This is a genomic window from Terrabacter sp. MAHUQ-38 (genome assembly GCF_014518425.1).
Classification (GTDB): Bacteria; Actinomycetota; Actinomycetes; order Actinomycetales; family Dermatophilaceae; genus Terrabacter.
In genome coordinates, this window is record NZ_JACVCU010000009.1 from 57,672 (window position 1) to 114,680 (window position 57,009).

The window sequence follows — 57,009 nt, forward strand, 5'->3', positions numbered from 1 at the left end:
CCGCGAGCAACCGGCGCAGCCTCAAGGAGGGTGCCAGGGCCACCCGGCTGTCCGCCGGCCTCGAGCGGCAGACCGACCTCATCGTCGGCGCCGCCAGTGCCCTGGTCGTCTTCGCGGGAGGTATGCGTGTCGTGCGCGGGGACCTCACGCCCGGTGAGCTCGTGGTGTTCATCACCTACCTCAAGGGAGCCTTCAAGCCGATGCGTGACCTGGCCAAGTACACCGGCCGGATCGCCAAGGCGGCGGCCTCCGGTGAACGGCTCCTGGCCGTGTTCGCCGAGCGACCCGACATCGCGGACGAGCCGGGGGCTCCCGACGCTCCCCGGTTCCGCGGCCACGTTCGGCTCGAGGACGTCACGGTCGACTACGGGGTCGGCCGGCCAGCCCTCCAGGGCCTCAGCCTCGACGTGCCCGCGGGCACTCGTCTGGGCCTCGTGGGCCCCTCCGGGTCGGGCAAGTCGACGCTTGCGGCGCTGCTCCTGCGCCTGCAGGATCCTGACTCCGGGCGGGTCCTCGTCGACGGCCGGGACGTGCGCGAGTACGCCGTGGCGTCGGTACGTGCACAGCAGGCCATCGTGCTGCAGGACTCGATGCTGTTCGCGGCGACGGTACGCGACAACATCCGCCTGGGCTGCCCTGGTGCGACCGACGCCGACGTCGAGCGAGCGGCACGGATGGCCTCGGCTCACGGCTTCATCACCGAGACCCTGGGCGGCTACGACACGGAGCTGGGCGAACGCGGTGCCACGCTCTCAGGGGGTCAACGCCAGCGGCTCGCCGTCGCCCGAGCGATGGTGCGGGACCCGTCGATCATCATCCTCGACGAGGCGACGACCGGGCTGGATGCGGTGAACCAGCGTGAGGTCGCCGACGCGCTCCACCGTCTCTGCACCGGCCGCACCAGCGTGGTCATCTCGCACGACCTCGAGGCCGTGCTCGACTGTGATCTCGTGGCCTGCCTCGACCAGGGCCGCCTGGCCGAGCTGGGGCCACCGCGCCAGCTGCTCGAGCGACGCGACAGCGTGTTCGCCACCCTCCGCAAGGCAGGTCGGGCAGACGCGACTCGGAACGCCGTCGATGCTCACCCCTGACGACGCCGAGCTGCTCGCGCGCGACCCCGGACTCGAGGGCGCGTGGCGGCTGCTCGACCCCGAGGCGGCGACGGCGCTCGTCCGCGAGGCGGCCCACCCGAGCCTCGCACGCGAGCTGCGGGTCACCGTCGACTACCTGCGCTACAAGCCCTCGACGAGCCTCGTTGCCGGCCTGCGACTGGACTGCTTCGACGGCGTGCGGTGGGCCTACGCCGTCGCGGGATCGCGCGGGCACGCGGGCAAGCTGACGAAACACGTGACGAGCGACGTCCGCGGACTCGACGGCTTCGCCCCACGCGTGACCGGGGACCTCGTGCTCGTGGCGCCAGTGCGCGCCGACCCCCGGCTCAAGACAGCCCTTCGCGTGATGTCGCGGCCGTTCCTCGTCGTGGATCACGGCGAGGCGAGCGAGGTGCTCCGCTACCGCCCTCACCGACGGCTCGTGGTTCGCGTGGATGGCGCGGCGGGGCCCCTCGCAGTCGTGCGGGGGTATCCCGGGCCGGCTGCCAGGACGATGCTGGCCGCCTGCCGCTCGCTCAGCGGCGCGGGCCTGCCGGTGCCACGCAGGCTCGCCCTGCGGCGTGGCGGCCGACTCGTGGTGTTCGAGCACCTTCCCGGTGTCGCGGCATCCGATGGCACCGACCCGGCCTTGCTCGCCGCGGCGGGAGCCCTGCTCGCGCGCGTCCAGGCGGTCGCCCCGCACCGGCGTCTGACCGAGCTCGACTGTGCCCGGCTCGCCCAGGGCTCGCTCGGTGCGGTGCAGGCACTGGTTCCCGACGGCCTGGCGCTCGCCGAGGCCGTCGTCCGCTGCTCCCTCGACCGGCTCGCCGCAGCGCAGGACGGGGCACCGGTGACGGCCCATGGCGACTTCTCCGCCGACCAGCTGCTCGTGCACGGGGACAGGGTGTCGCTGCTGGACCTGGACCGTGCAGCAGCCGACGGGCCGGCCGGCGACCCGGCGTCGTGGTTCGCCGCCGAGGCCGTGGCCGGCCGCTGGGATGCAGGCGCCGACCCTCGCGACGTCCTGGCGCCCCTCCTCGACTCCCTCCTCGGGTCCGGGAAGGGCCAGCAGGCGGCGCGCACGAGACGGAACGTGGACGAGACCCTGGGCGCCCGGACGGCTCTGGCCCTGCTGGCTCGCGTCGCCGAGCCGTTTCGGGTGCGGGCACCGGGAACAGCCTGGGCAGGTCGTTGTCACGGCCTCGTCGAGGCGGCCGCTCGACAGGTGGGACTGGCGTGAGCCGTTGGCTGGGCGCGCCGGTCCAGGTCGTCGACGGCGATGCCCGGCTGAACCTTCGGCGGGTCTGGCCGAGGGAGCACGGCGTCCTGCACCTCGAGTACGCCCACGACAGCAACCGCGTGGGTGCCCAGCTGCTGCCCGACGAGCACGCCAGACGACGGCTGCTCCGTCGCACGCCCGGCCTGGACGCCATCGAGGACGACGACCCCGAATCTCGGCTGCTCGTGCACCGCGCGGGTGTGGACCGGCGGCTCACCGGCCTGGCTGCGCTCGTCGCCCAGCCTGGTGCCCACGTCGTCTCCCACGTGCCGGAGCGCCGAGGCGTGGTACGCCTCCACGACGGTTCGTACGCCCGCGCCCTGAGGCACGGACGTTCGGGCCAAGCCGTGGCGTCCGTGGAACGGGCCAGGGCCGCATCCGGTGGGACGTTCGTGGTGCCCCGCCTGCTCGGGCACGACATCGAGACGAGCACCACCGTGTGGGCGCCGCTGGAGGGGCCGACCCTCCTTGCCCTGGCGACTGCGCGGCCCTCCACGTCGGTGCTCGCCGCCGCGTGGAGGGCCGCCGGGCGGGCGGTCCGCGCGCTCCACGACGGCGACCGCGCAGGGCTGCCCCACCACGGGCCCGTCGAGGAGCTCGCCGTCACGCGTCGATGGCTCTCGGCCGCCGGCGCATGGCGACTCCTGCCGCCCCGCGGCGACCACCCGGCATACGAGGAGCTCCTGCACGGCGAGCCGGGAGCGCTGGGCCTCCTGCACCGCGACCTCCATGACAAGCAGGTGCTCGTCGGCCCGCAGCTGGGACTCCTGGACCTCGACACCTTGGCTGCCGGCGAGCGGGCGCTCGACCTCGGCAACGTGCTCGCGCATCTCGACCTTCGCTGTGCTCAGGGACTGCTCGACCCGCGGTCGGCGGCCGTGGCGGCTGAGGCCTTCCTGGCCGGGGCGGCGCCCGACCCGGCCACGACGCACCGGATCGCGGCGTACCGGGCGGTGACCCGACTGCGCCTCACCGGGCTGTACGCCTTCCGGCCCCGGTGGCACGGACTGGCTCGCGCCTGGGACCGGGAGCTGTGGGCCGACACCGAGAAGGCTTCCCCGAGGCATTCCGCCCTGTCGTGAGCCGGTCCTCTGCGTGGGTATACGGGTGGCATCGACAGCGTCCAGGAGGTTCGGCATGCGACGGATGGCCCAGGCCCAAGGCCTCTTCAACGTGCTCGGGGGCGTCTGGCCACTGGTGAGCATCCGCACCTTCGAGGCGGTGTACGGGCCCAAGACCGACCGCTGGCTCGTCTACACGGTCGGCGGGCTGCTGACGGCGGTCGGCTCGGCCCAGCTCCTCAGCCGCGACCCGGCGCAGCTCCGGGTCGCTCGGGCCTTGGGGGTCGGCACAGCGGCCACGCTGCTCACGATCGACCTGGTCTACGTGCCGAAGGGCAGGATCAGCCGGATGTACCTGCAGGACGCGGCGTGCGAGATCGCCTGGTTGGCCGGCTGGGCGTGGACGTCGCCTCGACGGTGACGCTGCAGGGACCCGCGTTCCGCCCCGGTTGCCGTGGGGCCGGCGACGAACTCGTCATCGGGTGCGGTGACGCGCGGTTCGACGGGCAGCTGCGGCCGCGTGGGTATGGACCTTCCATGGAGCCGATTCCCGAGACACATGAGGCCCTGCTCGAGCTGGAACGGTACGGCGACGTGGAGCTGCGGGGGGACCTGAATCGCTTGACGGCGACGGCCAAGGAACGGGTCCCGGGCCTGATGGGCGTCAGCCTCGCGCTGGTGACGGAGGACCTGGTGCTCACCTACGTCGCGAGTGGCGTGGACATCGCTGCGCTCGACGCCGTCCAGTACGTCGATGACGGACCGTGCCTGGAGGCCATCCGGCAGGGGGAGACGGTCCGGAGTGACACCGACTCGCTGCTCGACGAAGGCAAGTGGCAGCTTTTCGCCCAGGCGAATGCCGCGGCCGGCATTCGCAGCACTCTGTCGATGCCCATCCGACCGAACAACGTGGTGACGGGCGGGGTGAACCTCTACGGCGCCGCGAGCGACACTTTCGACGGGCAGGTGGAGCAGCTCGCGAGCATGTTCGGTGCCTGGGCGCCTGGTGCGGTGGCGAACGCCGACCTGTCGTTCGAGACCCGGTTGGAAGCGGTGAAGAGCCCGGAGCGGCTGAGGGGACAGGTGTATCGCGACCAGGCGATCGGGCTGCTGGTGGCGGCGCGCGGGCTCGAGCCCGACGCGGCCGAGGAGAGACTGCGGAACGCCGCTGCCCGGGCTGGTGTCGCCGTCTTCGTGCTCGCCCGCGCGCTGGTGCAGGCATTCGACCCGGAGGCCTGAGCCGGACTGCTTCTTGCGCAGCCGCTGCAGGGTCGGGGGGAGGGACGACGAGGGCCCCGGCACGTCACGGCATGCCGGGACCTCCTCGATCCGGTCAGGTCAGGAGTCAGGTCAGCCGGAAGAGCGCCGAGATGCTCGACCCGTCGGCGGCGGTCGCCGTGACCCGGTAGCAGGTGCCGGCTCCCTTCGGCGTCTTCCAGTTGTAGACGAACCGGCCCTGGACGGTGTCGTATCGCAGCGACGTGTTGCCGGACGTGAGGAGCTCCACCTGGTCGGTCGGACCGGTGGTGCAGTCAGTTCCCTTCGCGGACAGCTGGACGTCGCCCACGTTCGTGACTTCCGTTGTGCCGGCGAAGATCACGAAGGCCATCGGGACGGTGGACCCGCCCCTGACGGTGTTGACGACGCCGTCCATGTCGACGGGGCTCGCGAAACCGTTCACGGTCCAGGAGTCGACCGTGTACGTGCGCTCCTCGCTGGTCGTGTTGCCCGCGACGTCCGTGGCCGTGGCGCGCAGTGCGTGCGTGCCGACCTCGGCCGAGTAGCCGGTCACGACGCACGACTGGGGCCCGGATCCCGAGTCCGCCGCCGAACACGTCGGCGCCGCCGGAGTGGTCCCGAGCACGTAGTGGTCACCCTCGTCGATGGCGCCGCCCAAGGTGAGGTCCGGGGCGGTCTGGTCGACCTTGACGGACAGGGCCGCCGTTCCGACGTTGCCGGTGGCGTCGGCGGCCTTCAGGGCGACCGTGTACTGCCCGTCGCGCAGCTCCACGGGGCTGTCGTACACGGCCGGGGTGGCGTCACCGAGCTGGTACTCGGTGGAGGCGACCCCTTCGTTGTCCGTCGCCTCGACCTCCAGGCGTGCACCGGCCGGCGTCCAGCCGTTCACGCCTTCGGGCGTGACAGTCCCGGTCACCGTCGGCGGCTTGGTGTCCGTGGACACCGTGCTGGGCGTGCCGACGGCGGCCGGCGCGATGGTGAGCTTGTCGACGTCGGGCGCGTACTTCGTCGCGTTGCCGAACACGAGCGAGCCTGCCGCTGTGGTGAGCTCGACCGGGATGGTGCGCTCGAGGAAGCTGTTCCACGCGTACGTGTAGCGGAAGTACGCGTGGCCTGCTCCGGCGGCGCTGCCGCCCGTCTCGGTCGCGTCGAGCCGGCGGTCGACCACCTGGGGGTTGTAGGCGTGCGCTCCTCCGAGCTCGGCGTTCGCGTACGTGACCGTGACGTCGTAGAGGCCGGGCCGGTCGAAGCCGGCGGCGCGGGGGACCTCGAAGGTGTTGGCTGCACCGTTGCCGACGAAGCCGACGCCCTTCAGGCCCGACGCGTTGGTGCCGGAGGCCGACGCGTAGGTGTTGACCACCGTGGCCCCGTGCCGGACCGCATTCTCCGCCTCCACCGTGACGGCGGCGGCGTCAGCGGCCGCCGCTCGGATCGTGGTCACCTGCTGGAGCAGGACGCCGGCGGGGGAGCGCAGCTCGATCTCGTTGATGCCCTGCGCGAGGTGGACCCTCGCCGTGGAGCGCCACACGCCGGCTCCGGGTGCCGACACACTCGTCACGGGCCGGCCGTTGACCGTGACGTCGACCGTGCTGGCCCCGGCGGTGCGGTAGTCGAGCGCGACGTCGTAGTAGCCGGTGTCCCAGGCGGCGGCATACACCTCGGCGCTCTGGCCCGCGCCGGCCAGCTTGGCGAAGCCGCGCGCCTTCGGCGTCGAGTAGTCGACGGAGGCGCCGCCGGTGTAGCGCAGCGTGGACGCGGGGTACACGGTCGGCTCGCCGTCGGTGACGTCCGTCAGCAGGAGCTTGTCCAGGGTGATGTCGGAGTTCGGGAGCACGGTCGTGCCGTCCTCACTGGACCGCAGCGACAGGGCGTGCTCGCCGGCCGACAGGGCGACCGTCACCTCCGAGCTGCCCCGGTACTGCCAGCGCTGGTAGCTGGTCAGGGCCAGGTCGGCGGTGTACTGCACGAGCGTTCGCCTGGCCCCGTCGACGAAGAGGACGTGGCGGCCAGGGGTGCCGGGGGTGGCCCCGATGACCTGGAACCGGTAGGTGCCGGTCCGCGGAACGGTGACCGTCCAGTCCGACCGGGACGTCGGGCGGTTGAACGAGCCGACGTCGCGGCCGTTCGATGCCAGGAACTTCCACCCGCCGCCGGCGAGGGGGTCCTGGGTGTAGACGGACGCCGACGTGAGGCTGGTGCTCTCGGCCTCGATGCTGGTGCTCCAGACCTTCTGCGCCTCCAGGACGCGATCCTGCTCCGGCGTGATGACTACCTGGTACGCCGCGTAGCGGTCGTACGTGGGGATGTCGAGCGTCAGGGAGCCGCCGGCGACCGGGGCGGCCTCGACCGCCTTGATGACGGTCGGCGCGCCGGCGACGCCCTCGGCCCCGCTGAGGGTCACCTCGCGCACCTCGACGTCGACGCGGTTGCCGAAGAGGCCGCTGTCCAGGCCGGACAGGTCGAGGGTGACGTTCTTGCTGCCACCGCCGTAGAGGACGGTGGCGCGGCGGTTCGCGGCGTCGACGGCGGCGATGCCCTGGAGGGTGTCGACGGTGTTCAACGCGGGCGGCGTGACGGCAACGGTCTGGCTGCCCTCGAGGTCGCCGTACCACTTGTACGTCCACCATCCGCCGTTCGCGGCGTTGGTCCGGGCGCTGTTGTCGTTGAAGTTGCCGGCGTAGTTCCAGTAGGCGGTCTGCCCGTCGATCTTGAGGTCCTCCATGATCGAGAGCCACTGGATGAGCTGCCCCGGCGTGCCCATGTCGCGCAGCATCCCGAACTCGGTGATGTTGATCGGCAGGGGCCCGACGCCGAGGTTGCGCTCGAGCTGCCGGTAGGCGGCGACGTGCGAACGGAACGTGGCGAGGTTGTTGATGCCGAGCTCGTGCCAGATGAAGATGTCGGGCAGGACGGCGTTGTCGCGGGCGTAGGCCAGGATGTCGGCCGACCTCGTCGGCTGCCAGCCGGTGTCGCCCGGGCCGCCGATCCGGGCGTGGCCCAGGCCGTGCCGGGTGTAGACCTGCTGGATCTTCGCGTACGTCGCCTTCCAGTCGGCAAGGAAGGTCGGCTTCATGGTCCCCCAGTCGGCGTACCAGTTGCCGCCGTCGGGCTCGTTGAACGGGATGAAGACGTACTTCTCGGGGTGCGCGGACCTGGTGGCCACGGCATCGGTGACGAACTCGACGACCTCGAGGTAGTCCCAGACCCCGTTGGGCGTGTTCGTGTAGGTGCCGGTGGCCAGGTCGTACGTCCGGGAGTCGCCGGGACGGACGCCGCCGTTGTAGGACCAGTCGGGGTAGTAGTCCTGGACGTAGATGTACATGTCCTGACCGTGCTTCTGGAAGAAGCCCTCCTCGACCTTGAGCGAGTCCCCGCTCGGGTGCTGCGTCCCGTACGGCGCCTTCTGCGAGGTGTTGGTGATGTGCGCGCCGTTGATCAGCGCCTGGGTGGGGGCGCCCTCGTCGCCGAAGCCGTACAGGGTGCCGGTGGCACCACCGCGGAACGCGCCGGTGGCGTGGCTGAAGTCGACGCTGAGGACGTCGTTGGCGGGGTCGGCAGCCGTGGCGCCGGAGGTGCCGAGGCTCCCCACCACGAGCGAGGCTGCGGCCGCTGCGACCGCCAACCGTGTGGTCAGTTTCATGAGTGCTCCGTGGTTCTCGTCGTTGAGAGGGGCGCGGATCGGGGTGGCACCGCGGGTTGGGCTGGGGGCTGTCACGGGCGGGTTGCCGTCAGGCCCGGCACGGTCACGGCAGGGGGCCGTCTGGGTGCGGTCGAACGTCCTGGACGCTAGGCGCGCCGGGGGTGGTGGACGCGCAGCGTGACGGCCTGAGGTGCGCGCGGGAGGGTGACCTCGAGCTGCGCCTCGCCGTCGACGGTGGTGAGGTGGCGCTGGACGTCGCTGCGGCGCGGGAAGACCGGGACGACGAGCGACTGCTGGGCGAGTCCGGGGATCCGCAGGGTGCGCGTCGGGTCCTCGCCGTGACGGCGCCACACGGTCACGAGGGTCTCGTCCTCGTGCTCGAGCCCCAGTGCGACCCACTCGTCCTCCCACCCCGGTAGCCCGAGCGGCCAGAACGGCCTCGCCGCGGGGATCGTGCGGCGCAGCTCCTTGTGGACGCTGACCGCGTCGGTCACGAGCGCCCGCTGGGCGTCGGTCATCTCGTCGAGGTGGCCCGAGAGCTGCAGCCGGCCCAGAAGCCCGGTGTTCAGGGTGAACGCGTTGAGGTCGTCGCTGTAGTCCGGTTGCGGATAGGCCCAGCTGGCGGCCTGTTCGGGCGTCATCGCGGTGGGGGCGGCGGCGGCGATCGGCGGGTACCGCAGGGGGTCCTGCTGGTCGCTGGTCGACTGGACCTGCAGGCGGGCGAGCATCGCGTAGTCGACGCGCATCCCTCCGGACGCGCAGTTCTCGATCGTCACGTGGGGATGCCGGTCGAGCACACCGTCCAGCCACTCGAGGTGGGCGCGATTGTGCCCGAGAAGTCCCGAGCCCGCGCTGAGCGCGTCGTGGTCGGTCCCCGAGCCCGGGTTGATGTTGTGGTCCAGCTTGAAGTAGCCGACCCCCAGCCCTTCGACCAGACGGTCGACCGCGCCGTCGAGATGCTTCCGGGCCAGCGGGTGGCGCAGGTCGAGGTGGTAGCGGCCGTGCTCCACCACGCGACGGCCGTGACGCATGAAGAACGCCTCGTCCGGCAGGGTCTCGGCCACGGCGCTCCGCACGCCGACGACCTCCGGTTCGAGCCACAGCCCCGGCGTCATGCCCTTGTCCCGGATGTACGCGAGGACCTCGTCGATCCCGTCGGGGAAGCGGCCCTGGGCGGGCTCCCACGCGCCGACGCTGTCCCACCATCCCTCCGCGTCGTCGTCGTACCAGCCGGCGTCGATGCAGAAGATCTCCGCGCCGGCGGCGGCTGCGGCCTCGATGAGCGGCAGGAGCTTGGCCGTCGTCGGGTCACCCATGAGGGTGTTCATGTAGTCGTTGAAGATGACGGGTAGGCGGGTGTGGTCCTCGTGCGGGCGCCGCAGGTCGCGCCGCGCGCGGGTCAGCTCGGCGATCGCCCCCTCGAACCCGTCCAGCGACAGGACGAGTGTGGCCGGCACGGTCGTGAACTGATCTCCCGGCTCGAGGCGCAGCCCCCAGTCATGCTCGGCCTGGGTGGGGCCGAGGGCGCTCAGGTAGAGCTCTGAGCTGCGCTCGCCGACCTGCCAGAGCCACGCCCCGTTGTGCTCCACCTGCCACCCGACCGACCGGCCGGTCGCCGGGTCGACCGCGACCCCGACGGGCAGGGACCCGTCGGTCGACCAGGCGCCGACCGCGGTGCGCGTGAACGCCCCGCGCGGGTCGTGCTCGTGTGCGGCACGGTTCACGTCCGGCAGCAGCGCCCTGGCGTCCGCGCCGGCCCATCGGTACTCGGCGAGCCAGTCGTTGTCGGCGGACCAGAGCTGCGCCGACCCCAGGCCGTCACGCCCGAAGAGCCCACCGAGAACGGCCGAGGTCACCCAGGCGACGTCGACGCTGTGGAGCCCGTCGTTGGACAGCGTCGTCTCGACCCGGATGGCAGCGCCCGACGGGCTGGCTGTGAGACGCGTGGTGGCCCGGAGTCCTGTCACGTCGTCGGCGGTGGTCACCGTCAGGGTCTCGCCGCCTCCGGCCGAGGAGCTCACGGAGTGGTTCACGTACCGGCTGCGGCCCGAGGCCACGGAGTCGATGTACCTGCGTGCTGACCAGGTGCGGCCAGCGCCGACGACGCCCACCTCGACGAGCGGCAGTGGCCGCTCGCTGGAGGCGACCTCGGCGTTATCCAGCCCGACCGAACGAACCCGGACACTGTGGTCATCGATGGTCAGACGGAGACGCAGGTTGCCTGGTGTCCAGTCAATGTCATTGTCTAGCAACGGGTGTCTCCATGTTCTGGCTCTATGAGGCTCGGGAGGAATTTCGTCGGGGGCCTTGCGCCCGAGTCGTGTGACCGGTCACACTCTAGCCATGGATGTGACCGGTCACAATGAGTCAGCGGCGACAGATTCGCCGCGAGCCGCCGCGTCGATCCGGGACGTGGCGCGCGTTGCCGGCGTGTCGTACCAGACGGTGTCGCGCGTCATCAACGGTCACTCGAGCGTCAGCGCCGATGCGCGTGAGCGTGTCGAGACGGCGATCGGCTCCCTGGGCTACCGGCCGAGCCGCGCCGCCCGCGCGCTCGCGCACGGCATGGAGAACGTCGTCACCGTCCTGACGTCGAACACCAGCCTCTTCGGTTACGCGCAGACCCTGGCCGGTATCGAGGAGGCGGCTCGCACCGCCGGCGTCCGCGTCGCCATCCGGGTCCTGTCCTCGGACGATCCCGATGTCGTCGAGGCGGCGGTCGAGCAGGTGAGCGACCCCCGCTCGGGCGCCGTCATCGTGCTCGGGTTCGACCGGGCCGGTGCGCGTGCGCTCGCTGCGCTGCCCGCGGTGGTCCGCGCCTCGGCGGCGGTGGAGTCCTACGTCGGACGCCGAGCGCCGAAGGCCGACAACCACCGGTGGACCTGGTTCGACGACACGGTCGCGGCCGAGCGCGCCACCGCGCACCTGCTCGATCTCGGACACGCGACGGTCCACCACATGGCCATCCCGTCCTCCTCGACGGTCGGGGACCGCCAGCGTGGTTGGCAGCGCGCCCTGCGTGCCGTCGGCGCGCCCGTACCTCCCGTCATCAGGCCCGAGTCGTGGACCACCCAGGCCGCACACGCCGCCGCACTGGAGGTGCTCGGCAGCCCCGAGATCACCGCCGTCCTGTGCGGCAACGACGACCAGGCGCTCGGCGTGCTGCGCGCGGCTCACGACCTCGGGCTCAGCGTCCCCGGAGACCTCAGCGTCGTCGGCTTCGACGACATCCCCGGTGCGCCGTTCTTCACGCCCGCACTGACCACCGTGCGGTTCGACTTCGCCGGCCTCGGCCGTCGCGCGTTCGAGGTGCTCGGCATCGGGCACGACCCGAAACCCGAGCCCAGCCCCATCCCACAACCCACGCTCATCATCCGTGAGAGCTCGGGGCCAGCCGCAACCCGGCGGCCGACCTCCAAGCGCTGAGCAACCCCCACGTGCCCCGCCGGGGCCGGATCAACTCCTTCCGACAAGGACGTCACATGAGAGACACACGCAAGACCGTCATCGCCTTGGCCGCGGTGGGCCTGCTTGCCGCGGGCTGCAGCGACCCCGGCGCGGCCAGCAGCGGCCCCCAGACCGGCGCGGCCGCCGCCTGGCCCCAGGAGACCGCCAGGCTCGACGGTGTCACCCTGACGATCTGGGCAGCCCAGAACTCGAACACCGTCGCGAAGCAGACGGCTGAGGACTTCGGTGCCAAGACCGGCGCCAAGATCGACATCGTCACGGTGCCGGACCCCTACGAGCAAAGCGTCCAGACCAAGGTCGCCTCGGGTGACAAGCCCGACCTGGCGTTCTGGCAGCCGACCGCCTCGCAGCTCACCGCGATCAACGCGAAGCAGAACCTCGTGTCCCTCGACGGAGCACCCTTCATCGACGCCTACAAGCCGGCCCTGAAGGACGTCACGGGCATCCTCGACGGCACCCGCTACGCCGCGCTCGTGACGGTCCCGGCCGTCGAGGGCGTCTGGTACAACAAGGAGGTCTTCGCCAAGGACGGCATCAACGCCACACCGAAGAACCTCGACGAGATGCTGGCCGCGGCCCGCGCGATCAAGGGCAAGGGCGGCACGCCGTTCTACGAGATGGGCGGCGAGAAGTGGGCCACCCAGTGGTGGGTCCAGGTGCAGCTGGCAGACGCAGCCAGGAAGGGCCTCTGGGACCGGGTCAACCAGGGCCAGGAGAAGTTCACCGACCCGACCATCCTCGGCGCGATCAAGAAGTACAAGAGCTTGGTTGACGAGGGGCTGTTCAACAACAACATCACCTCGGCGACCTTCGCCGACCAGGGCAAGGCCCTGCTGAGCGGTGAGGCCGCGATGGTGATCCAGGTCAACACGTTCTTCAGCCAGCTGCAGGCGCAGTCGAAGACCGACGAGCTCAACGCCAAGATCGGGTTCTTCCCGATCTCCCCGAGCGGCAACGTCGGCACGTTCATCCCCGACCAGTCGAACGCCCTCATCGCGTTCAAGACCGGCGACGCGAAGCGTGAGTCCGCGGCGAAGCAGTTCCTCACCTACTGGCTCGGCAGCGGCTACTCGGACTTCGTCAAGACGACCAACACCGTCTCCATCGAGGAGGGTGTCGAGACGCCCGCCACGGTCCCGAGCGCGCTGCAGGCCAACGCCGACTCCATCGGTGACTCGGTCGGGTCCATGCAGGTCTCCGCCATCGTCAACCCCGACCTGTACCTCAACCTGGCCAACATGCTCGCCGGCCAGGCGACGCCGGAGAAGGTCGCCGAGGCGACGCAGGCACAGTTCAGCCAGCTGGCCCAGGCCATCGGCGCACCGGGCTTCTGACCGGAACCAACCAAAGGCATTCCAGTGAAAGACGTCATCACGCGCACGGCGCCGACGCCGCCGGTGAGCGACGGCGTGCCGGGGGAGACCCCCCGGCGCGCCGGCGCCGCCGCCGGACGACGGGCAGGAAGCCGGAGCAAGCCCGCCCAACCGATCGCCTTCCTCGTCCCCGCCATCCTCGTGATGGTCGTCTTCTTCATCGTGCCGAGCGTCTACAACCTGGTCTATGCCTTCACCGACTGGTCCAGCTTCAAGTCCTCGATCAACCCGGTCGGGTTGCGCAACTTCGCCAACATCTTCAACAACGGCACACTGCTGGGCGACCTCAAGGTCAACGTCATCTACGCCGTCCTCGTGGCCATCTTCCAGAACGTGTTCGGTCTGGCGCTGGCCCTGCTGCTGGAAGCCGACACCAAGCTCAACCGCTTCGCCCGCACGATGTTCTTCATCCCCGTCCTGCTGTCGGCACTCGCGGTCGGGTACATCTTCCAGGCTCTGCTCAAGCCGACGGGCACGCTCAACACATTCCTGTCGTGGATGACCGGAGCCGACGTCGACTACGCGTGGCTCAACGACACCACGTGGACCCTGTTGTGGCTCACGGTGATCCACGCCTGGAAGTGGATGGGGCTGGCCATGCTCATCTACCTGGCGGGCCTGAAGACCATCAGCGCCGACGTGCTCGAGGCATGTCGCCTCGATGGTGCGTCCCGCTGGCAGACGTTCCGGCACGTCAAGCTGCCGTTCCTCGCGCCTGCGCTGACGTTCAACGTGGCCACGGCCCTGCTCGGCTCGATGAACAGCTTCGACATCGTGCAGGCCACCACCGGCGGTGGCCCGGGCCAGACCACGGAGATCCTCAACATCTTCATCTACCGCACCTTCGGCCAAGGGCTCTTCGCCCAGGCCACCACCATGAGCCTCGTGCTGGTGATCGTCATCTCCCTGATGGCGTTCCCCACGATCATCCTGCTGCGTCGACGGGAGCGTGCGCTGTGAGCCTCAACCGTGCCGATCCCGCACGCCGCCTCTGGGACAGGCTCCACCCGGTCGTCGTGGTCCTGCTGCTGCTCGTCGTCATCGGGGTGCCGCTGCTGCTCGTGGTCGTCACCTCGGGCAAGACTCAGGGCGAGGCCCTCAACCCATCGCTGTCCCTGCCCACGCAGGGCTGGCACTTCTTCGAGAACTATCGGCAGGCGTTCGTCGACGGGCGTGTGGTCACTGCGCTCCTCGGCAGCGCAGCCGTCGTCATCCCCTCCGTGGTGCTCGTCCTCGTCCTCGGGGCGATGGCGTCGTGGGTGCTCGCCCGCCGCAAGAGCACCGTGCTGGCCGTCGTCTACGCGGTGGGCATCAGCGGCATCGTCATCCCCCCGGCCGTCATCACGCTCGTGCTCCTGCTGCGGCAGATCGGGCTCGCCGGGACCCTTCCCGGGATGATCCTGGTCTACACCGGCATCTACCTGTCCACGGCGATCTTCTTCATCACCGGCTTCATCCGCACCATCCCCAACGAGCTCGAAGAGGCTGCCCGTGTCGACGGCGCCGGCCCGGTGCGCATCTTCGTCACCATCGTGCTTCCGCTGCTGAGGCCCGTCATGGCCACGGCGACCGTGCTCGTCTGCCTGTACATCTGGAACGACGTGTTCTTCGCGTTCTTCGTCATCGGAGGCCGGGTCGACACGCTGCCGCTCAACCTGTTCCAGGTCGCCAGCGCGGGCGTGTACCTCAACAACTGGAACCTCATCTTCGCGTACGTCGTCCTGATGAGCCTGCCGCTGCTCGCCGTCTTCGTCATCGCCCAGCGCCGCGTGATCTCCGGCATCACCGGTGGTGCCGTGAAATGACAGCTCTCACTGGGACCGGGGCCCCTCGCGCCCCCGGCCTGGTGGACGTCGCCCGCGTCGCCGGGGTGTCGCGGCAGACCGTGTCCCGCGTCGTCAACGGCTCGGGCCACATCAGGCCGGCGACGCGAGAGCGTGTCAGGCTGGCGATCGACCAGCTGGGCTACCGACCCAATACTGCTGCCCGTGCGCTGGTCAGCGGCCGGTCGGGCACTCTCGGCATCATCTGCGCATCGAGCCACCTCTACGGCCCGGCACGCATCCGCACCGCCGTCGAGCAGGCTTGCCGTGACAGCGGATACGTGGCCGCCTCCTTCGAGCTGACGGCCACGACCGAGGCCGCGATCGCCCAAGCCGTCGAGCACCTGCTGCAGGTGCAGGTGGAGGGGATCGTGCTGATCGCTGGCGACGAGCACGCTGTCGACGTCAACCGGTCTCGTGCCGCGCGGGTGCCGTTGGTCGCCGTCGAGGGCAACATTTCCGGCCACCTGAGCGTCGGCGTCGACCAGGTGCACGGCGCGCAGCTCGCCACGAAGCACCTGCTCTCCCTCGGTCACCGCATCGTGGCCCACGTGACCGGCCCCAGCGCGTCACCCGAGGCCCAGGCCCGGCTCAGGGGCTGGCGGCAGGCGATGGCAGTCCTCGGCCTGCGCGATACCAACGTCATCGAGGGGGACTGGAGCGCCGCGAGCGGCTACCGGGCCGGACTCGAGCTGGCCGAAACCCCGGACGTGACAGCCGTTTTCGCTGCCAACGACCAGATGGCGCTCGGTCTCCTGCGTGCCCTCCACGAGGCCGGCAGGTGTGTTCCCCACGATGTCAGCGTGGTCGGCTTCGACGACGTGCCGGAGGCCGAGTACCTCGTCGTCCCGCTGACGACGGTCCGCCAGGACTTCGACGGCGTGGGACGCGCCGCCGTGGACCGCGTCACCCACCTGCTCCGGGGCTCGGAGCACACACCGGCGGCGCCCCCGCTCCTCGAGTCGGCACTCGTCGTCCGCTCGAGCACGGCACCGCCGCGCGCGGGACGGTTCATGACTGGTCGAGCCGGTCGAGCTGCTCCTTCGTGAGCTGCACGTCGATCGCGGCGGCAGAGGCGCGGATCGTCTCGGGCCTGCTCGACCCGGGGATGGGAATCACCATCGGTGACAGGGCCAGCATCCAGGCGAGGGTGACCTGCTGCGGGGTGATGTCGAGCTCCCGGGCCACCTCCGCGAAGGAGCGGTACCGGGCACCCAGGTCTGCTGCGTTCCGGATGCCGCCGAGCGGGCTCCAGGGCAGGAAGGCGATACCCAGCTCGTGGCAGAGCCGGAGCTCGGGCTCGCTGGAGCGGAACGCCGGCGAGAACTGGTTCTGCACCGACACCAGTCGGCCACCGAGGATCTCCCGTGCGGCGCGGATCTGGTCGGGGTCGGCGTTCGAGATGCCGGCCATGCGGATCTTGCCCGCGTCGAGCAGCTCGCGGATCGCGCCGACCGAGTCCTCGTACGGCACGCCCGGGTCGGGGCGGTGGAACTGGTAGAGCCCGATGGCCTCGACACCCAGACGGCGCAGCGAGGCCTCGCAGGCCGCGCGGAGGTGTTCGGGCGAGCCGTTCACGGTCCAGGTCCCGTCGCCGGGCCGGAGGTGCCCGCCCTTGGTGGCGACCAGGACCTCGGACGTGTCGCCGCCGTAGGAGGCAAGCGCCTCCGCGATGAGGGACTCGTTGTGCCCCACCTCGCCGGCTCGGAGGTGGTACGCGTCGGCGGTGTCGACCAGGGTGATCCCGGCCTCGAGGGCGGCGTGGATGGTGGCGACGGAGCGCGGTCGGTCGGGTCGGCCCTCGATCGACATGGGCATCGCGCCGAGTCCGATGGCGCTGACCTTCGTCTCGCCGATCTGGCGTTGCTGCATGTGCGTTCTCCTTGGCTGTGGGATCGGGCCGCATCGATGGGTGCGTGGGGCGAACCACGATCGCGGACATCGGATTCAGCTGTCCATCCATGGGAACAGCTGTGCGACGAGCCTTTGCTCGACGTCACGGTCGACTGGGGCTCGAGAGGGTGGCCGACCGGGCCTTTGCGGCAACCGGGATGACGAGCTGTGCGCAGGCGGTGGTGGCTCGCTGTCAGGAAGTAGCGTATGAGCATGACAGCCCCGGAAGAGCCTGAGAGCGGTCAGGAACCGGCCGCCTGGGCGCTCGAACGTGCAACCGACGAGCTGTACGACGAGGGCGACCCGGCGGTCGTCGTGGCGCGCGCGTGGGAGCTGATGCGCGCCGAGCAGGACCTCGAGGACGAGCGCCACGACGAGTACGACGACCCGGACCAGGGTGGCGAGGGCTGACGGGGTCGGAGAAGCAATCCGACCCGAGAGGAACGTCCGTGGGTTCAGACCTCCCTGCCATCCCCTTCGCCTTGAAGGCATCCAAGGGCTCGTCCTGGAACGTCGATGCCGACACGGGGACGGTCACGCTCATGGCAACGCCGCACAGCGACATCTTCGTCGATCCCGGCGCGGGCACCCAGCTGAACGCGGAGTCGATGCTGAATGCCGCCACGCTCCTCGGTGCGCCGCCGCGGGGTGACTTCCAGCTGAGCGCCAGGGTCACGGTCGACTTCCGTGCGACGTTCGACGCAGGGGTCCTGCTGATCTGGGTCGACGAACGTCACTGGGCCAAGCTCTGCTTCGAGTACTCGCCGAGCGGCGATCCCATGGTCGTCTCGGTCGTCAACCGCTGTGTGGCCGATGACGCGAATGCCTTTGTGGTCGAAGGCCGCTCGGTGTGGCTTCGCGTGGCGCGCCTCGAGGGGGCCTTCGCGTTCCACGCGTCGACGGACGGCCAGGTCTGGCGCATGGTCCGCTTCTTCGCTCTCGACGAAGCGGACGGGTCGACGGAGCTCGGGTTCGAGGCTCAGTCCCCGACGGGAGAAGGATGTCTCGTGCGGTTCGACGACATCCGGTTCGCCGCCGAACGTCTCCGCGACCTGCGCGACGGCTCCTGAGACCTGCCGAGACCTGCCGGGACCTCCCGGGCCAACCCACCGACCGTGGGTAGTCTCGGCGCCATGGTGACGCCGGGCGCGCAGACGCCACCCATGGGATGGAACAGCTGGGACTGCTTCGGGACGTCGGTCACGGAGGCCGAGGTCCTCGCCAACGCCGAGTTCATGGCCGAGCGGCTCCTGCCGTTGGGCTGGGACACGGTGGTGGTCGACATCCAGTGGCACGATCCCGGCGCCGTCGCCGGCTCGTACAACGTGGATGCCGACCTGTGCCTTGATGGCTACGGGCGGCCCGTCCCGGCGGAGAACCGGTTCCCGTCCGCGGCCGGTGGCGCCGGCTTCGGACCGCTTGCGGACCGTGTCCACGCGCTCGGGCTGCGGTTCGGCCTCCACCTGATGCGCGGCATACCTCGGCTCGCCGTCGCGGCCGGCCTCCCCGTCCACGGGACCGGCAGCACGGCCGCCGACGTCGCCGACCCGGCCTCGATCTGCGACTGGAACGGTGACAACGTCGGGATCGACCACGACCATCCCGACGCGCAGGCGTACTACGACTCCGTCTGTGCGCTTTTCGCGCAGTGGGGCGTGGACTTCGTCAAGGTCGACGACATGCTCGGGCCCTACCACGAGCGGGAGATCGAGGCGTTCTCGCGCGCGGTCCGAGGTTGCGGGCGCCCCATGGTCCTGAGCCTGTCACCCGGACGCGAGCTGTCGGTCTCGCGCGCCGACCACCTGCGCGCCCACGCCGACATGTGGCGCGTGTCCGACGACCTCTGGGACCGGTGGGAGGACGTGCACGACCAGTTCGCCCGGATGGCGTCCTGGGCGGACCACGCAGGACCGGGCGGCTGGCCCGACGCGGACATGCTTCCCCTGGGCCACATCGGGATTCGGGCCGAGCGCGGGCCCGAGCGCGACAGCCGTCTCACCCGCGACGAGCAGCGCACCATGATGACGCTGTGGTGCGTCTCGAGGTCGCCGCTCATGCTCGGCGGCCATCTGCCGAGCACGTCCGACGAGACGCTGAGCCTGCTGACGAACCACGAGGTGCTGACCGTGCACCGGGCGAGCTCCGACAACCGCGAGGTGATGCGGCGGGCGGACCAGGTGCTCTGGGCAGCGCGTGCCGAGGCCGTCGAGGGTCGCTACCTGGCGGCCTTCAACCTCGGCCCCGCACCGATGGAGGTCGTCCTCGACCCCGCCACCCTGGGCGCCGAAGCCGTTCGGGTGCGCGACCTGTGGCGGCAGGAGGACCTGGCCCTCGCGCCGGACGGGTCCCTTCGGCTGGACCTGCCGTCGCACGGTAGCGCGCTGCTGCACGTGGCGGCCGACGCGACCACCTAGCGGAGCGGCACCCCGGTGACAGCCCACTCCTGCGAAGGTCACAAGGGTCGAGCCGTCAGCGGGTGCCCTCCGTGTGGTCGTGAGTCAGGGCAGCCTCCAGCGCGAACGTGGCAGCCCCGCGTGCGACCGGGTTGCCGACGCCCGACCGCACGCTGAAGTCGACAGCGGCCAGCGGCCGGACGAGCGCGTGCGACTCGGCGTCGTGGCGCGCAGCCGCGAGCAGGGCGTCGCCGAGCAGGTCGCTGACCCACCCCACGAGGACGACCGCGTCGGGGTTGACCACGTTGACGAGGCTCCCGAGGCCGGCCCCCAGGTAGCGACCGCCCGCCTGGACGGCGGCGACCGCGGCCGGATCGCCTGCCGAGAACGACCTCGCGAGCTCGGTGATCGCCTCGGTCTGGCCCAGGCGCAGGGCCCGGTGGCCGGGATCGGCCTCCTGGAGGTGGCGCAGCAGCCCGGGTGCGCCGACGTACGCCTCGATGCAGCCGCTCGAGCCGCAGCGGCAGGCCCACCCGTCGAGCACGACGGTGGTGTGGCCCCATTCGCCGGCGCTGTTGGACGTGCCGCGGTAGAGGTCGCCACCGAAGGCCAGGCCGGCGCCGACGCCCGTGCCGAGGTTGACGACGGCCAGGTTCTTGCCACCGAGGCCCGGCTCGCGCCAGAGCTCGCTCACGACGAGCGCGCGGAGGGGGTTGTCGAGGTGCACCGGGTGGCTGAACTGCTCTGCGAGCATGCGCCGCACGGGGACCTGGCGCCAGGCCCAGTTGGGAGCGAACACCGAGACTCCGTCGGCATCGTCGACGAGCCCGGGCACGCAGATGCCCACCCCCCGGACCTGGTCTCCGTTGGCACGGTCGGACAGACGGCGCACGAGCTCGCCGATCTGCTGCACGACCCCGGCCGGGTCGCCGACCGGGTCGACGACTGCCATGTGCTCCTCGGCGCGTGCGTCGAAGGCGGAGTCGAAGAGCGACGCGTGGATGTAGGTCTCGGCCACGTCGACGCCGATGAACAGCCCGAACGCGGGGTTGACGGTGAGCCGGGTCAACGGGCGGCCGGTGGCACGTCGCACGGTCTCGGACTCGGTCAGCAGGCCGAGCTGGATGAGCTCGGAGACGATGCTCGCCACGGTCGCCATGCTGAGGCTCGACGCCGTCACGATGTCCTGCCGGCTCAGGGGGCCGCCGACGGAGACACGCCGGAGCACCTCGAAGAGGTTGCCGCGGCGGATGTCTGCTGCGGAACGCGCGGTCATGACCCCCCATTGGTGAGGCCGTGGACGGGCCTCTGCTCGGCCGGCAGCGACTCGTCCGTGCCGTTCGGCGCCAGCGTAACCGTCGCCTCCCGTCGCGTCGGCGGGTACGCAGGGGAGCCGGCGTACGAGGCCGGCCGGCGGCGGCGTTCGGAACGCGACGGCATACGGCATCCCACCTTCTCGTGCTGCGAGCGCCGTCGCTCCGCCCGGGAGCGGGTCCCATCTGGTGGACCGCAGCTCTGGCGCGCTGATTAATTCCAATGGTAATAATAACCCGTAGAGAAGGTCGGCGCACTGGCGCGTCCGACCTCCGGTCAGCAAGGAGGCAGGCCATGGCCATCGGAAGCACGCACGTCACGCGCAGGGGATTCCTCGGGTTCACCGCCGCGGCGGCCGGCGTCATCACGCTCACCGCGTGCGGCGCCGACAGCGACACGGGCAGCAAGGGGAGCGGCGGGCCGCTCGTCATGACCGTGTGGGGCGGTGAACCCGATCGGAAGGCCTACCAGCAGCGCATCGACCTGCTCGTCAAGAAGTACCCGGACCTCTCGGTCAAGCTGCAGCTGATCCCCTCTGACGGCTACGCGCAGAAGGTGCAGACCATGATCGCCGGCGGGTCGGGGCCGGACATCATGGAGGTGGCCGAGAACGTCAACGTCTACTCGAGCAAGAACCAGCTGCTCCCGCTCGACGAGCTGGCCACGAAGGCCGGGCTCGACCTCGAGAAGCGGTTCGGCAGTATCGGCAAGCTCTACTCGTACCAGGACAAGGTCTACGCGATCCCCGACCGCTCCGGCGCGATGATCGTCTACTACGACAAGGCCGCCTTCGAGAAGGCCGGACTCGGCACGCCGGGGCCCGACTGGGACTGGGCGAAGATCCAGGGCGCCTTCCAGCAGCTGACGGTGCCCGGCAAGACCTGGGGCTACGCCGGCGCCGGCTGGTGGGCGCAGTGGTGGAGCTTCGTCTACCAGAACGGCGGAACGATCATCGACCCCTCGTCGGGCAAGCCGACCGTCACCAGCGACCCGGTCGTCGAGGCGCTCCAGTGGGCCGGTGACCTGACCTTCAAGAGCAAGGTGGTCCCCACGAAGGAGCAGTACGCCGACATGGGTGCCGACATCGGCGGTGACCAGGCCTTCGCCGGCGGCAAGGTTGCCGTGAACACGACCGGCTTCTGGGCCATCAGCGGACTCAAGGACAGCAAGGTCGACTGGGACATCGCACCCCTGTGGCGCGGCAAGGACCAGGCCGTGACCGCCTTCGGCAGCGGGCTGTCCATCTCGCGCACCTCGAAGAACCCGGAGGGCGCGTTCAAGGCCATCGAGTTCCTGACGTCCGCCGAGGCGCAGAAGGTCATCATCGACACCGGCCAGGACGTGCCGGCCAACATCGAGGTGCAGAAGAGCGACGCCTTCCTCAAGCCGAGCTGGATGACCAAGCCGGTCGACATGACGGCCTTCGCGAAGTCGAGCGAGTTCGTCTACCGGGCCCCGTTCATCCCCGAGTGGAACGAGATGCAGAAGGCGTTCGACGACGGCCTCGCCGACTTCTGGCTCGGCAAGCAGGACGCCAAGAGCGCCCTGACCGCCATCCAGTCGCAGCTGGAGACCATCGTCAAGCCTGCGGGGTGAGGTCATGAGCACCACCACGCTGGGGCGAACACCGCCCCCCACGGTCGACAAGGCACCTGCGCCGAAGCCCCGCCGTCATCGGCTGAGCCCGCGGGCCCGCCGGGAGGCCATGTGGTTCTACGTCTTCGTCTCGCCCTGGCTGGTCGGGTTCCTCGTGTTCCTCCTCGGGCCGATGATCGCCTCGCTGTACCTGTCGCTGACCGAGTGGGACACGTTCACGGCGCCGACATGGGTGGGGCTGCAGAACTACGTCACGCTCCTTCGTGACGACCCCGTGTTCTGGAAGGCCCTGTGGAACACGTTCTACTACGCGGCCATCTCGGTACCGCTCGGGCTGGCCCTCGGGCTGTGGCTCGCGAACCTGCTCAACAAGCAGGTCCGCGGCCAACGGGCCTTCCGGACACTCATCTACCTGCCGACGCTCGTCCCGCTCGTCGCGACGGCGATGATCTTCAAGATGGTGCTCGCGCCGTCGGGGCCGCTCAACCAGCTCCTCGGCTTCGTCGGGATCTCAGGCCCGGCCTGGCTGCTCGACAGCGACTGGGTCAAGCCGGCCCTCATCGTGCTGTCGGTGTGGGGCGCGGGCGGCGCCACGGTGCTGCTGCTCGCCGCGATGCGCGGCATCCCGCGCGAGCTGTACGAGGCCGCCGAGGTCGACGGAGCCGGACCCATCCGCCAGTTCTGGAGCATCACCGTGCCCCAGCTCACGCCGATCATCTTCTTCAACCTGGTGATGGGCCTGATCGGGGCCTTCCAGATCTTCTCGCAGGTCTACATCCTGACCAAGCCCGTGGGCGGGCCGAACAACTCGAGCCAGATGATGGTGCCGCTGCTCTTCAACGAGGCGTTCTCCTTCTACCACATGGGTTACGCGTCGGCGATCTCCTGGCTGCTGTTCGCCGTGATCCTGGTGTTCACCCTGCTCGCCTTCCGCACCACGCGGAAATGGGTGTTCTACGAGACGGAGGTCGGCTGATGTCAGTGCTCATTCAGGCCCAGACGACAGCGGCCGAGGTCGCTCCGAGTCCCGGCAGGGGGACCCGGGTGCTGCGCGCCTTCAAGGCAACCCCGTTCACCTACGCGACGCTCACCGTGGTCTCGGCCCTGCTGTCGGTGCCTCTCGTGTTCGTCGTGTCGATCGCGCTCTCCAGCGACCAGACGGTCAACGCCAACACCTTCACGGTGCTGCCACACGAGTTCCACTGGGAGAACTTCGTGCGCGTGTTCGGCACGGAGCTGCCCATGGGCCGGTTCCTGCTCAACTCCGTGCTCATCTCGCTCGGGGCGGTCGTGGGCCAGGTGCTCTCCAGCGGCCTCGTCGGGTACGCGTTCGCCCGCCTGCGGGCGCCCGGCAAGAACGTGCTCTTCATGGTCGTCATCGCCACGATGATGATCCCCGCCCAGATCACGATGATCCCGCAGTTCCTGCTCTTCAAGGAGCTCGGCTGGGTGAACACGTTCCTGCCGCTCATCGTGCCGAACTTCTTCTCGAACGCCTTCAACGTCTTCCTCGTGCGGCAGTTCGTCTCGCGCCTGTCGAGCGACATCGACGAGGCCGCGATGGTCGACGGCCTGGGCTTCTTCGCCATCTACTGGCGGATCATGCTGCCGATGCTGTGGCCGATCCTCATCGCCATCGGGATCTTCACCCTGACGCACGCCTGGGGTGACTTCATGGGGCCGCTGATCTACCTCAACGACGAGTCGAAGATGCCGCTGTCGCTCGGTGTGCAGTACATCACCAGCACGTCCCAGGCTCTCCAGGCCCCGCCGTGGAACTCCGTCATGGTGGGCTCCATCCTGCTCACCGTCCCGATGATCGCCGTCTACTACTTCGGCCAGCGCTACCTCTACGAGATGGACATCAGCGGCGGCAGTGCGGGTGTCAAGTGACGGTGGAGACGGCGAGCCGTGCCGGGAGCGACGCGGCGGTGCCGTCGGTGACGGTCGATGCCGACGGCATCACGATCGACGGCACGCCTCGCACCCTGTTGTGTGCGTCCCTGTTCTACTTCCGCCTGCCCCGACAGGAGTGGCGCCGGCGGCTCGAGCAGGTGCGCGACTCGGGGTACCACTGCGTCGACGTCTACCTGCCCTGGAACTTCCACGAGCTCGCGCCGGGTGAGTGGTCGTTCGACGGTCGCGGCGACGCCGCAGCCTTCCTCGACCTCGCGGCCGAGGTGGGGCTCATGGTCATCGCGCGACCGGGGCCCTACATCTGCTCCGAGTGGGACGGCGGGGGCCTGCCGGCCTGGCTCGGCCTCGACCCGGACCTGCGCGTGCGACAGAACGACGCCGCGTTCCTGACCCACGTCCGGCGGTGGTTCGACCAGGTCATGCCGATGCTCGCCGCCCGGCAGCACGACGCGGGCGGCCCGGTGGTGATGGTGCAGCTGGAGAACGAGCTGGACTTCTTCGACTGCTCGGACCGTGCCGGCTATCTCGGGGCCCTGCGCGACATGGCCCTCGACCACGGGATCACCGTGCCGCTCGTCGCCTGTGCCGGTCAGGGCGACCTGCAGGGAGCCACCGGTGAGGTCGACGGCGTCATCCCCGCGTTCAACTTCTACCCGGCGGACGACAGCCCCGACATCGAGCCGGAGGTGCGCCACTACGCCGAGCTGGCTCATGGCCTGGGCCTGCCGCTCCTCGTGACCGAGACCAACCGGAGCCACCGCACGCTGCGGCGGCTGCTGGCGAGCGGCGCCTCGCTCATCGCCCCGTACCTCCAGTCGTCGGGATGGAACTTCGGGTTCACGCCGGCGACCGGCAACTGGGGCCGGCCGGGCAGCTTCATGAGCCACGGCTACGACTTCGGCGGCTACGTCTCGTCGACGGGGGCCGCCCGAGCGGAGTACCGCGAGGCCCAGGTGCTCGCCCGGGTGCTCGACACGCTCGGCCTCCGGCTCGCCCGGTCACGCCCCGCTGATCCAGCCACGGTGGTGCGGCTCAGTGCCGAGTTCCCCACGAGCAGCGCCCCATCCGCGTTGGACCTCAGCGGGGGAGGGCGACTGGTGGCAGTGCCCAACCTCGGCGACGAGGCCGGCAGCGCAACCGCCCATCTCCCGGACGGCGACGTGACGTTCAGCGTCGCCGGTGGTGCGGCGCCTCTCGTCCTGCTGGACGTGCCCCTCGCCGAGTGGGGTGTCGACGCCACGATGGCGCTCGCCAGCGCGGATCTCGTAGCGGTCGCCGCCGAGGCCGGGAGGCTCGAGCTGACGTTCGCGTCGGACGTGCCGGTGACCGTGGTGCTCCACGGTCTGCACGACGCCGTGGCCCCGAGCGGGGGCACGGTGACGAACGTGGGCGACCGCGCCACCGTGTCGCTGCCGGCGCCCGGGCCGGGCCGTCCCGAGCAGACGCTCGTGGTCGGCAGCGACGGGTCCGGGCGTCACGTCGAGGTGCACGTGCGCGCACGGACCACGGTGGACACGGCATCCGCCACTGAGCCTGACGCCGGCGAGCGAGGCACCCGCGAGGACGCAGCCGCGCCGGACGTCGTCGTGTCGCAGGTGAACGTCAGGGCAGGCCGGCCCCAGCCGCCCGTGACGTACGCGCCGGGCGCGGCGCCGCCGTTGGAGGCCCTCGGCGTCTACCGCGGCAGGGGCACGTATGCCGCGACCGCGGACCTGACCGGCGTCTCCCAGCTGCTCGTCGTCGGTGCCTGCGACGTGCTCGACCTGCGCGTCGGCGGCGTGTGCCTGCCCTCGAGCGCGACATTCGGTGCGACACAGAGTGTGGATGTCACTGCAGCACAAGGGAACACGGCCATCACCGCGGTCGTCGAGATCTGGGGCCATGCCAACTTCGACGACGCGCGGCTGCCGGCGCTGCGCCTGGGCGGGCTGCGAGGACTCGGCTCGGTGTGGGCGGTCCGGGACGCCCGCGACATCACCGCGCTCTGGCGCGTGGTCCCGGAGGGACAGTGGGCTGGGTCTCCCGCCCCGATCCGCTCGCTCGGCGGGTGGAGCAGCACCAGGGTCGGCGCCCCCATCACCTACGAACGCGACCTCGGCCTCGACCAGCTGGTCGACCACGTCCTCCGCCTCGAGGGGCTGCGCGAACCGGCGCTCGTGCGGGTCGACTCGGGGGCGACCCGTGCCGTGACGGCCGAGGACCCTTGGCTGCTCATGCCTGCGGGCACCGGCTCGCGCGTCACCGTGACCGTGCCCCACGACCCGAGCCGCCGGCCGCTGCGGCCGCAGCTCCTGCAGGTGACCCCCGTGCACGGGTGGTCCTGCGCGGTCGAGCCCGACACGGTGCTGACGCGGTACGCCGCCCGCCTCGACGAGGACGGCGCGGTGGTCGACCTGCCCCTCACCCTCGAGCCCGGCACCGAGCTCTGGCTCGACGTCGACGTCCCGGCGCTGCCGGACGGACACGTCATCGCGGTCGACGGCGAGGACCTGCGCGTCACCGCCTGGCTCGGAGGCGAGTGTCTGGGTCGGCTGTGGACCGGGCCCGGGCGTCCGCCGTTCACCGGCGGCGACCCGGACCGGCTGTGGCTGCCCGCCGCCTGGACCACCCACGCCTCACGTCTCACCCTGGCGGTACGTGGCACCCGCGGCTTCGACCCGTCCACCCTGAACGCCATCCGGCTCGCCCCAGCCCTCGGCTGAGCGCGCGCCCCGCCCGACATCCGACCGACCGACTCGACCCGAGGACACCGCATGAGCGAGCGCGCCACCGCGCCGGAGGCCACAGACCACCGCCCCAGACGATTCGAGATCGGGGCCGAGAGCTTCCTGCTCGACGGCGACCCGATGCGGGTCATCGCGGGCGCCCTGCACTACTTCCGGGTGCACCCGGGCCAGTGGTCCGACCGCATCGCCAAGGCGAAGATGTTGGGGCTCAACGCGATCGAGACGTACGTCCCGTGGAACGCCCACGAGCCGCAGCCGGGTCAGGTGAGCTTCGACGGTCAGCTCGACCTCCCACGCTTCCTCGACCTCGTCGCGGAGGCGGGCCTGCTCGCCATCGTCCGGCCGGGGCCCTACATCTGCGCCGAGTGGGACGGTGGTGGCCTTCCCGGCTGGCTCTTCCGCGATCCCGCCGTCGGGGTGCGCACGAGTGAAGAGGTGTACCTGCGGGCGGTGCGCACCTGGTTCGAGACGCTCCTGCCCGTCGTCGCGCAGCGGCAGGTGACCCGCGGTGGGCCGGTGATCCTCGTGCAGGTCGAGAACGAGTACGGCGCGTACGGCGACGACGAGGTCTACCTCAAGTCGATCGTGTCGTTCATGCGCGACGCCGGCATCGAGGTGCCGCTCGTCACGTGTGACCAGGCCGACCCGGGGATGTTCGAGCGGGGTGGGTTGGGCGACGTGCACAAGACGGCCACCTTCGGGTCCCGCTCGCCCGAGCGACTGGCCATCCTGCGCGAGGCCCAGCCCGACGGGCCGCTCATGTGCATGGAGTACTGGAACGGCTGGTTCGACCACTGGGGCGCCCCCCACCACGTCACCGACGCCGCCGGGCAGGCCGCCGACCTCGACGACCTCCTCGCGGCGGGAGCGTCGGTGAACCTCTACATGGTGCACGGCGGGACGAACTTCGGCCTGACCAACGGCGCGAACGACAAGGGCATCTACCAGCCCACCGTGACGTCGTACGACTACGACGCCCCGCTGTCGGAGGACGGGTGGCCCACCGCGAAGTACTGGGCCTTCCGCGAGGCGATCGCACGGCACGCGGTGGTCCCGGACGAGACACCGGGCACCCGGCCCGTCGCCCCGACCCCCGCCCTGCGCCTCGAGCGGTCGGCGTCCCTCGCCTCCGTCGTCGAGCACCTGGGGCTGCCGGTCGAGACGGCGCACGTGCCCACGACGGACGAGCTCGGTCACTACCAGGGCTTCACGCTCTACGCTGCCGACCTGCCGGCTCGCGGTGCCCCCGTGCTGCTGTCGGTCGCCGAGGTGCGCGACCGCGCGATCGTGGCCGTGGACCGGGTGCCCGTCGGCACGCTCTCCCGGTCGGACAAGGCGTTCTGCATTCCGCTCCCGGCGGGTGGGCCGGCAGAGCTCACCCTGCTCGTCGAGGACCAGGGCCGGGTCAACTACGGCGTACGCATCGGCGAGGCCAAGGGCGTCCTCGGGCCCGTTCTGCTCGACGACGAGGAGCTGCGCGGATGGCGCAGCCGACCGCTGCGGCTCGAGCCCGACACGGTGCTGCCGCACGCGACGCCCGTCACGTCGACGTCGGTGACCGGCCCAGTCTTCGCCGTCGCCTCCTTCGAGCTGGAGGCCGCCGCCGACCTCCACCTCGACACCGGCTCCTGGGGCAAGGGGGTCGCCTGGGTCAACGGCTTCTGCCTCGGGCGCTACTGGAGCCGAGGCCCACAGCGCACCCTCTACGTGCCGGGGCCCGCCACCCTCCCGGGCGCGAACACCCTCGTGCTCTTCGAGCTGCACGGCGGTCGCGCCGAGGACCTGTCGTTCCGGCCTGCCCCTGACCTGGGCTCGACGGAGGTCTGACCGGCGCCCCGCGACGGTTCAGCGCCCCGCGCCGAGGGGGCCTTCGCTTGCGCATCGCGCGTCATGGGTACGGACCCAGAGCCGGCACCGGCCAGCGGTCAGCGGTGCCGGTCGACGCAGAGGGAGAGCGCATGACGACGGTGGCCGAGCACATCATCACCTCGCTGGCGAGCGCCGGAGTGAGCCAGATCTGGGGCGTCGTCGGCGACGCGCTCAACCCGCTGACGGACGCGATCCGCACGGAGGACCGGATGGAGTGGGTCGGCGTCCGCCATGAGGAGGTGGCGGCGTTCGCGGTGAGCGCCCAGGCCCAGCTGACCGGGACGTTGGGCGTCTGCATGGGGACCGTCGGGCCCGGCTCGATCCACCTGCTCAACGGCCTCTACGACGCCAAGAAGTCGCGAGCGCCCGTTCTCGCGATCTGTGGCCAGGTGCCCAGCGCCGAGATCGGGACCGACTTCTTCCAGGAGGTCGACAACAACGCCCTCTTCGCCGACGTGGCCCTGTGGTCCCAGAGCCTCACCTCGCCGGCGCAGCTGCCCCACCTGCTGGAGCAGGCTGTGAATGCCGCGTGCGCCGGACGGGGCGTCTCGGTGCTCACCCTGCCGGGTGACGTCGGCGACCTCGAGGTGCCCAAGGGCACCATGCCGTCCTCGTTCGCGCCCATGGCCCTCCCGACGGCCGCCCCGGACGCACAGGTCGACGCCGCCGTCACCGCCCTCTCGCAGGACGGCCCGGTGACGCTGCTCGTGGGGTGCGGTGCGCGTGGGGCGCCGCGCGAGGTGCTCGAGCTCGCCGAGGTCCTGGCGGCGCCGGTGGTGCTGACGTTGAAGGGCAAGGAGGGCCTCGAGCGCGACAACCCGTTCCAGGTCGGACAGTCCGGCCTGATCGGCAACCCGGCAGCGGCCCAGGCGATGGACGCGTGCGAGGTCCTCGTCATGATCGGCACCGACTTCCCATACCGGGACTGGTACCCGACGGGCAAGACCGTCATCCAGCTCGACTCCCGGGGCGAGCACGTCGGGCGTCGGACCCCGGTGCAGCACGCGCTCGTCGGTGACGCGGCGGCGACGCTCAGGTCGCTCCTGCCGCGCCTTGACCGGCGGACCGACCGCGCTCACCTCGACGCCGCGGTGACGGCATACACCGAGTGGTGCCAGCGGCAGCGAGCCCTGCTCGACCCCCGTCACGACCACCAGCTGCTCGGACGCGTGCGCGCCGTGTTCGACAACCCCGACGAGCGGATCCGGCCGGAGGCGGTTGCCGCCGCCATCGACCGGCTCGCGCCCGACACGACGATCTTCACGAGCGACACCGGCATGTCGACCGCCTGGGCCGCGCGCTTCGTGACGATGCGCGGCACGCGGCGGCTCGTCGGCTCCTACAACCTCGGCTCGATGGCGAACGCGGTCCCGATGGCGCTGGGCGCCCAGGCGCTCGACCGCACCCGGCCGGTCGTCGCGCTCGCCGGCGACGGCGGGCTGATGATGCTGCTCGGTGACCTGCGGACGGCGGTGACCTACACCTTGCCGGTGGTGGTGGTCGTCTTCGACAACGGCAGCCTCGGGATGGTCAAGCTCGAACAGGAGCAGGGCGGCCTGCCCGAGTTCGGTACGGCGCTGGACAACCCGGACCTGTCTGCCGTGGCGGCGGCCATGGGGCTGACGAGCCGACGGGTCACCGATCCGGCGCAGCTCGACGAAGCCGTCGAGTGGGCGCTCGGGCAGGAGGGGCCGGTGCTCCTCGACGTCGTGACCAACCCCGAGGAGGTGGCGGTTCCACCGAAGCCGACGCTCGCGCAGGGATGGGGCTTCGCGATCGCCAAGGCGAAGGAGACCTTCGAGAGCCGCTAGGCCCGCGGCCCGGCAGACCCGTGCCGCGATGTTCGGCCGTGATCGAGTTCGTGTGTTTGGGTGCGTGGTCTGGAACCCGATGCGGGCTTGCGTTTGCCTGTGTGGTGCCCTGTGGCGCCTCCGGCGTCACGTTCCCCTCAGGAGATCCGGTGACGACGTCGACACGGGAACCAGCCCGCAGGCCCCACAACCACCGTTCAGACCAGAACGCCACGCTGCCGGGAGGCCCCTCGTGATCCGCCGCGCGCTCGCGCGTCGCGCCCGGGTCCTCACCACGGTCGTCGCTCTGGGCCTCGTCATCTCGGCGGCCGGTGCAGGCACCTCGAACGCCCGGGACAGGGAGAGCGGCAGCGTGAACCACCGGTATTCGTCCTTCCGACCCGGCGAGGAGTGGCGCGACACCTCCGGTGCCGTCATCCAGGCCCACGGCGGTCAGGTGGTGCCTGCGGTCGACGACGACGGCCAACGGATCTGGTACTGGTACGGCGAGGACCGTTCGAAGGGGTACTACGACAGCCCGGGCGTCCACCTCTACTCGTCCCACGACCTCTACAACTGGCGCGACGAAGGCCTCGCCCTGCGGGCCATGAGCTCGAAGGACCAGTTCACCGACGACCCGTACTTCGCCTCCCTGTACCGGCCCTACACGCCGGAGCAGCGCGAGGTCGTGTGGCGCGACCTGTCCACCAACAAGGTGCGCACCGACGGGTGGGCGGCTCCCTCCATCCTCGAGCGACCCAAGGTCATCTACAACGAGGCCACCGGCATGTGGGTCATGTGGGTCCACTCCGACGGACCGTCCTCGCCGACCAGCACGTCCACGTACGCCCGTGCCGAAGCCGGCGTGGCCGTGAGCAGGTCGCCCAAGGGACCCTTCCGCTGGATCGACTCCTACCGGCTCAACCGGGTGCCCAGTGACTCGGTTCCCTGGTGCGGCTCGTCTGCGGCCTTCGACCCCTCAGGTGGGATGGCGCGCGACATGAACCTCTTCGTCGATGACGACGGGACGGCATACATCATCTACTCGTCCGAGGAGAACCGGACGATGTACATCTCCAAGCTCAACGCCGACTACACGTACCTTTCCGCGCCGCCCGACAAGGCCGTGCAGGGCAAGGACTTCGTGCGGACCCTGCCGTGCAGCCAGCGGGAGGCACCCGCCATGTTCAAGTCCGACGGCTCCTACTACCTCGTGACCTCCGGAGCCACCGGCTGGGACCCCAACCCCGCCAGGTACGCGACGGCGACCGACATCCTCGGAACGTGGACGGACAAGGGCAACCCCGTCCTTCCCGCGGGTGCCGCCGACACGTTCCGGTCGCAGAGCACCAACGTGATCCCGCTCGACCGTGACAGCAACAGGTTCGCCTTCATGGCCGACCGCTGGACCCCCAGCTCGCTGGCGACGGCGCCGTACGTGTGGATGCCGATGTCGTTCGGCGAGGGCGGCAGCCTGACGGTCGGCCCGGACGCGGAGTGGCGGCTGGAGGACATCCAGCCGTACGAGCGCTGGACGATGGACACGGCGCTTCCCGACCACGTGTGGCTCCGCGACACGAGCAGTCTCCCGTCCAGCGTGCAGGTGACGACGTCCGGCACGACCGAGACGCTCGGCGTGACGTGGGACGCCGCCTCCGTGGCGCAGCCCGGACCGGCAAAGGTGAAGGGCACTCTCGCCGACGGCCGGGGCTTCACCCGCGACATCGTGGTCGTCCCCCACAACCTCCGGTACGTCGTGAACGCCGGGGGAGCCGCGACGGCGGACTGGAAGCGGACGATGCAGGCCGCCGCCACCGAGGGAACCCTGCTCAACTCCGCGCCCGAGCAGCCCCTCGGTGTCGACCCGCAGACCGGCACCACCTGGGGCTTCACGGGGGCCAGCGGCACCTACGGCGGCGCGGGTGACGGCCTCTACAGCACCCTGCGCTGGGCCAAGAACAAGGAGAGCCTCGTCTACACGTTCCGCGGCCTCGAGCCCGGCACGTACACGGTCCACGCCGGCTTCTGGGATCCCTGGCCGTGGGCCAACCGCGCCGCTCGCGTCAGCATCAACGGGACCGTGGTCGACGAGCAGCGTCTGTTCACCAGCAGCTTCACCAGCGGGGAGTACACCGACATCGCTGTCGGCGAGGACGGGACCGTCGTGGTCACGGTCGCACCGACGCGGTCGCCGGACATCCAGCTCAGCTGGCTGATGGTCTCCCGACAGGGCTGACCCCGACGACGACGTCGAGATAGCGCTGCTTCATCGTCGCGACGACGTCATCGGGGTCGGCCGCCCAGACGTCGGCGTTGAAGATCTCGACCTCGATGTCGCCGGTGTAGCCGGCGGCGGTGACGAGGTCGAGGTGGTGGCCGAAGTCGATGTGGCCGTCGCCCATCATGCCGCGCGAGAGGAGCGAGTCGGCAGGGAGCGGGGTGATCCAGTCGCAGACCTGGAAGCTCGCGATGCGGTTGCTGCGTCCCGCCCGCGCGAGCTGATCGTCGAGCTGTGGGTCCCACCAGACGTGGAACGAGTCGACGACGACGCCCACCTGCTCGCTGGGGAACTCCTCGGCGAGGTCGAGCGCCTCGCCGAGCGTGGCCAGGACGCCGCGGTCGGCGGTGAAGATCGGGTGCATCGGCTCGAGGGCGAGCCGCACGCCGTGCTCGCCGGCGACCGGGGCGAGGCGGGCGATGCCCTCGGCGACGCGGGCCCGGGCAGCCGGCAGGTCGCGCGATCCCTGCGGCAGCCCGCCGACGACCATGACGAGGCAGCCGGCGTCGAGAGCGGCCGCCTCGTCGATCGCACGCAGGTTCTCCTCGATGGCGGCCTCGAAGTCGGAATCGTCTGCGGCAGTGAGGAAACCGCCACGGCACAACGACGACACGCGCAACCCCGCGTCGTCGATCAGGGTGCGGGCCTGCTCGACACCGATCTCGGCGAGCGGTTCGCGCCACACGCCGATCGAGTGCAGGCCGGCGCGGACGCATCCGTGGATCGCTTCGGGCAGGGTCCACGAGTTGGTCGTCTTCTGGTTGAGCGACAAGCGTTCCAGCGCGGCGGTCATCGGATGAGCCCTGCGGTCGCGAGGAGGCTGCCCATGCGCTGCGCCGCGAGGTCCGGGTCGGGCAGGAGGCCGGCAGCGTCGGCGAGACGCAGCGTCTCGGCGAGATGCAGGACCGAGCGGGCGCTGTGCAGGCCGCCGACCATGGTGAAGCCCGGCTGGTGCCCGCCCAGCCAGGCGAGGAAGGCGATGCCGGTCTTGTAGTAGTACGTGGGGGCGGCGAAGACGTGCCGAGCGAGCGGGAGTGTCGGCTCGAGGTAGGCGTCGTATGCCGGCATGTCGCCGTCGTCGAGGGCCTGCAGTGCCGCCCCTGCCGCCGGGGCGATGGCTGCGAAGACGCCGAGGAGGGCGTCGGAGTGGTGCGTGCCGTCGCCCTTGATGAGCTCGGGGTAGTTGAAGTCGTCGCCGGTGTAGAGGCGAACCTCCTCGGGGAGGGCGGCGCGCAGGCCTTTCTCGTGGTCGGCGTCGAGCAGGGACACCTTGACACCGTCGATCTTGTCCGAATGGTCGGCGATGACGGTGAGGAAGTTCTTCGTGGCGACGTCGACGTCGTCCGAGCCCCAGTACCCGGCGAGCGCGGGGTCGAACGCGGTGCCGAGCCAGTGCAGGATGACCGGACGATCGGCCTGTGACAGGAGACGGTCGTAGACGCGGGCGTAGTCGTCGAACCCCGTCGCGAGGTGGGCGAGCTGGCGGCTGGCCATGATGATGGCCTGTGAGCCGGTGGACTCCACGAACTGGAGCTGCTCCTCGTAGCCGGCGAGGACCTCGTCGAGGGACGAGACGTCGGGGGAGAGGTGGTCGGTGCCCGCGCCGGAGGCGATCCGGGCGCCCAGCTCGGCGGCCTGCCCTGCGGACCGGGCGATGAGCTCCTGCGTCGTGGCCCAGTCCAGGCCCATTCCGCGCTGAGCGGTGTCCATGGCCTCGGCGACGCCGAGGCCGTGCGCGAACAGGTGACGGCGGAAGGCCAGGGTCGAGTCCCAGTCCACGACCGCGGGCGCTCCGGGGACGTTGTCACCGAGCGGGTCGGCGACGACGTGGGCCGCAGCGAAGGCGACACGCGTGGTGAACGGCGCAGTGGTCGCCGGCCAGTCGCGGGGTCCACGCAGCTGCAGCCGCTCCCAGGTCCCGTCGGCGCGAGGCACGGCGAGGGACGTCATGCCGACAGCCTCCCGAGCTCGATCCGGCGGCCCTGCGCCGAGGACTGCAGGCCGGCCTCGGCCAGGCGCACCCCGCGCGCACCCGCCATGAAGTCGTAGGCGTGGTCGCCGTCGCCGACAACGTGGCGCAGGAACTGCTCCCACTGCGCCTTGAACCCGTTGTCGAACACGGTGTTGTCCGGGACGGGGTGCCACTGGTCGCGGAACCGCGTCGCCTCGACGAGGTCGGGATTCCACACCGGCTTCGGGGTTTCGGCGCGGTGCTGGACCACGCACTGGTGCAGGCCGGCGACGGCGCTGCCCTGGGTGCCGTCGACGTGGAACTCGACGAGCTCGTCGCGGTGCACCCGCGTCGCCCACGACGAGTTGATCTGCGCGACGACGCCACCGTCGAGCTCGAAGATGCCGTACGCCGCGTCGTCGGCCGTCGCGGCGTACTTGCGTCCCTGCTCGTCCCACCGCTCGGGGATGTGCGTGACCGCCTTGGCGGTGACGGCCTCGACCCGGCCGAAGAGGTTCTCCAGGACGTAGTTCCAGTGGCAGAACATGTCGGTCGTCATGCCGCCGCCGTCCTGCGCGCGGTAGTTCCAGCTGGGCCGCTGCGCGGCCTGCCAGTCGCCCTCGAAGACCCAGTAGCCGAACTCGCCCCGGACCGAGAGGATCCGGCCGAAGAAGCCACCGTCGATGAGCCGCTTGAGCTTGAGCAGCCCCGGCAGGTAGAGCTTGTCGTGGACGACGCCGTGCTTGACACCTGCCTCGGCAGCGGCGGAGGCGAGGCGGAGTGCCCCCTCGAGCGACTCCGAGACGGGCTTCTCGGTGTAGACGTGCTTGCCGGCCGCGATGGCCTTGAGGATGGACTCCTCGCGGACCGTGGTCAGCTGGGCGTCGAAGTAGATCGTGTCGTCGGGGTTGGCCAGGGCTGCCTCGAGGTCGGTCGTCCAACGGTCGACCTCGTGGCGCTCGGCGATCTCCTTGACCTTGTCGGGGTTGCGCCCCACCAGAACCGGGTCAACCTGCACCCGAGTCCCGTCGGAGAGCTCGACGCCGCCCTGCTCGCGGATCGCGAGGATCGAGCGCACGAGGTGCTGCCGGTACCCCATGCGTCCCGTGACGCCGTTCATGATGATGCCGATCGATCGCGCCATGAGTTCTCCTCTAAGTGGGAAAGCGTTTTCCTCCAACCCTAGATGCAGGCCCGGGCCGTGTGCAATAGTTGGCCGGTCAGAGTTGGAATGCGTTTACCGAGAGGACGACTTTGCCGTCGCCGGGTCTGGTCTCCGTCACGCTGCGCCACCTCCCTCCCGAAGAGGTGGTGCGGGCGGCCGTCGCCGCCCGCCTGACGTCCATCGAGTGGGGAGGAGACGTCCACGCCCCGCCCCTCGACGCGACGCTCCTCGGACGGTGCCGCGAGGCCTCGGCTGCCGCCGGCCTGCGGATCGCCTCCTACGGCTCCTACTGGAAGGCCGGCATCTCCAGTGCCGAAGACGGTGAGGCCGTGCTCGAGACGGCCAGCATCCTGGGCGCACCACGGGCCCGCGTCTGGGCCGGAGCGCTCGGCAGCGAGCACGCCGACGCCGACACGCGTGTCCTGGTGGTCCACGCGCTGCGGTCGATCGCGCGACGGGCGGCAGACCTGGGCCTCGAGATCGCGGTCGAGCACCATCCCGACACATTGAGCGACACGGCAGCGATGACCCTCCGTCTCCTCGACGAGGTGGCCTCGGACGTCGTGACCACCTACTGGCAGCCCAACGTCGGCCAGGCCGCGCCCCTGGCGCTCGCGGAGCTCGACGTGCTTCTCGAGAGCGTGCCCGAGCGCCTCAGCGCGGTCCATGTCTTCTCCTGGTGGCCGGCCCACGAACGGCACGCCCTCGCCACCCGCCACGACCTCTGGGCGCCGGCGTTGGACCGGATCCGTGGCACGGCCCCGGACTGTGACGTGATGCTCGAGTTCGTCCCCGACGACTCCGTCGAGGTGCTCGTCGACGAGGCGCGAACGCTTCGCCGGCTCCTGGCCCCCTAGCCCGCCGCGTCCGGGACCGGATGCTGTGGACCGAGCTACCCAACCGAACATGTCGCCGATGGAGGTGTCAGATGGCCGACGACAGGCTCTTCGCCGCGCAGCGACACGAGCGAGTGCTCGACGAGCTGCGCCGTGCCGGTGCCGTGCGCGTCCGCGAGCTCGCGGAGCTGCTGGGCGTCAGCGAGCTCACGGTGCGTCGTGACATCTCCGCGCTGGCTGCACGGGGCGCCCTCACGAAGGTCCATGGTGGCGCGACCCTTCCCATGGAGGCCGAGCGGCCGGAGCCTCGGCGAGGCCGGTCCGCCACGCCCCGGTTCACCATCGGCATGGTCGTCCCGTCCCTCGACTACTACTGGCCCCCGATCATCACGGGCGCGCGCACGGCGGCGACGGCACAGGGTGTCCAGATCCAGCTGCGCGGGTCGAGCTATGACCCTGAGGAGGACCGGCGCCAGATCACGCGGCTCATCGAGTCGCAGCAGGTCCAGGGCCTGCTGCTCGCGCCGGACGTCGGCTCCGAACGCGTCGACGGGCTGATCGAGTGGATCGGTGGCCTACCGGTGCCCACGATCCTCGTCGAACGTGAGGCGCCCCGATGGATTCCCACCAGCAGGCAGCTCGAGTGGGTGCGCAGCGACCACGCCCTCGGGCTGGAGCTGGCCGTGCGCCATCTCGTCCAGCAGGGCCATCGGCGTCTGGGTCTGGTGCTGTCGAAGGGCAGCCCGACGTCGGCGCACCTCGAACGGGGCTGGGTCGCCGCTTGTGCCGATCTCGGGATCCCCGGCGACCTCGTCGTCCGGGAGTCCGTGAGCCTGGATGCGCCGGGCCACCGCGAGATCATCGCGAGGGTGCTCGGGCGTTGCCGGGAGTCGGGCACCACCGCCCTGGTCATCCACAGCGACCCTGACGCGCTGTCCGTCCAGCAGTACTGCGCGGAGGTCGGCATCCGGATCCCCGAGGACCTGGCCGTCGTCGCCTACGACGACGAGGTCGCCAACCTGGCCCAGCCGGCGATGACGGCCGTCAGGCCGCCGAAGCACCAGGTCGGTCGCCTGGCGGTCGAGATGATGGTCGCTCGACTTGTCGAGGGCAAGCGCCGGCCGACGCAACGCGTGCTCGTCGTGCCGGAGCTGGTCATCAGGCGCTCCTCCGTCGTGCTCGCCGAAGCCCTCTAGCCGGCCGTCGCGCCGGACACGGGTGACCCACGGTCGTGCGGTTGTCTGATCTCGGCATGGCCGCTACGGTGGTAAACGCTTTCCCTCCCGCCGTCCGATGGAGCGCTGCGTGACCACCCCCGCCACCCCTACATCGGTGCCAGCCGAAGAGGCTTGGCGTGCAGGCGTTCCCGACGACGTCCTGGACGCCGCGCGCGACCGGCTACGCCCCCCGCGCATCACCGACCGCGCCTTCTGGGATGCGCGGGACGCGGCAACGGTGCAGGCCGTCGAGCGTCGCGCCCGCACCTCGTCGGGGACGCCGTGGCCGCAGACCACGGCGACCGCCTACGCCCGCTACTGGCGCGACGGGAACCGCACGGCATACGAGGATGCCGCCGGACGCCTCTGCGCGCGTACCGCCGACGCCGTGGTCATGGCGCTGGTCAGCAACGAACCCGAGTGGGTGGACGAGGCTGGGGACGGGCTGACCCTCCTGTGCGAGCAGTCAACCTGGTGCTGGGCGGCCCACGAGGAGTTCACGGCGTCGCGCGGCGAGGTCGTGGCTGACCCGAGCGACCCCTACCTCGACATCGGTGCGGGGGAGACCGCGGCGCTGCTCGCCTGGGCCGACGCGGCGCTCGGCAGCCTCCTCGACGAACGGCTGCCTGGCCTGCGACGGCGCCTCCGCCAGGAGGTGCAACAGCGCGTCCTCGGCCCGTTCGTGGCGCGGAGGGACTGGCACTGGCTCGGCCTGGACGGGCGCCTGCACAACTGGAACCCGTGGATCCACCAGAACGTGCTCTCGGCAGCCCTGCTGCTCGTCGACGACGCCACCACCCGGGGCAGCGTGGTGCGGCGCTGCCTCGAAGGACTGGACAGGTACCGGCGGTCCCTGCCCTCGGACGGAGGCTGCGACGAAGGAGCGGGGTACTGGTGGAACGGTCCAGCCCGGCTGGCGGCGTGCGCGCTCCTGCTCCACCGGGCCAGCGGGGGAGCGGTCGACCTCATCACCTCGCCCCCGCTGGACGAGCTCGCGCGCTTTCCCATGAGGATGGACCTGGGCCGCGGATGGCGCGTGAGCTTCGCCGACTGCCGGGCGCGTCCCGAACGTCGGCCGCCCTGGCAGCTGCTGCACCGATGGGCGCGGCTCGCGGGGCTCGACGACGTCGCAGCCCACGCCGCCGCGCAGCGCGATCGTTCCACCGCGGACGTCTCCTCGTCCGACGGCCTGGCGCTCCTGCTCGGGTCACTGCTCGACGACGCGTGGCGCGATGCCTCGCCGGATGCCATGCCGCTCAAAGCGTCCGTGTGGCTCCCGGAGACCGAGGTCTTCGTCGCGCGGGAACGCGAGGCAGACGCCGACGGTCTCGTGGTCGCCGCCAAGGGCGGCCACAACGACGAGAACCACAACCACAACGACGTCGGCTCCTACCTCGTGGCCGTGGACTCGGTGCCGGTCCTCGTCGACCTCGGCCAGCAGACCTACACCAGCATCTCGTTCTCGGCCCGGCGCTACGAGCAGATGTCGGTGCGGGCGGACTGGCACCAGGTGCCCGTCATCGGCGACACGACCCAGCTCCACGGCGGCGGATACGCCTCGCGAGGGGCCGCGGTCACCTCGGGGCCTGGCGGCGACACCTTCACGCTGGACCTCGCGGGGGCGTATCCCGAGCAGACCGGCTGCCGCAGGTGGCGGCGACAGGTCGGCATCGACCGCGCCGAGCGTGCAGTTCTCGTCCGAGACGACTATGAGCTGGAACCAGCCGCCACGGTGCACCTGCCCCACGTCCTCGCCGGCGAGGTCGTGGCCCGCGCAGAGGGTGTGTGCACGGTCCGGTCGCTCGGTGGCCGGCTGGTCGACCTGCGGTGGGAGCCGCGGCTGGGAGCGGGCAGGCTCGAACGTGACGCCGTCGACGACGCGCTCCTCAGCCAGCAGTGGGGACGATTCCTGCACCGCCTGTGGATCGACCTTCCTGCCGCGACGGCCGGCACCTTCGCCCTCCGTGTCGACGCCCATCCCGAAAGCCACCCACAGTGACCTCGACTGACCGGCTCCACGCCTCCGACCTCGACGGCCAGTCGCCGATCACCGGCCTCACTCGGGCCCACTGGGGCGATGCGGCCGACCGGATGCTCCTGTCCCTGAGGCCGTACGCGTCGCCCGACCGCTCCGGGTTTCGCCTCCCCGGGCGCACCAGCCGGTCCGGCGAGCGCAGCGACTCGCTCGAGGCGTTCGCGCGCAGCTTCATGCTCGCCGCGTTCCGCCTCAAGGGCGAGCAGGGGGCAGATCCCCACGGGCTCGCCGAGTGGTACGCCGACGGGTTGGTCGCCGGGACCGACCCCACGTCCCGCACGCGGTGGCCGCGGCCCGACGAGCTCGACCAGGCCAAGGTCGAGGCGGCCTCGATCGCGCTGGGTCTCCACCTGACCGGACCGTGGATCTGGGAGAGGATGCGGCACACCGAGCGAGCGGCGATCGTCGACTGGCTCGAGTCGGTCGTCGGCGGCTGGTACCCGCCGATCAACTGGGTGTGGTTCCAGGTCGTCGTCGAGACCTTCCTGCGGTCGGTCGGTGCCCGCTGGTCGCTCGAGGACGTCGAGTCGGGCCTGGCCGTGCACGAGTCCCTCTACCGCGGCGACGGTTGGTACGCCGACGGTCCCGAGCGCGCGTACGACCACTACGCCGGGTGGGCCATGCACTTCTACCCCCTCGTGTGGGCGGACATGGCCGGCCCGGCGCTGTGCTCGGCCGGGCGACGGCGGGAGTACGCCGCCCGGCTGCGCCGCTTCCTCGACGACGCCGTGGCGCTCGTCGGCGCGGACGGCGCACCGCTGCTGCAGGGCCGCAGCCTCATCTACCGCTTCGCGGCGGCGGCCCCGCTGTGGGTGGGAGCAGCGACCGGGGAGAGCGACCTCGACCCCGGGCTGATCCGCCGCGCGTGCTCCGGCATGCTCGGGCACTTCGCCTCGCACGGCGCACCCGACGAGCGCGGGCTGCTGAGCCTGGGGCTCTGGCACGAGTGGCCCGGGATGGCACAGGACTACTCCGGCTTCGGTTCGCCGTACTGGGCGGCCAAAGGCTTCTACGGTCTGTCCCTTCCGGACACGCACCCGGTCTGGACCGCCGCCGAACAGCCGCTCCCGCTCGAGCGCGCAGACACGAGCCGCGTCGTCGCCGCTCCGGGCTGGCTGGTCAGCGGCACCCGTGCCGACGGCATCGTGCGCGTCGTCAACCACGGGACCGATCACTCGACACCGGGGGACGACCGCACCGACTCACCCCTGTATGCCCGTCTCGGATACTCGACGGCCACGATCCCGCCTCTGGTGGGGGCCACGCTCGACTCGCCGTGGGACAACTCGGTCGGGCTCCTCGATGCTGCCGGGAACCTGAGCCACCGCAACGGTTTCATCGCGCTGGGGACGTCGCTGAGCGACGGTGTCGCCATCGGTGCGTCTCGGGCACGCGCCCACTGGGTCGACACATCGGCCGACGCGTCTGCGGACCACGGCTCCGGCCGGTCAGGTGCCGTGACCCTCGGGCCCTGGATCACGACCGCGTCCGCGCTGCACGGTGCGATCGAGGTGCGCGCCGTGCGCGTGGAGGCCGCCGACCGCGACACGCCGGAAGAACGCGAGCTGACGCTCGAGGTCAGCGGGTGGCCGCTCGCCGGTGGGCTGCAGGACAGGCTGTACATCGATGGCGACGCTGTCCACGTGCGCTCGGACTCCCTTCTGTCGCAGGTGGTCCCGCTCTCGGAGCCCGATCGTTGGTCCGGCAGCGTGCGGGAGGCGCGAGGCGCCAGCCCCCTGGCCGACCTCACGGTCGTCCCGGTCCTGTCGAGGCGGCTCGTGTCCGGCGAAGGCGGCGTGCACGTGGTCGCGGTGACCCTCTGTGGATCCGGGGCGGACCCGGTGCCGGCAGATGATCTTCCGAGGATCGTTGACGTGTCCCCGGGACCGGTCGCGCACGTCGTGCGCATCGCGTGGCGTGACGGCACCCTGACCGACCTGTCGCTCCCCTCGCCGACCCGGCGCGCGTGAGGCAGCCTCAGGGCTGGTGTCTGAGGCTGCGGTTCTCGGCTCTGCCGTCACAGGGCCGGGCTCGCCGGCGCGGAGTTTCGAGACTGCTCAGCTGCGCCCGTGCGGCGTGACGTCCACGACGCCGGTGTCGACGACGTCCAACGCGACGTCGTGCAGCTTCCGGTTGGTGTTCTGGCTCGCGATGCGGAGCAGGTCGAACGCCTGGTCCCTCGTGAGCTTGTGCTGCGCCATCAGCACCCCGATGGCCGCGCCGATGTCGCGGTTCGACTCGAGCGCCCGTTCCAGGTGCTTCGCCTGTTCGCGTAGATGAACCGCGGTGACCGCCTGGGCGGCGTGCGTGGTCAGGAGCAGACCCTCAGCGACGTCGCGGTCGTCGAAGGCGTCCACGTCCCGCGCGTAGATGTTCATCCCCGCGATGGTGCCGGTGGACTCGAGGTTCATCCGGTAGGAGAGCATGCTGCGCATCCCCAGCTCGGCCACGACACGTCTCCCGTACTCGGGCCAGCGGTCGTCAGCGCCGAGGTCCTTCGGCTGGTAGAGCGTCTGATCGACGATGGCGTCGATGCACGGTCCCGAGCCGAGCTCGTACTGGATGGCGTCCGCCCGCCGGACCACGTCGTCCGTGGCCCCGGCGGTGACGAACCGGCCCTGCTTCAGGGTCGTGACGCTCGCCCCGGCGGCCGCGCGCACGCGCTCGACCGCCAGACGCGTCACGGCGTAGAAGGGGTTGGGCTGCGGTGAGCTGCTGAGCTGCTCGCCGAGCCGCTCGAAGTCCTCTGCGACGTGGCGCAGGTGGCCGGCGACGTCCGACTCGATCGTCTTGTCATTCATCGTGGGCCTCAGAAACTTCTTCCGGCTTCTCGTCGCGAGCACTCGGAAGATCGGTATCGGGCTACTCCGAAGGGGAGCACCGTGGTCGAGGTCGGCGGTCGCAGACCTCATGTGTACCTACCCCTGCCACTGCACGAGCCAACGTCGAGGACGGCGGCCGCTGGACTCACTCGTTCGGCTCGGCATCATCGGCTGCCCGGCGACGGTCCTCCTCCGCATCGGCCGCCCCCGACCGGGACGCCGTTGTCCTCGTCCTCCTGGGCGGGCCAGTCTGCGGTGGGCGACTCCTCGTCGGAGGGAAGCTCCGGGTCGTCTCCTTGGCTCATGGCCATGGCTGCCAGCCCGGCGCCAGGGGCGACGGGAAAGCCCGGTTGGTTCGTCATGTCTGCCTCCTTGGCCTGCCGGACGCTGCCGACCCTCACCTAGTAACCGCTCCGGGGCGGCGATCACGTCCGCCGGGGGTTCTCGTTGCCGCGACGGCTCGAGTGGAGAAGTGTGGCCTCATGATCACCGCGCTGCGCAAGGGCCTGGTCGACGGGTTGCGGGTCGTCGTCGCCGGTGCCCGCTCGCTCGACGACGTGCCCCACGACGTCTACCTGGCCGACCTCGCACCTGCGGCCGCAGCGGCGGCCGACGGTGGGTTCGACGAGGTGCCGTATCTCGAGTGCCTCGAGCCGGTCCTCGAGCTGGCGGGCGGCGCGCCGTCCTGGGTCGTCGACGTGTCGCGGACGCACCGCGGTGACCGCGGGGGAGTCGGGCAGGCGCACCTGTCGGTGCTCATCGCCGTCGGCGCTCCACCTGCGGCAGGCGGATCGGTGCCGGACCTGACGCCGGTGATGCGAAGCGCGTTCTCCCGCATGGTCGCTCAGTTCGCGCCGGCGCCACCAGTGGCGCTCGCGCGCCCCGATGCGCTCGACGCGGCGGTCGCCGCTGTGGGCCATGCCTATCCCGACGTCGACCCCGGCAGGCTGTCCCTGACGGACGAGGAGCACCACGCCGATCAGGGCCAATGGTCCTTCGGCCTGTCCGCGCCCGGAGCCACCCGCTTCCGCGTGTTGCTCGGTCTCGTGCCCGGGCTGCCCGGATCGGCGCACGTGCACCGTATGCCGTTGGGCGAGGTCGTCGACTCCGTAGGGCCGTGACGCGCAGCGTCCCCGACGTGACGGTCGAACGGAGACTGGGTACTTGAACCGTGAAGGCGAGCTGCCGCGGTCGGTCGACCGTGGTGGCTCGCGCATCGGTATCGCAAAGGGAGAGGCTGACCATGTCTGGTGTCATCACGCTCATCAAGGACGACCACGCGAAGCTCGAGGCCGTCTTCAAGAAGTTGGAGTCCGCCGAGCCCGACCAGATCCGTGACCTGCTCGAGCAGGTCACGGAGATGCTCCTGCCGCACTCGAAGGCCGAGGAGGAGGTCGTCTACCCGGCCATCAAGGCCACCGTGCCCGACGAGAGCGAGGACGTCGCCGACGGTCTCGAGGAGCACCACCACGTGGAGGCGACCCTCGAGCAGCTGCGGTCTTCCGAGCCGGATGCGCCCGGCGTGGACGGGCTGATCGCGGCGATGATCGGCGAGGTGCGCCACCACGTCGAGGAGGAGGAGCAGCAGATCCTGCCGGCCTTCGCGAAGGCGGCGAGCAACCAGCAGCTGAGCGACCTCGGTGAGCAGTTCACCGCCGCCAAGGAGCGCGCCCTCGCCGACCTGCGCGGGTAAGGGGGCGCTGACGGCCGGGAGGCCCGGTCCGACCATTGAGCCGCTCGCCGACGGCCCTGCTCGACGAGGAGGACACCAGTGAGCATCGATGACCGCATCACCGACGTCTGGGGAGACCGAACGCCGTACGCGAGGGGTGGACGCTGGCCCGACCGCGTCGACCAGCACCTGGCGGCGGGCATCCGGGAGGAGGACGTGGACCGCTGGGTGCAGACGGCCTCCACCCTGCACTCCAACGGCGACGCGTTCGACATCGCCGTCCGCGACGGCCGGATCGTCGGGGTCCGCGGGCGGCAGGACGACCGCGTCAACCACGGGCGGCTCGGGCCCAAGGATCTCTTCGGATGGCAGGCGATCCAGTCGCCCGACCGGCTGACCAGACCGCTCGTGCGCCGGGACGGCCGGCTCGTCGAGTGCTCCTGGGACGAGGCGATGGACGCCGTCGTACGCCGTACGCGAGAGCTGCTCGACGAGCAGGGTCCCAGCGCGGTCGGCTTCTACACGACGGGTCAGCTCTTCCTCGAGGAGTACTACACGCTCGCGCTGGTCGCGCACGGCGGCATCCGGACGAGCCACGTCGACGGCAACACGAGGCTCTGCACGGCCACGGCCGCCGAGGCCCTCAAGGAGTCGTTCGGCAGCGACGGGCAGCCGGGCTCCTACACGGACATCGACCACGCCGACGTCATCGCGCTCTTCGGCCACAACGTCGCCGAGACCCAGACGGTGCTCTGGATGCGCATCCTCGACCGCATCGCCGGCGACGACCCGCCCGCCATCCTCTGCGTCGACCCGCGTCCGACGCCCGTGGCCAAGGCGGCGACCGTGCACCTGGCGCCACGCCCTGGCACCAACGTCGCCCTCATGAACGCGCTCCTCCACGAGGTGATCGCCCGCGGCCAGGTCGACGAGCAGTGGGTGGGCGCGCACACCGTGGGCTACGACGACCTGGAGAAGACGGTCAGCCGGTACTCTCCGGACGTCGTCAGCACCGTCTGCGACGTACCTGCGGCCGACATCCGCGCCGCCGCCGGCCTCGTGGGAGAGGCGGAGGCGCTCCTGTCGACCGTGCTCCAGGGTTTCTACCAGTCGCACCAGGCGACGGCCGCCGCCGTCCAGGTCAACAACCTGCACCTGCTCCGCGGCATGATCGGCCGGCCAGGCTGTGGGATCCTCCAGATGAACGGTCAGCCGACCGCACAGAACACCCGAGAGTGCGGCGCCGACGGCGACCTGGCCGGCTTCCGCAACTGGAGCAACCAGGCCCACGTCGCCGACCTCGCTCGCGTCTGGAACATCGAGCCCAAGCAGATCCCGCACGCGACGCCGCCGACGCACGCGATGCAGATCATGCGCTACGTCGAGGACGGCTCGATCCGGTTCCTCTGGGTGTCCGGCACTAACCCGGCGGTCTCCATGCCGGAGCTCGCCCGCATGCGCTCCATCCTGTCGCAGGACCGGCTCTTCCTCGTCGTCCAGGACATCTTCCTCACCGAGACCGCCCAGCTCGCAGACGTCGTGCTCCCCGCCGCGGCGTGGGGGGAGAAGACCGGCACCTTCACCAACGCCGACCGCACCGTGCACCTGTCCGAGAAGGCGGTGGACCCTCCCGGCGAGGCACGCTCCGACCTCGAGATCCTCGTCGATTTCGCTCGCCGAATGGGATTGCAGGACAAGGACGGTCAGCCGCTCGTCAAGTGGTCGACGCCGGAGGACGCGTTCGACGCCTGGCGCGAGTGCAGTCGCGGACGACCGTGTGACCACAGCGGGCTCAGCTACGACATGCTGCGCGACGGCAGCGGCGTCCAGTGGCCGTGCACGGACGAGGCGCCGGACGGGACCGAGCGACTGTACGCCGGTGGTGCCTTCTGGGCGTCACCCGACGACTGTGAGAGCTACGGCCGCGACCTCGAGACGGGAGCGCCGGTCGAGGAGCAGGAGTACCGCGCGCTCAACCCGTACGGCCGCGCCGTGATCAAGGCGGCCGACTACCGGCCGGCGCACGAGCTGCCCGACGAGGCGCACCCGCTCCAGCTCATCACGGGCCGGACCGTCTACCACTTCCACACCCGCACGAGGACCGCTCGGGCACCCGAGCTGCAGGCTGCCGCGCCCGAGGTGTGGGTCGAGGTGTCTGCGCACGACGCGGCCACCCACGGCCTCCGCGAGGGGGACCTCGCGGAGGTGCGCACCCGGCGGGGGGAGGTGCAGGCGCGCGTGCGGGTCAGCGACATACGGCCCGGGGTCGTGTTCCTGCCGTTCCACTACGGCTACTGGGACACGGCGGAGGGCTGGCGCCCGGGTGACCACGGTCGGGCCGCGAACGAGCTCACCGCCACCGACTGGGACCCGGCCTCGAAGCAGCCGATCTTCAAGACGGCCGCGTGCTCGGTGCGCAAGGTTGCGGACGGTGACGGCTCACCCGCACCGGTCCCACGCACGACGGCGCAGGCGCCCGTCTCGGCCGCCTCGACCGAAGGAGGTCCGCGATGAAGATCGGGACGGTGCTCAAGGGCCTGCACCACGACGAGAACGAGCTCGCCCGCACGCTCCTGCGGGTCGCCGACCAGCACCGCGCCGACCACGAGGTCTTCCACCTCGGCCGCGACCTCGCGGACTGGTCCGTCCGGCACGTGCGCGAGATCGCCGCCGTCGCGGGATCGTTCGGCGAACAGCTCGACCCTGCGCCTGACGACACGCCCTCGCCGGTGGACCAGGCACGCCGCTGGGTCTCCCAGAGGATGGGCCGGTCCTCGGCGACCGAGCTCGTCCTGGTCCGCGACCTGCGAGACGTGTACCTGCGTGCCTCCGGCGTGCTCACCGACTGGGAGATGGTCGGCCAGGCAGCACAGGCCATCGTGCACGACGAGCTGCTCGAGCTGGCCACGCGGTGCCAGGCGGAGACGAAGCGGCAGGCCACGTGGGCCAACGCCAAGCTCAAGGAGGTCTCGACGCAGGCACTCGTCGTGTGAGCGCGACGAAGGCCCGACCCTCGCACGGGGAGCCGGGCCTTCGTCCGGACGCGACGTCAGGAGATGACCGCGTCGATGGCCTTCTTCATGGCGCTCGGCTGCTCGGGCCGGCGCGGGGCGCGCCGCTTCGCCTCGAGCAGCTCCTCACCGAGGTCCTGCAGCTGCTTCCGGCCGAGGCCCGCGCGGACCTTGGGGAACCAGTCCTGCTCCTCTTCCTCCATGTGGTGCTCGACGTTCTCGATGAGCACCGTGGTCTTTGCGTCGAAGCGCTCGTCGGTCGCGTCCATGGCCGCCAGCTCGACGCAGAGGCCGTCGGCGACGTGGTGCTCCTCGTAGGACTCGAGCACGTCGTCCTCCAGGCCCGGCAGCAGCTCGCGGACCCGGGGGTACATGACCTCGTTCTCGATGTAGGTGTGCACGGTGAGCAGCTCGAGGATCGTGTCGACGACGGTCTGCTTCTGCACCGGTGTCTGGTCCGGCCTGCGGAAGGCGCGGAACTGCCTGCGCACCTCCTGGTGGTCTTCCTTGAGCAGGACGATGGCATCCTTCGACATGGCGCTCCTCTTCCATCACGACAGCGAACGGTGAACGTGTCGTCCGGCAGGACGACGTCCGCTCCTCCGTACCCACCACGCGCCCCGGTGACACCGTGAGCGCAGGCGTCACAACCGGCGCCAGCCCGGGTCCGCGTCGTCGTGGCCGTGGGCGCTCATCAGCATGAGCCCGCCGTCGACGGCATACGACGAGCCGGTGACGTAGGCCGCGCGCGGCGAGGCGAGGAAGCCGACGACCGACGCCACCTCGTTGACGTGTCCTGGCCGGCCGAGCGGGTTGCCGGGCCGTGACGTTCGGTATGCGTTCTCCTCGTCCTGGCCGGTCATCTCCGTGGCGATCTCGCCCGGGGCGACGGCGTTGACCGTGATGCCGTGCTCGGCGAGCTCCAGGGCCAGCACCTTCGTCAGCATGCCTAGGCCGGCCTTCGCCGCGCAGTACGCGGCCGAGCCGAGCCGGGGCACGTGCTCGTGGACGCTCGTCACGTTGACGATGCGCCCGCCGCGTCCCGCAGCGACCATGCGTCGTGCGGCGTGGCGGGCACAGAGGAACGGGCCGGTGAGGTCCGTCGCAAGGACCTCGTTCCACGTGGCGAGGTCGAGGTCTAGCGCCGCCGTCGAGTGGCCCGTCCCGGCGACGTTCACGAGGACGCCGATGCCGCCCAGCTCGTCGGCGAGGCGGTCGACCGTCTCGCCTGCCGCCGACGAGGCTGCGTCGAACGGCTCGACGGCGCAACGCTGCCCGCGCTCGACGACGTCGCGCGCGGTGCGCCGCGCGCCCTCGTCGTCCTGGTGCACGGTGAGCCCGATGTCGAAGCCCTCCGTGGCCAGCAGCAAGGCGGTGGCGCGGCCGATACCGGAGTCGGCGCCGGTGACGACGGCGATGCGGGGGAGCGTTCCGCTCATGGTTGGTCTCCTTCGTCGGGTGGTCGATGTGTCTGGTTCCTACCCGTTCCCGACGACCGTGCAGCCGTGTGACGTACCCGTTTGCACCCCGCTCCACCCGCCCGGACGCGGGTGGGTTCGGCAGGGTGCGCGGTGGGTATCCATGACTCGCAGGACAAGCTCGCCCCGGCGGCTCGAGACAGGGGCCAGACCCGGGCGAGCGCCCACGAAAGGGACATCAGCCCATGACCGAACGACCGTATGAGACAACCGTGCCCGACGACCTCACCGCCGGCCCGACGGCCACCTACACCGCCACCGGCGGTGCTTCCCCCACTGGCACGACGCCCCAGTCCCAGGGCATGACGGAGGGGGCCGGAACCAGCGTCGGCGCCGAGGCGAAGTCGGTGGCCTCCGATGCCAAGGACAGCGGGCGTCAGGTGGCCCAGACCGCGGCCTCCGGCGTCAAGGACGTCGCCTCCGAGGCGAGCACGCAGCTGCGTCAGCTCTTCGAGCAGCTCCGCACCGAGCTGGACGGCCAGGCGTCGTCGCAGGGTCAGCGGGCCGCCACCGGACTGCGCTCCCTCGCCAGCGAGCTGCGCGAGATGGCTTCAAGCACGCAGCAGCAGGGACTCGCCGGTGAGGCGGCCCAGCAGGCAGCCGACCGCGCGGGATCCTTCGCCGACTGGCTCGAGAACCGGCAGCCCGGAGACATGCTCGAGGAGCTCCGGTCGCTGGCTCGTCGCCGACCCGGCGCCTTCCTCCTCGGCGCCGCAGCCCTTGGCCTCGTCGGGGGCCGGATGACCCGTGGGCTCACCGCCGACAGCGGCTCGAGCAGTGCGGGATCGGTGGACGGCACCCGCACCGCTGGCTACCCGCCGAGCGGTGTGGATGCCACCGTGCCGGCGCCAGTCGCTCCGTCGACCTCGCCGGTGCGCAGCGAGCCGTACACGGTCGGGGTCCGCGACAGCGACACGCACGCGGTGACCTCGATGACCGGCGGCGTGACGTCCGACCCGCTCGACGAGACGTTCACCGAAGGCCGCGGCGGGGTGCGCTGATGAGCACCGTGCCCGAGGGCGACACCGGCCGAGACGCGCTGGGACCGCCCACAGCCATGGGCGCCGGGTCGTCCGGCGCGTATGCCGCCGCCGATCCCACGGTCACGACCACCTCCAGCGCGCCGAGGGCGTACGCCGACGACGCGGCATACGCCCCGCCCCGGTCCACCCAGGAGAGCTCGCACGAGAAGGCCGAGCACGCCTCCATAGGTGAGCTGGTCGGTGACATCAGCCAGGGGCTGACCACGCTGCTGCGGCAGGAGGTCGAGCTGGCGAAGGCCGAGGTCCGCGAGTCGGCGACGCGGGCCGGGAAGGCCGCGGGCCAGTTCGGCGCCGCGGCCCTCGCCGGATGGATGACGCTGCTCTTCCTCTCACTCGCCGTGTGGGAGTGGCTGTCCAGCGCGCTGGACAGCCGGGGTTGGGCCGCCGTCATCGTCATGGCCGTCTGGGGGATCGTCGCCGCGGTCCTCGCAGCGATGGGCCGACGCACGACACAACAGATCCAGGGACTGCCGCGTACGACGGAGACCGCCAAGCGGGTGCCCGACGCGCTCAAGGGAAACGAGGAAGCCCGATGACCACGAACTACCCGACCACGAACGACCCGGATGCCATCCGGGCAGACATCGAACGTACGCGTGAGGAGCTGAGCCGGGACGTCAACGCCCTGGGTGAGTCCGTCAGCCCGGGACACATCGCGCACCGGCAGGCCGACAAGGTCAAGGGTCGCGCGTCCGCGCTGCGCGACCGTGTCATGGGGACGGCGTCGGACGCCGGCGACCGTGCCTCGGGCATGGCCCACGGTGTGGGCGACGCCGCGTCCCAGGCGGGTTCCGCCGTGGAGCGGAAGACCCAGGGCAACCCGTTGGCTGCCGGTCTCATCGCTCTGGGCGCCGGCTGGCTCGTCGGTTCGCTGCTGCCTGCATCGCAGAAGGAGCGTGAGCTCTCCCAGGCCATCAAGGACAAGGCGGAACCGGTGATCGAGGAGGCGCAGAGCGTCGCCAAGGACGTGGCCAGCGAGTCGGCCGAGCACCTCAAGCAACCGGCACAGGAAGCCGCCGAGGCGGTCAAGCAGACCGCGAGGTCGGCTGCCGACGACGTCAAGCAGGAGGGACAGCAGGCCGCGAGCGACGTACGCGACAGCGCCGCTGAGTCTGCCGACACCGTCAAGAGCCAGTCGCAGCAGGGATGACCCGCTGCCCGACTGGCTGAGGCGGGCGGAGGTCGGCAGGACATCCTGCGGGCCTCAGCCCGACCCCACAGAACACATTGCAAGAGAAAGGCATTCACGTGGATCGCACCACATCCGGCGCCGCCGACGGGGGCCTGACGCGCACCAGGGTGCAGCGTGCTGCCCTCGCCGTCGGCATCGTCTTCCTGCTCGTCGGCATCGCGGGTTTCATCCCCGGCGTCACGTCCGACTTCAGCGACCTGAGCTTCGCCGGGCACGAGTCCGACGCGAAGCTGCTCGGCATCTTCCAGGTCTCGATCCTGCACAACATCGTCCACCTGCTGTTCGGAGCGGTCGCTGTCGCGGCGGCGCGCAGGTGGAGCACCTCGCGGAGCTACCTGATCTGGGCCGGCGTCATCTACGTCGTGCTGTGGGTCTACGGCCTCGTCATCGACAAGGAGTCGACGGCCAACATCGTCCCCGTCAACAACGCGGACAACTGGCTGCATCTCGTGCTCGGCCTCGGCATGATCGCGCTCGGTCTGGTCCTGGGCCGGCAGCACGTGCAAGCAGTGGGTCACGACGACACCGTGGCCGGGCGCGGCGGTGCTCGCGGCGGTGCCCGCGGCGTTCGTTGAGCGCCATGGACCAGCTCGCGCACCCGGTTGTGCCGCACACGCCCGAGGCCCCGACCGAACGGTCGGGGCCTCGGGCGTCGCTGAGTCAGGAGCCGGAGGACAGCGCCTGGATGAGGTCACCGGCGGACTCGTCCGGGAGTGACTTCGCGAGATCGGCCTGACTGAGCATCCCGACCAGGTCGTGTCCGTCGATGACGGGCAGCCGGCGCACGCGGTACTCGCTCATCGTCCGCAGGGCTTCCTCGAGACTGTCGTCGGCGCCGATCGTGACGGGCTTTCCCTCGCCGAGCTGGCCGGCGGTCACGGTGTTCGGGTCGTCACCGCGAGCCAGGACCTTCACGACGATGTCTCGGTCACTGACCATCCCCTTGAGCCGGTTGTCCTCACCGCAGATCGGCAGCGATCCGACGTCGAGGTCTGCCATCTTGCGTGCCGCGTCGACAAGGGTCTCGTTCTCGCCCACGCACTCCGCTCCGGCGGTCATTGCGTCTCGTACCTTCATGCTGTGTCCCTCCTTCGGACGTTCGGTGCTCTACGACTACCCGTCGACCGGCCGCTGAGACGCCGGGTGACGCCATCACCAGATGGGCCGGGCGGCGGGGACATCGCCGTCGGTCAGGAGCGGGCGCGTGCCCGGTCACTGTGCCGGCCGCCCCCGGCCGCCTTCGCGCAGTGCGAGCAGCAGAAGACCGTGCCCTCCACGTCGACCCCGTGGCCGAGGACCCGGCAACCGCAGTGGCCGCACGCGGGTGCCCAGTCGGTGACGGCACACTCGAGGCTGTCGTACGTGCCGGACCGGTCTCCCCGGGTGATCGTGAAGCTCCGGTCGTAGTCGTTGCCACACATGGTGCACACGCCCATGAGTGCCCCTCCTTCGGTCGCGGAGCAGAATCTGCTCCTGGGTCGGAGATACCCGCAGCCGCACCGCCGAAACCGTGGGCACCGACGCCGCGCTGCCCCGGCCATGTGACGTCGGGTCTGCGTCGGGAGTCGCGGTCGACAGGTGCGTCGGGTGTTGCGTCGGCAGCCACGCTGGGTATCAGCCTCCTGTCGGCCGAACGAAGGAGACCGGGTGTCGATCGAACCGAGCAGCAGGCCTGTCCGCGCGCACGTGGAGGAGCTCGTCCTGGTGCGGCACGGCGAGAGCGTCGGCAACCTCGCCGACGCGGACGCGCGCCGGCGTGGCGCGGGGCGGCTCGACCTCGACACACGGGACCCGGACACGCCGTTGTCGCAACGGGGAGAGCACCAGGCGGACGTCCTCGCCCGCCACGTGGCCGGCGTCGACGAGCAGCAGCGGCCCCAGGTCGTTCTCAGCTCGCCGTACACGAGGGCTGCGCAGACCGCCCGGATCGTCGCGGAAGCGATCGACCTCGAGCCCACCCTCGACGAGCGGCTGCGCGAGCGTGACCTCGGGATCTTCGACGGACTGACGGGCGTCGGTATCCGTGAGCACCATCCCGAGGAGGCCGAACGGCGCTCCCGGCTCGGCAAGTTCTACTACCGGCCTCCGGGCGGCGAGAGCTGGACCGACGTCGCGCTACGGGTGCGCCAGGTGCTGCTCGACCTCGCTGCGCTCCATGCCGACCGGAGGGTGTGGGTGTTCACGCACCAGGCGGTCATCATGAGCTTCCGGCTCGTCCTCGAGGGTCTCGACGAGCGCCGCCTCCTCGACGTGGACCGCGACGAACCGCTCGGCAACTGTTCCATCACGCGCTACGTACGCCGCGAGGGCGGCGCGCTCGAGCTCGTCTCCTTCGCCGACACGACGCACCTCGAGACCTCCGAGGTGGAAGAGACCCACGAGGAACCGGCCGAGCCGGACGCTGCCGGCGCCGACCGGGTGGAGCGCTCGCAGCCCGTGGGCCGACCCGTCAGCCGGGCCGCTGAGGAGAGGGAGGGCTGACGTGCCGCGAGACGCCCCGGCCCTCATCGACCCGGACCTGCTCCGCTCCTGGCCCTTGCCGTCCGACGACGGTGACAAGTCCGCCCGCGGCACGGTGCTCGTGGTCGGCGGGGCCCGACAGACACCCGGAGCGGTCCTGCTCGCCGCCGAGTCGGCCTTACGCGTCGGCGCGGGCAAGGTGCAGGTCGCGACCGCGACCGACACGGCGGCCGCCCTGGCGGTGGCCCTGCCCGAGGCCCTCGTGGAGGGACTGCCGGTCCTGCGCAACGGCGAGCTGGCGCTCGGGGGCGCCGACCGCGTCGTGGAGATGGCGGGCGAGGTCGACGTCGTGCTCATCGGTCCGGGACTCAGCAGCCCTCAGTGCGCGAGCCTTCTCCTCGCGCAGATCGTCCCACGGCTCGACACCTCCGTGGTGATCGATGCGTTGGGGACCGCCTACCTGACCGACCACCCCGACGGCGTGCGCCACCTCGTGGGGCGTGTGCTGCTGACGCCGAACGTCGCGGAGACGGCGTCGATGCTGAACCAGCCGGAGGAGGAGGTGGAGCGTGACCAGCTCGGGGCCACGCGACGGCTCGCGGACGCGACGGATGCCGTCGTGCTGAGCGGCGGAGTGGTGTCGTACGTCGTGACGCCGGGCGACCAGTCGTGGTCTCACGAGGCCGGCCACGCCGGGTTGGCCACGGCCGGTTCCGGTGACGTGAAGGCCGGCGCCGTCGCCGGGCTCGTCGCCCGGGGAGCGCTTCCCGAGCAGGCGGCGGCGTGGGCCGCGTGGGCGCACGCGAGTGCCGGTGAGCGGCTCGGCCGCGAGGCGCCCGGCTTCCTGGCTCGTGACGTGCTGCGAGCGATCCCGCGGGAGCTCGCCCGGGTCGAGGGCCGCGGTGACTCCTCCTCGTGACGCCACCTGGCGGCCTGGGTGAGCACCTGGCCGGTATCCCCCTGCCCCGACGCCGGCATCCCGGTGGCCGCCGTCGAGGCGGTCCTGGTGGCCAGCACGAAGGCCGTGCCGGGCGTGCGGCACGTGTCGATCAGCCTCGTCGAGCGAGGCGGAGTCCCGCGCACCCTCGCTGCGACGGGGCCCCTGGCTCGGCGCCTCGACGAGATCCAGCGCGCTGGCCGAAGGCCCGGCCGTCGACGCCGTGAACGGTCGCGTCCCGGTCGTCGCGCTCGACCGCGATGAGCTCGAGCACCGTGTCCGCTGGCCCGAGGTGAGCCCTCGGGCCGCCAGCCTGGGGCTGACGGCGGCGCTCGCCGTCCGGCTGGTCTGGGAGGGCAGGACGATCGGCGTGCTCACCCTGCTCCGACGATGCCGAACCGATGCCCGAACGGGCCGTCGAGCTCGCGACGGCCTTCGCCGCCCATGCCGCCGCCACCATCGCGACTGCGCGGAAGGTCGAACAGCTCGAGCTGGCCATGGTCACCCGTCAGGAGATCGGGCAGGCGGTGGGCATCCTCATGGAACGCCATGGGCTCACGGCGGAGTCGGCGTTCACCTACCTGCGTCGTCTGTCGCAGAACGGCAACGTGAAGCTGCGGGACCTGGCCGAAGAGCTCCGGCTCACCGGCCGTCTGCCGGACGACGACCGGGGACCCGAGTGTCCCACCGCCTCCGACCGGGCCGAACCGGGCCGAGAGTGACCACGTCGTCCCCGTGCTGCCGACCCTCAGGCGTCGCGCCGTTCTGACGAACGCTCGATCGGGTAGGGCAGCAGCACGAACGGGAGAGGAAATCGTGACGACGACGGATGCCGTGGTCATCGGCAGCGGGCCCAACGGGCTCGTGGCTGCCAACCTGCTCGTCGATGCGGGGTGGTCGGTGGTCGTGCTCGAGGAGCAGGAGCGGCCCGGTGGGGCCGTGTGGAGCGATGACTCCGTGGCCGTCGGGCACGTCCACGACACGTTCAGCTCGTTCTACCCCTTGGCGGCCGGCTCGCCGACCATCCGTGGCCTTCACCTCGAGGACCACGGCCTCGAGTGGGTGCAGGCCCCAGCCGTGGTGGGCCACTCGTTCCCCGACGGACGGTGGGGCGTGCTGCACCGCGAGCGAAACGTAACAGCTGCGGCCCTCGACGCCGACGCGCCGGGCGACGGCGACGCCTGGCTCGCCCTGTGCGACACGTGGGACCGCGTCGGCGACGACGTCATCCGGTGCCTGCTCACTCCCTTCCCACCCGTACGGGGCGGGGCGGGCCTCGCGCGGCACGTGCTCCGTCCCGGCGGACTGGAGCTGCTGCGTGAGCTGGTGATGCCCGCCCGGACGCTGGCCGAGCGGCTCTTCCGGGGCGAGGCGGCCCGGCTGCTCGTCGCGGGAAACGCCGCCCACGCCGACATCGGTCTCGACGCACCGGGATCGGGTGCGATGGGGCTGCTGCTCGTGCTGCTGGGTCAGACGGTGGGGTTCCCGGTGCCGCGTGGCGGCGCGGGCTGCTTCTCGGGCGCGATGGTCCGGCGCCTCGAGGCGCGCGGCGGACAGGTCTGCCTCGGCGAGCGAGCCCTGGGCGTACGCGTCGAGCGCGGCCGCGCGGTCGCCGTGCGGTCAGCCACGCGCGAGCTGAGGGCGAGGCGCGCCGTGTTGGCCGACGTCTCTGCGCCCGCGTTGTACGGCGGCCTCGTGTCGTGGGAGGACCTGCCTGCTCGGCTGCGGCACCGGATGGGCGGCTTCGAGTGGGACCCATCGACGTTCAAGGTCGACTGGGCCCTCGACACACCCGTCCCGTGGGCGGGTGCGCCGCAGACGGCCCCCGGGACCGTGCACATCGCGGACTCGCTGGACGAGATGACGCTCAGCGCCGGACAGGTGGCCGCTGGTCTCGTGCCGGACCGCCCGTTCCTCCTGGTCGGCCAGATGGGGGCGGCCGACCCCTCCCGGGTGCCCGATGGCCATGAGGCGCTGTGGGCGTACACCCATGTGCCGCAACGAGTGCGAGGTGACGCAGCGTCCGGGCGCCCCGGGGTGGGCGAGGTGGGCGGCAGGTGGGACGAGGCCGACCTCGAGGCGATGGCCGAGCGCGTCGAGGCGCGCATCGAGGAGCGGGCTCCCGGGTTCCGAGACTGCATCACCGCCCGGCGCATCCTCGGTCCGCACCAGCTCGAGGCGCTCGACCGCAACCTCGTCGGAGGTGCGATCAACGGCGGCACGGCCGGCCTGCACCAGCAGCTCGTCTTCCGGCCCGTCGCCGGCTCCGGGCGGCCCGAGACACCCGTCAGGGACCTCTACCTGGCGTCCGCCTCGGCGCACCCGGGAGGCGGGGTGCACGGGGCGTGCGGTGCCAATGCCGCCCGAGCCGCGTTGTGGCACAACAGGACCCGACTCCCATGGAGGCGCTCATGAGTACGACCACCCGCATCATCCACGG

50 protein-coding genes (2 of these 50 running past the window's edge) are annotated in these 57,009 nt (G+C 71.0%); 37 read left to right on the plus strand and 13 right to left on the minus strand.

The genetic code is table 11. The features are described 5' to 3' along the window. The 5 genes from H9I49_RS22785 to H9I49_RS22805 all read left to right on the plus strand — a co-directional run. Window positions 1–1,091, plus strand: partial view of an ABC transporter ATP-binding protein gene (locus H9I49_RS22785; protein WP_188032696.1) — the 3' portion only. The gene continues 727 nt to the left of window position 1, outside the view; the window shows 1,091 of its 1,818 coding nt (coding positions 728–1,818); its start codon lies off the left edge, out of view; it ends in the stop codon at window positions 1,089–1,091. Next, window positions 1,078–2,331: a hypothetical protein gene (locus H9I49_RS22790; RefSeq protein ID WP_188032697.1), complete on the plus strand. Its 1,254-nt coding sequence runs from the start codon at window positions 1,078–1,080 to the stop codon at window positions 2,329–2,331. Before H9I49_RS22785 ends, H9I49_RS22790 begins: the two co-directional genes overlap by 14 nt. Continuing rightward, window positions 2,328–3,452 carry a hypothetical protein gene (locus tag H9I49_RS22795; protein ID WP_188032698.1) on the plus strand — a complete coding sequence of 375 codons (1,125 nt, stop codon included), beginning with the start codon at window positions 2,328–2,330 and terminating at the stop codon, window positions 3,450–3,452. The genes H9I49_RS22790 and H9I49_RS22795 overlap by 4 nt, the downstream gene beginning before the upstream one ends. A gap of 55 nt (window positions 3,453–3,507) precedes the next feature. After that, entirely contained in the window at window positions 3,508–3,852 is a 345-nt protein-coding gene (locus H9I49_RS22800) for a hypothetical protein (RefSeq protein ID WP_188032699.1), read from the plus strand. Between the two features lie 116 nt (window positions 3,853–3,968). Continuing rightward, window positions 3,969–4,670, plus strand: a complete 702-nt coding sequence (locus H9I49_RS22805; RefSeq protein ID WP_188032700.1) for a GAF and ANTAR domain-containing protein — start codon at window positions 3,969–3,971, stop codon at window positions 4,668–4,670. A gap of 106 nt (window positions 4,671–4,776) precedes the next feature. Here H9I49_RS22805 and H9I49_RS22810 read toward each other — a convergent pair whose 3' ends face one another. Further along, entirely contained in the window at window positions 4,777–8,310 is a 3,534-nt protein-coding gene (locus H9I49_RS22810; RefSeq protein ID WP_188032701.1) for a PxKF domain-containing protein, read from the minus strand. A 146-nt stretch (window positions 8,311–8,456) separates the two neighbouring features. Then, entirely contained in the window at window positions 8,457–10,331 is a 1,875-nt protein-coding gene (locus tag H9I49_RS22815; RefSeq protein WP_223129135.1) for a glycoside hydrolase family 36 protein, read from the minus strand. 322 nt (window positions 10,332–10,653) lie between these two features. On the opposite strand from H9I49_RS22815, the gene H9I49_RS22820 reads away from it, so the two are divergent. Genes H9I49_RS22820 through H9I49_RS22840 form a run of 5 tightly spaced genes read left to right on the plus strand, consistent with a single transcriptional unit; the run spans window position 10,654 to window position 16,023 of the window. Then, window positions 10,654–11,736 carry a LacI family DNA-binding transcriptional regulator gene (locus H9I49_RS22820; RefSeq protein ID WP_188032702.1) on the plus strand — a complete coding sequence of 361 codons (1,083 nt, stop codon included), beginning with the start codon at window positions 10,654–10,656 and terminating at the stop codon, window positions 11,734–11,736. Between the two features lie 56 nt (window positions 11,737–11,792). Beyond that, complete coding sequence (locus H9I49_RS22825; protein WP_188032703.1) at window positions 11,793–13,112, plus strand: ABC transporter substrate-binding protein; 1,320 nt, start codon at window positions 11,793–11,795, stop codon at window positions 13,110–13,112. A gap of 24 nt (window positions 13,113–13,136) precedes the next feature. Continuing rightward, window positions 13,137–14,111: a carbohydrate ABC transporter permease gene (locus H9I49_RS22830; protein ID WP_370587708.1), complete on the plus strand. Its 975-nt coding sequence runs from the start codon at window positions 13,137–13,139 to the stop codon at window positions 14,109–14,111. Beyond that, window positions 14,108–14,956 (plus strand): carbohydrate ABC transporter permease, encoded by an 849-nt coding sequence (locus H9I49_RS22835; protein WP_188032704.1) that lies wholly within the window; start codon window positions 14,108–14,110, stop codon window positions 14,954–14,956. Before H9I49_RS22830 ends, H9I49_RS22835 begins: the two co-directional genes overlap by 4 nt. Further along, the gene (locus H9I49_RS22840) at window positions 14,953–16,023 is read left to right on the plus strand and encodes a LacI family DNA-binding transcriptional regulator (protein ID WP_188032705.1); all 1,071 of its coding nucleotides are present in this window, start codon (window positions 14,953–14,955) and stop codon (window positions 16,021–16,023) included. The genes H9I49_RS22835 and H9I49_RS22840 overlap by 4 nt, the downstream gene beginning before the upstream one ends. On the opposite strand, the gene H9I49_RS22845 is transcribed toward H9I49_RS22840, so the two are convergent. Beyond that, window positions 15,986–16,846, minus strand: coding sequence for an aldo/keto reductase (locus tag H9I49_RS22845; RefSeq protein ID WP_188032706.1), 861 nt, complete (start codon window positions 16,844–16,846; stop codon window positions 15,986–15,988). The two genes, H9I49_RS22840 and H9I49_RS22845, sit on opposite strands and share 38 nt — an antisense overlap. A 234-nt stretch (window positions 16,847–17,080) precedes the next feature. Between H9I49_RS22845 and H9I49_RS22850 the strand changes: the two genes are divergently transcribed. From H9I49_RS22850 to H9I49_RS22860, 3 genes are all read left to right on the plus strand, one after another. Beyond that, on the plus strand, window positions 17,081–17,278 hold the full coding sequence (locus H9I49_RS22850; RefSeq protein ID WP_188032707.1) for a hypothetical protein: 198 nt from the start codon (window positions 17,081–17,083) through the stop codon (window positions 17,276–17,278). Between the two features lie 38 nt (window positions 17,279–17,316). After that, entirely contained in the window at window positions 17,317–17,937 is a 621-nt protein-coding gene (locus tag H9I49_RS22855; RefSeq protein ID WP_370587709.1) for a DUF1349 domain-containing protein, read from the plus strand. 93 nt (window positions 17,938–18,030) lie between these two features. Beyond that, window positions 18,031–19,281, plus strand: coding sequence for a glycoside hydrolase family 27 protein (locus H9I49_RS22860; protein ID WP_188032708.1), 1,251 nt, complete (start codon window positions 18,031–18,033; stop codon window positions 19,279–19,281). 55 nt (window positions 19,282–19,336) lie between these two features. Here H9I49_RS22860 and H9I49_RS22865 read toward each other — a convergent pair whose 3' ends face one another. Beyond that, window positions 19,337–20,536: an ROK family protein gene (locus tag H9I49_RS22865; RefSeq protein WP_188032709.1), complete on the minus strand. Its 1,200-nt coding sequence runs from the start codon at window positions 20,534–20,536 to the stop codon at window positions 19,337–19,339. Window positions 20,537–20,868: 332 nt separating this feature from the next. Between H9I49_RS22865 and H9I49_RS22870 the strand changes: the two genes are divergently transcribed. The 7 genes from H9I49_RS22870 (at window position 20,869) to H9I49_RS22900 (ending at window position 32,708) form a co-directional block, all read left to right on the plus strand. Continuing rightward, on the plus strand, window positions 20,869–22,170 hold the full coding sequence (locus H9I49_RS22870) for a sugar ABC transporter substrate-binding protein (RefSeq protein ID WP_188032710.1): 1,302 nt from the start codon (window positions 20,869–20,871) through the stop codon (window positions 22,168–22,170). A gap of 4 nt (window positions 22,171–22,174) precedes the next feature. Continuing rightward, window positions 22,175–23,146, plus strand: a complete 972-nt coding sequence (locus tag H9I49_RS22875; RefSeq protein WP_188032711.1) for a carbohydrate ABC transporter permease — start codon at window positions 22,175–22,177, stop codon at window positions 23,144–23,146. Continuing rightward, window positions 23,146–24,063, plus strand: coding sequence for a carbohydrate ABC transporter permease (locus H9I49_RS22880; protein ID WP_188032712.1), 918 nt, complete (start codon window positions 23,146–23,148; stop codon window positions 24,061–24,063). Before H9I49_RS22875 ends, H9I49_RS22880 begins: the two co-directional genes overlap by 1 nt. Further along, the gene (locus H9I49_RS22885) at window positions 24,060–26,789 is read left to right on the plus strand and encodes a beta-galactosidase (protein WP_223129137.1); all 2,730 of its coding nucleotides are present in this window, start codon (window positions 24,060–24,062) and stop codon (window positions 26,787–26,789) included. The genes H9I49_RS22880 and H9I49_RS22885 overlap by 4 nt, the downstream gene beginning before the upstream one ends. Window positions 26,790–26,840: 51 nt before the next feature. Beyond that, on the plus strand, window positions 26,841–28,640 hold the full coding sequence (locus H9I49_RS22890; RefSeq protein WP_188032713.1) for a beta-galactosidase family protein: 1,800 nt from the start codon (window positions 26,841–26,843) through the stop codon (window positions 28,638–28,640). A gap of 131 nt (window positions 28,641–28,771) precedes the next feature. Beyond that, entirely contained in the window at window positions 28,772–30,493 is a 1,722-nt protein-coding gene (locus H9I49_RS22895) for a thiamine pyrophosphate-dependent enzyme (RefSeq protein ID WP_188032714.1), read from the plus strand. Window positions 30,494–30,725: 232 nt separating this feature from the next. After that, window positions 30,726–32,708 carry a glycoside hydrolase family 43 protein gene (locus tag H9I49_RS22900; protein WP_188032715.1) on the plus strand — a complete coding sequence of 661 codons (1,983 nt, stop codon included), beginning with the start codon at window positions 30,726–30,728 and terminating at the stop codon, window positions 32,706–32,708. On the opposite strand, the gene H9I49_RS22905 is transcribed toward H9I49_RS22900, so the two are convergent. The 3 genes from H9I49_RS22905 to H9I49_RS22915 are packed head-to-tail and all read right to left on the minus strand — an operon-like array spanning window position 32,677 to window position 35,845. Next, entirely contained in the window at window positions 32,677–33,543 is an 867-nt protein-coding gene (locus H9I49_RS22905; protein WP_188032716.1) for a sugar phosphate isomerase/epimerase, read from the minus strand. The genes H9I49_RS22900 and H9I49_RS22905 overlap by 32 nt on opposite strands. Further along, window positions 33,540–34,700, minus strand: a complete 1,161-nt coding sequence (locus tag H9I49_RS22910) for a dihydrodipicolinate synthase family protein (RefSeq protein ID WP_188032717.1) — start codon at window positions 34,698–34,700, stop codon at window positions 33,540–33,542. The genes H9I49_RS22905 and H9I49_RS22910 overlap by 4 nt, the downstream gene beginning before the upstream one ends. Then, window positions 34,697–35,845 carry a Gfo/Idh/MocA family protein gene (locus H9I49_RS22915; RefSeq protein ID WP_188032718.1) on the minus strand — a complete coding sequence of 383 codons (1,149 nt, stop codon included), beginning with the start codon at window positions 35,843–35,845 and terminating at the stop codon, window positions 34,697–34,699. Before H9I49_RS22915 ends, H9I49_RS22910 begins: the two co-directional genes overlap by 4 nt. A gap of 110 nt (window positions 35,846–35,955) precedes the next feature. Between H9I49_RS22915 and H9I49_RS22920 the strand changes: the two genes are divergently transcribed. From H9I49_RS22920 to H9I49_RS22935, 4 genes are all read left to right on the plus strand, one after another. Continuing rightward, window positions 35,956–36,723 (plus strand): sugar phosphate isomerase/epimerase, encoded by a 768-nt coding sequence (locus H9I49_RS22920; RefSeq protein ID WP_188032719.1) that lies wholly within the window; start codon window positions 35,956–35,958, stop codon window positions 36,721–36,723. A gap of 71 nt (window positions 36,724–36,794) precedes the next feature. Beyond that, on the plus strand, window positions 36,795–37,898 hold the full coding sequence (locus H9I49_RS22925; RefSeq protein ID WP_188032720.1) for a substrate-binding domain-containing protein: 1,104 nt from the start codon (window positions 36,795–36,797) through the stop codon (window positions 37,896–37,898). 109 nt (window positions 37,899–38,007) lie between these two features. After that, complete coding sequence (locus H9I49_RS24660) at window positions 38,008–39,918, plus strand: heparinase II/III family protein (protein WP_188032721.1); 1,911 nt, start codon at window positions 38,008–38,010, stop codon at window positions 39,916–39,918. Then, window positions 39,915–41,924, plus strand: a complete 2,010-nt coding sequence (locus H9I49_RS22935; protein ID WP_223129138.1) for a DUF2264 domain-containing protein — start codon at window positions 39,915–39,917, stop codon at window positions 41,922–41,924. The genes H9I49_RS24660 and H9I49_RS22935 overlap by 4 nt, the downstream gene beginning before the upstream one ends. A gap of 87 nt (window positions 41,925–42,011) precedes the next feature. Here H9I49_RS22935 and H9I49_RS22940 read toward each other — a convergent pair whose 3' ends face one another. Continuing rightward, window positions 42,012–42,755, minus strand: a complete 744-nt coding sequence (locus tag H9I49_RS22940) for a GAF and ANTAR domain-containing protein (protein WP_188032722.1) — start codon at window positions 42,753–42,755, stop codon at window positions 42,012–42,014. Between the two features lie 185 nt (window positions 42,756–42,940). Then, window positions 42,941–43,138: a hypothetical protein gene (locus tag H9I49_RS22945; protein ID WP_188032723.1), complete on the minus strand. Its 198-nt coding sequence runs from the start codon at window positions 43,136–43,138 to the stop codon at window positions 42,941–42,943. A 120-nt stretch (window positions 43,139–43,258) separates the two neighbouring features. On the opposite strand from H9I49_RS22945, the gene H9I49_RS22950 reads away from it, so the two are divergent. From H9I49_RS22950 to H9I49_RS22965, 4 genes are all read left to right on the plus strand, one after another. Further along, the gene (locus H9I49_RS22950) at window positions 43,259–43,897 is read left to right on the plus strand and encodes a hypothetical protein (RefSeq protein ID WP_188032724.1); all 639 of its coding nucleotides are present in this window, start codon (window positions 43,259–43,261) and stop codon (window positions 43,895–43,897) included. 122 nt (window positions 43,898–44,019) lie between these two features. Beyond that, complete coding sequence (locus tag H9I49_RS22955) at window positions 44,020–44,469, plus strand: hemerythrin domain-containing protein (RefSeq protein WP_188032725.1); 450 nt, start codon at window positions 44,020–44,022, stop codon at window positions 44,467–44,469. Between the two features lie 78 nt (window positions 44,470–44,547). Continuing rightward, a complete protein-coding gene (locus H9I49_RS22960) occupies window positions 44,548–46,962 on the plus strand; it encodes a nitrate reductase (RefSeq protein WP_188032726.1) in 2,415 nt (804 codons plus the stop codon). Then, window positions 46,959–47,441 (plus strand): hypothetical protein, encoded by a 483-nt coding sequence (locus H9I49_RS22965; RefSeq protein WP_188032727.1) that lies wholly within the window; start codon window positions 46,959–46,961, stop codon window positions 47,439–47,441. Before H9I49_RS22960 ends, H9I49_RS22965 begins: the two co-directional genes overlap by 4 nt. 56 nt (window positions 47,442–47,497) lie before the next feature. Here H9I49_RS22965 and H9I49_RS22970 read toward each other — a convergent pair whose 3' ends face one another. Both H9I49_RS22970 and H9I49_RS22975 read right to left on the minus strand, forming a co-directional pair. Further along, entirely contained in the window at window positions 47,498–47,995 is a 498-nt protein-coding gene (locus H9I49_RS22970; RefSeq protein ID WP_188032728.1) for a hemerythrin domain-containing protein, read from the minus strand. Between the two features lie 108 nt (window positions 47,996–48,103). After that, window positions 48,104–48,898, minus strand: a complete 795-nt coding sequence (locus tag H9I49_RS22975; RefSeq protein WP_188032729.1) for an SDR family oxidoreductase — start codon at window positions 48,896–48,898, stop codon at window positions 48,104–48,106. A 224-nt stretch (window positions 48,899–49,122) separates the two neighbouring features. Between H9I49_RS22975 and H9I49_RS22980 the strand changes: the two genes are divergently transcribed. The 4 genes from H9I49_RS22980 to H9I49_RS22995 all read left to right on the plus strand — a co-directional run bounded on the left by H9I49_RS22980 (window position 49,123) and on the right by H9I49_RS22995 (window position 51,747). Then, complete coding sequence (locus tag H9I49_RS22980; RefSeq protein ID WP_188032730.1) at window positions 49,123–49,938, plus strand: hypothetical protein; 816 nt, start codon at window positions 49,123–49,125, stop codon at window positions 49,936–49,938. Continuing rightward, entirely contained in the window at window positions 49,938–50,516 is a 579-nt protein-coding gene (locus H9I49_RS24665) for a phage holin family protein (RefSeq protein WP_370587710.1), read from the plus strand. Before H9I49_RS22980 ends, H9I49_RS24665 begins: the two co-directional genes overlap by 1 nt. Beyond that, window positions 50,513–51,130, plus strand: coding sequence for a DUF3618 domain-containing protein (locus tag H9I49_RS22990; RefSeq protein ID WP_188032731.1), 618 nt, complete (start codon window positions 50,513–50,515; stop codon window positions 51,128–51,130). Before H9I49_RS24665 ends, H9I49_RS22990 begins: the two co-directional genes overlap by 4 nt. 98 nt (window positions 51,131–51,228) lie before the next feature. Continuing rightward, window positions 51,229–51,747, plus strand: coding sequence for a DUF4383 domain-containing protein (locus H9I49_RS22995; RefSeq protein WP_370587711.1), 519 nt, complete (start codon window positions 51,229–51,231; stop codon window positions 51,745–51,747). Window positions 51,748–51,832: 85 nt separating this feature from the next. Here H9I49_RS22995 and H9I49_RS23000 read toward each other — a convergent pair whose 3' ends face one another. Together H9I49_RS23000 and H9I49_RS23005 are read right to left on the minus strand one after the other, a co-directional pair. After that, window positions 51,833–52,249, minus strand: coding sequence for a CBS domain-containing protein (locus H9I49_RS23000; protein WP_188032732.1), 417 nt, complete (start codon window positions 52,247–52,249; stop codon window positions 51,833–51,835). Between the two features lie 113 nt (window positions 52,250–52,362). Beyond that, window positions 52,363–52,608 carry a hypothetical protein gene (locus H9I49_RS23005; RefSeq protein WP_188032733.1) on the minus strand — a complete coding sequence of 82 codons (246 nt, stop codon included), beginning with the start codon at window positions 52,606–52,608 and terminating at the stop codon, window positions 52,363–52,365. A gap of 211 nt (window positions 52,609–52,819) precedes the next feature. Here H9I49_RS23005 and H9I49_RS23010 point away from each other — a divergent pair, with 211 nt between their 5' ends. From H9I49_RS23010 to H9I49_RS23030, 5 genes are all read left to right on the plus strand, one after another. Further along, the gene (locus H9I49_RS23010; protein WP_370587712.1) at window positions 52,820–53,653 is read left to right on the plus strand and encodes a histidine phosphatase family protein; all 834 of its coding nucleotides are present in this window, start codon (window positions 52,820–52,822) and stop codon (window positions 53,651–53,653) included. Between the two features lies 1 nt (window position 53,654). Continuing rightward, window positions 53,655–54,551 (plus strand): NAD(P)H-hydrate dehydratase, encoded by an 897-nt coding sequence (locus tag H9I49_RS23015; RefSeq protein WP_188032734.1) that lies wholly within the window; start codon window positions 53,655–53,657, stop codon window positions 54,549–54,551. A gap of 419 nt (window positions 54,552–54,970) precedes the next feature. Beyond that, on the plus strand, window positions 54,971–55,291 hold the full coding sequence (locus tag H9I49_RS23020; RefSeq protein WP_188032735.1) for an ANTAR domain-containing protein: 321 nt from the start codon (window positions 54,971–54,973) through the stop codon (window positions 55,289–55,291). Between the two features lie 94 nt (window positions 55,292–55,385). Further along, a complete protein-coding gene (locus H9I49_RS23025; protein ID WP_370587713.1) occupies window positions 55,386–56,984 on the plus strand; it encodes a phytoene desaturase family protein in 1,599 nt (532 codons plus the stop codon). Then, window positions 56,981–57,009: the beginning of an SRPBCC family protein gene (locus tag H9I49_RS23030; protein WP_188032736.1), read on the plus strand. It continues 418 nt past the right edge of the window; only the first 29 of its 447 coding nucleotides appear in the window; its start codon is at window positions 56,981–56,983; the stop codon falls past the right edge of the window. Before H9I49_RS23025 ends, H9I49_RS23030 begins: the two co-directional genes overlap by 4 nt.

Coding starts and splice junctions, on each gene's coding strand:
- H9I49_RS22800 (WP_188032699.1), top strand. CDS start 3,508: ATGCGACGGATGGCCCAGGCCCAAGGCCTCTTCAACGTGCTCGGGGGC.
- H9I49_RS22880 (WP_188032712.1), top strand. CDS start 23,146: ATGTCAGTGCTCATTCAGGCCCAGACGACAGCGGCCGAGGTCGCTCCG.
- H9I49_RS22910 (WP_188032717.1), bottom strand. CDS start 34,700: ATGACGTCCCTCGCCGTGCCTCGCGCCGACGGGACCTGGGAGCGGCTG.
- H9I49_RS22850 (WP_188032707.1), top strand. CDS start 17,081: ATGACAGCCCCGGAAGAGCCTGAGAGCGGTCAGGAACCGGCCGCCTGG.
- H9I49_RS22810 (WP_188032701.1), bottom strand. CDS start 8,310: ATGAAACTGACCACACGGTTGGCGGTCGCAGCGGCCGCAGCCTCGCTC.
- H9I49_RS22845 (WP_188032706.1), bottom strand. CDS start 16,846: ATGCAGCAACGCCAGATCGGCGAGACGAAGGTCAGCGCCATCGGACTC.
- H9I49_RS22950 (WP_188032724.1), top strand. CDS start 43,259: ATGATCACCGCGCTGCGCAAGGGCCTGGTCGACGGGTTGCGGGTCGTC.
- H9I49_RS22875 (WP_188032711.1), top strand. CDS start 22,175: ATGAGCACCACCACGCTGGGGCGAACACCGCCCCCCACGGTCGACAAG.
- H9I49_RS22955 (WP_188032725.1), top strand. CDS start 44,020: ATGTCTGGTGTCATCACGCTCATCAAGGACGACCACGCGAAGCTCGAG.
- H9I49_RS23020 (WP_188032735.1), top strand. CDS start 54,971: ATGCCCGAACGGGCCGTCGAGCTCGCGACGGCCTTCGCCGCCCATGCC.
- H9I49_RS22975 (WP_188032729.1), bottom strand. CDS start 48,898: ATGAGCGGAACGCTCCCCCGCATCGCCGTCGTCACCGGCGCCGACTCC.
- H9I49_RS24665 (WP_370587710.1), top strand. CDS start 49,938: ATGAGCACCGTGCCCGAGGGCGACACCGGCCGAGACGCGCTGGGACCG.
- H9I49_RS22905 (WP_188032716.1), bottom strand. CDS start 33,543: ATGACCGCCGCGCTGGAACGCTTGTCGCTCAACCAGAAGACGACCAAC.
- H9I49_RS22805 (WP_188032700.1), top strand. CDS start 3,969: ATGGAGCCGATTCCCGAGACACATGAGGCCCTGCTCGAGCTGGAACGG.
- H9I49_RS23005 (WP_188032733.1), bottom strand. CDS start 52,608: ATGGGCGTGTGCACCATGTGTGGCAACGACTACGACCGGAGCTTCACG.
- H9I49_RS22820 (WP_188032702.1), top strand. CDS start 10,654: ATGGATGTGACCGGTCACAATGAGTCAGCGGCGACAGATTCGCCGCGA.
- H9I49_RS22940 (WP_188032722.1), bottom strand. CDS start 42,755: ATGAATGACAAGACGATCGAGTCGGACGTCGCCGGCCACCTGCGCCAC.
- H9I49_RS22825 (WP_188032703.1), top strand. CDS start 11,793: ATGAGAGACACACGCAAGACCGTCATCGCCTTGGCCGCGGTGGGCCTG.
- H9I49_RS22895 (WP_188032714.1), top strand. CDS start 28,772: ATGACGACGGTGGCCGAGCACATCATCACCTCGCTGGCGAGCGCCGGA.
- H9I49_RS22890 (WP_188032713.1), top strand. CDS start 26,841: ATGAGCGAGCGCGCCACCGCGCCGGAGGCCACAGACCACCGCCCCAGA.
- H9I49_RS22790 (WP_188032697.1), top strand. CDS start 1,078: ATGCTCACCCCTGACGACGCCGAGCTGCTCGCGCGCGACCCCGGACTC.
- H9I49_RS22870 (WP_188032710.1), top strand. CDS start 20,869: ATGGCCATCGGAAGCACGCACGTCACGCGCAGGGGATTCCTCGGGTTC.
- H9I49_RS22970 (WP_188032728.1), bottom strand. CDS start 47,995: ATGTCGAAGGATGCCATCGTCCTGCTCAAGGAAGACCACCAGGAGGTG.
- H9I49_RS22980 (WP_188032730.1), top strand. CDS start 49,123: ATGACCGAACGACCGTATGAGACAACCGTGCCCGACGACCTCACCGCC.
- H9I49_RS22860 (WP_188032708.1), top strand. CDS start 18,031: ATGGGATGGAACAGCTGGGACTGCTTCGGGACGTCGGTCACGGAGGCC.
- H9I49_RS22840 (WP_188032705.1), top strand. CDS start 14,953: ATGACAGCTCTCACTGGGACCGGGGCCCCTCGCGCCCCCGGCCTGGTG.
- H9I49_RS23000 (WP_188032732.1), bottom strand. CDS start 52,249: ATGAAGGTACGAGACGCAATGACCGCCGGAGCGGAGTGCGTGGGCGAG.
- H9I49_RS22865 (WP_188032709.1), bottom strand. CDS start 20,536: ATGACCGCGCGTTCCGCAGCAGACATCCGCCGCGGCAACCTCTTCGAG.
- H9I49_RS22945 (WP_188032723.1), bottom strand. CDS start 43,138: ATGACGAACCAACCGGGCTTTCCCGTCGCCCCTGGCGCCGGGCTGGCA.
- H9I49_RS22990 (WP_188032731.1), top strand. CDS start 50,513: ATGACCACGAACTACCCGACCACGAACGACCCGGATGCCATCCGGGCA.
- H9I49_RS22915 (WP_188032718.1), bottom strand. CDS start 35,845: ATGGCGCGATCGATCGGCATCATCATGAACGGCGTCACGGGACGCATG.
- H9I49_RS22925 (WP_188032720.1), top strand. CDS start 36,795: ATGGCCGACGACAGGCTCTTCGCCGCGCAGCGACACGAGCGAGTGCTC.
- H9I49_RS22965 (WP_188032727.1), top strand. CDS start 46,959: ATGAAGATCGGGACGGTGCTCAAGGGCCTGCACCACGACGAGAACGAG.